Here is a 51,784-nt window from a genome sequence, read left to right on the forward strand (position 1 = left end):
CCAGAATATCGAGAGATTGGGACATGCCAGGGCCGGTTCACAAACGGAGCGGCAGTGTACCACACCACCCGCCTGCGGTTAATGTCGCACACCTGATCGCCGCTGCTGCACATCCATGCGCCCGCGACATACCGCACATCCTGTAGATATGAAAAAGCCCGGCATCAGCCGGGCCAAGAATGAAGGGGCCGTATCGGTGGATCAGTTACCCGATGCGCGCATATTCTGCACGGTGAAGATATCCACAGGACTGCGATCGGGATCGACAATCCCCTTGAACTGACCGGTTGTACAGTGCTGCGCCTGGATATCGATCATGCTGAAGGCATCGTCGATCGACACGCCAGTGCCCTTGTTGACCGGCAGGTGGTGATCGGGGTGGGCCTGGCCGATGATCCAGTTCTTCCACATATCGCCCTTGCGGTCGTAGACCACGGTACGCGGTATGGTGAAGGTCTGTGCATCCATGAAATGTGTACGCTTGCTGATCGGGTGGTTTTCGTCCTGAGGGATAGACTCCACCTCATATACCTTGCGCAGCTGCCAGGTGATATTGGGGAAGCAGCCTCCCTTGCCACCAAACGCGACGACCTGATAACCCTCCTCATCCTGGTGAGTTTCGCTATCCAACGCCATCTCGTTGTGGTTATAGAACGGCATCAGCATATTGCGCGTGCCTTTATAGACCCACTTCATGTCTGAGATGCGGCCGTTATAGCCCTCGAAATCTTCGATCATGACGTCGGTGCCGAGGAACGCATCGGTAGTCTGGCCGGAGGAGAGACGACGCACGCGGCGCTGGAAACCCAGGTAGAGGTAGGCGTTATCAACCTTGGTGTCATCCTCGAAGCGGTGGATCAGCAGCTGGGTGTTCTTGACGTCAAACGGCTCCAGCACTTTCACATAGATACCGCGGAACAGCTCGGACGGATTCGGCGTAACCTCCGGGAACGGCGCCTGCTGGGTACGGTGGGTGAAGTTCAGGAAGTTGAAGTCGAACTTGATGGTGCGCTCCTTCTTACCGGAGTCCATGTCCCGCATGGTCCAGTAAAACGGCGAGATGGTAGCGGAGTCGCCCCAGTTGTAACCGTACTTGTAGTTCCACGCCAGCTTCTCGCCGGCTCGGGGGTCATCCATCGACGGCTCCTGCGGGAAGGGACGACCGGCTACGGTCTTGGACAGCTCGCCGTAGCCCTCACCCAGTGCGACGTCACCCGAGTACTGACGGGTGGCATCGATATAGCTCTGATGCAGCGCGAAATCGGTGGTTTCGCCGACCTTGATCTCGGTAGCGCCACTCCTGATGAACAAATACAACCCCGGATCCAGCACCTCCTTGAACTGCTCCACGTTGGACTGGTTGATGGTCATCCCTGCACTCAAGCTCGGATAGCTCGGCATACCGTTCTGGTAGGGGAAGAAGGAGTTCTGGATCACCTCTTCGGAGACCGCAGCGGCCTGTACAGCGCCGGTCAGGACCGCACTCAAAGACAGGGCTAAAATACTTTTCTTCAACATATTCAACACCTTTAATTCTTGTTATCCGTTCGGGGTTAGAAGCTGTAGCGAATGGTGAACTGGATCTCGTCTTCCTGGTTGGCCACACCGATCGGGCCGTTGGTGAAGCGGGCCAGCGGTTCGTAGGTATCCGCATAGCCGGCCACCGACCAGGGGAACTGCTCATCGCCGCCGAACTTCACGTTCAGACCCAGGTTGAACATCCAGTGGTTGTCCGGGGTCCAGGAGATGCTCGGCGCCACCACCGTGGCCTCGGCGGCAAAGTCATGGGCGACGATCACCTGCGGGCTCAGGCGGTTGTTCATGTACCAGCCCTTGAACAGACCGGTGGCGATCCAGTTATCCTCGTCGTTGGGCATATCCGCTTCGTGGTCGAGGATATGCTCGCCGAACAGCTGACCGGAGATCAGGAACGCACTGGAGGTGCCCAGCGCCGGGATCACCAGGTTCTTGTCCAGACCGATCACGTAACGCAGCATGTCGGTCTCCTTGTGCCCGTCCTGGTCACGCGGCAGCTCTTCGCCCTCGGTGTAGGCCAGTTCGACTCGCCAGACCGCGTCCATCGGCATGGAGTAGTAGTCGATGGCACCGCCGAGCAGGTTGACCCGCGGGAACTTGATGTCGAACACGCCGTCGGTGGCTGGCGCACCGGTACCCGGGGCCAGCTCACGGAAATGCAGTGACGGCAGTTGCTGGCGGTAGGTCAGCGCGTTCAACGAGAAGGTGGCATCGCCGTATACACCCTCCCACTTGGCGCCGAGCTGGGTGTTGGCCAGGCTCCATTCCGGCTCCTCCACGTCGTGGATGATCGGCACCGGTGCGGTGTAGGGCCCCCCCACCAGACTATCCAGGTTGATGTAGGAGCTGAAGAAGCAGCCGGCATCAAGGATCTTGTAGGACTGGCCGCAGGTACCCAGGTTGCTCGGGCGGAACTTATCGAAGTTCCAAACCAGCGACAGGTTGGAGTCGTCCAGCACCTGGTTCGGTCCCATGCGCCACTCGGCGGTCAGCATCCACTGCGGGATACGGATATCCTCGAGCTCGTCGTAGATGTTGTGGCGCGAGTAGTCCACCGGGTTGATCACGTCGAGCACGCGGAACAGGTCGGTCTTGCCCCAGACCACCTGCTGTTTGCCGAGGCGGAAGCTGAGTACATCACCGTTGGTCAACTCCTTGTCGGCACTCAGATAGAGCTCGCGGATGAAGTCCAGCCGGTCGTTGAACTCGGGGAACCTGGCATCGTGTTCCTTCTGGTCCATGTAACCGTCCAGGTTGTCGCACAGAGTCGGATCGTTATCGCAGGGGAAAGGCACCCCGGCAGAGAGGATCGGCACATCGGGACCGGGGATGGTGGTGGTGGCCGCCCCTGCTGAGTGCCAGTCCGCCCCCAGGTAGTCCTGCTGTGCATCCTTGCCGAACTCGCCATCGTTGAGGTCGTAGACCCCGTCGTAGGTGCCGCGCAGCACCCCGTTCAGGCGTAGCGAGCGGAAGCTATCGCTGTCGTACTTGGTCTCAAACTCGGCCTGGGCGGTGTTGCGGAACTTGGAGATCCCTACATCCTTGCGGTGGTAGGTGGCGTTCTCCACGAACCCGGCCCAGGTGGTGTCAGCGGCAGCAACGGCAGTGCTGCCCAGCCCGGTAGACAGGGCGGCAGAGACCGCCACTGCCAGGCGGGTGGATGTCGTTGTTATTGTTTTCGACATATCAATTGGCCTCGTTGTTATAAAAAGCTGTTATAAGAAGCTGTTTTTAAAGTGGTTTAAGCCTTGGTGGTCATGACGAGCGAGGGTTTAACGCTTGCATCAGCGATTGATGCGGTCGCCTGGTATACCGGCTCGCCCTTCCCGACGGGCGCGGCCTCTGCGTCATCGGATGAGAGGCTGTCATCGGCGTGGATCACGCCATCCTCATCGACGTAGGCGGTGCAGATAAATTTGGGTTTGAACACCAGCACCCAGCTCGGCACCAGCAGCATCGCCGCCGCACCGTTGAGCACCACCATGACGATCAGCAGCAGCGCCGCATCGGCCTGGAAGCGCAGGTCGGACAGCAGCACCCACATGACGATGCCGGCGATCAGGGTGATGGCGGTGAAGCTGACCGCCAGTCCCGTGGTGCGGATCGCACGGCGCACCGCTTGCGCCAGATCACCGAGCTGGGTCATCTCGGCGCGGATGCGGTCCATCATGTAGATCGAGTAGTCGATGCCGACGCCGACACCGACGGCGATGATCGGCACGGTGTTGGAGTTGATCCCCATCCCGACCAGACCCATGTAGGCGTAGGTCAGCGTAGTGGCGAACAGCATGGCGCCGAACATCATCGCCCCGGCCATCAGCGAGGAGTAGAACAGGGTCACGAATAGGAAGATGAGCAGGAACACCAGCGGCAGCACCCAGAGGTTGGTCTCGAATGCGGCTTCGTTCTGCGAGGCGATAACGCCGATGGTGCCGCCGGCCAGGCGGATGCTCAGGCCTTCGACCTTGCCTTCGTTCTCGGCGATCCACTGCTTGGCGGTGTGAATGGCACGGCGGATGGTCTCGCCCTGGTGGTCCTTGTAGTAGAACACAAGGTTGGCGATGCGCTCGTCGGTGTCGATGAACTCGTTCAGCGCACCGGGGATCGGGTTGGACATCATGTAGGTGTACATCAGGCCCCCGACGTAGAGCTGGTCATCGGGGATCTGCAGCCAGCGCGGGTCGGTGTTGTGCAGCAGGCGGTTGACCTGCATCACCAGGTCCGGCGCGCCCTTGGCGCCGCCGACACCGGGGTCGAGCAGCATGGTGCGCTCCAGATCGGCCAGCGCCTTCAACACCTCGGGGCGCTTGATGCCGCCCTGCTCCGCGGTCTCGGCGACGATGTACATCTCCTCGGAGCCGGGGAAGGCATCATTGACCGCCTTGGAGGAGAGGTTGTAGTCGTGGTCCTGGTACAGGATCGGCGAACCGGGTTCGGACTCACCGATCACCACCTGGGAGGAGAAGTAGAAGCCGCCGAGCAACAGCAGCAGGGCGATACCCAGCGCCTTTTTCGCGGCCCGTTCACCGCTGACCACATCGGCACAGAAGTAGCCGACGTTGCGGAACAGGTTGTGCTTGATCTCGATGTTGCGCGGCTTGGGCAGGATGGAGAGCAGCAGCGGCACCGCCAACAGCACGGTGAGTATGATCGACAGCGCCCAGATCGACGCATAGTGGGCCATCTTGGTGTTGAGCGGGATGGAGCCGATGGCGATCAGCAACAGGCCGATGGCATCGGAGACCACACCCAATGAGCCGGGGCGGAACAGGCTCTCGAAGGTGAGCCGCGCGGACAGGTGGTGGTCGGCGTGGCTGGCCAGCTCCTGGTAGTAGCGCTCAACCAGCTGGATGCCGTGGGACATGGCCCGCGCCGAGATCAGGAACGGAATGACCAGGCTCAGCGGATCCAGGTTGTAGCCGAACAGGGAGATGATGCCGACACCCCAGATCGAGGAGACGATCACCCCGGCCAGCGGGATCAGGATGCCGTAGGCCTTGCGGAAGTAGAAGATCAGCAAGGAGACCATGATCAGCGCGGTGAACAGGAAGATGGTCAGGATCTGGTCCAGGTACTGGTAGGCCCAGCCCACCAGCATCGGCTGGCCGGTGACGTGGATTCGCACGCCCTCGGCGGCTTCGCTCTCACGCAGTTGCTGGATCTTGTCGAAGGTGGCGGCGTAGTCGAGCTGGCCCTCGATCAGCTGCGCCTTGACCAGCGCCATGTGCATATCGGGGCTGACCAGCGGGCCGTAGACGCGGGCATCGGCGACCACATCCTTGCGCAGCTGATCCAGCTGTGCGGCGCTGAGGTCGGTGTGTTCAGGGTTGTAGTAGGACTCGGAGTTGACGTTGCCCTCGGGGGTCAGCCAGACCTTGCGCGAGTTACGGTGGGTGACGCTGGCGACCAGGTTGTGGTTGACCCCGGGCAGGGAGTCCACCGCCTGGGTGATGCGGTGGATCCGCGCCAGGGCATCGTTATCGAAGATATCCTTGTCGGTGAACTCGACCCCGACGATGATCACGTTAGCGCCGCCGAACGACTCCTTGATCTCATTGTGCAGCTGGATATAGGGGTGGGTCTGCGGCAGCAGATCGGCAAAATCGGAATAGACCTTCAGGTTGGGCACCTGGGCAGCGAAGAACAGCGTTGCCAGCAGGATCAGCCCGAGAATGGTCTTGGGGTAGTCGAACACCCGTTGTTCGAACGCATGCAGCCAGTGCGTGGCCTTGTGGGCCTCGGCAGAGTGTTTATCCATGATCGTATCCGCGAAGTTGTTGTTATCGGGCCCGGATAGGGTCGCCTGAAATAACCGCTATCAGCGCTTGAGGCTGAGCAGGGTGCCGTTACCGCCGGCGACCAGCAGCCCATCGGCCGTGGCCAGCGCCGCGCGCAGGTAGACCGGCCGCGCCGGCACCGGGACCGGGGTCCACTGGCTACCCCCGTGCTTGAGCAGGGTGGCGTTCTCGCCCAGGGCGTAGAGGCCGTCGGCGGACTCGAGCAGGCCGTACAGCGGCGCGGCCACCGGGGTCGGGCTCAGCTGCCAGCTCTCACCGCCATCAAGGGTGTGCAGCACGGTGCCATCCAGCCCCACCGACCAGCCGGTGTCGGCATCGGTGAACAGGGTGCTCTGGGGATAGAACTCATCCAGCATCGGCGGCAGCACCTGCCAGCTCACACCGCCATCCAGGGAGCGGGCGACCAGGCCGAACTCGCCGCTGGCGTAGGCCAGGGTGTCATCGATGAACTGGATACCGGTGAGCATGGCGTCTTCGTTGAGGGAGTCTTCGCTCCAGCTCTGGCCCTGGTCATCGCTGGACAGCAGGGTGGAAAAGCTGCCCACGGCCCAATAGCGGCCATCGGGGGCACAGGTCAGGTCGAGCAGGTTCTCCTGGGTGGGGATGGCGAACACCTGCCAGTGGGCGCCATCGTCATCGCTGCGCCAGAGCTGCTTGTCAACGCTCAGCGCGATCAAGCGGCTATCGGCACAGACCTCCACATCGATCAGGCCGGGTGCGCCGGGCAGGATCTGGCGCTGCCAGGCCTCGCTGCCGATGGCGCGGGACAGCACCAGGCCGTCGTTACCGACGGCGACCTGCACCCGCTCGTTGGCGGCCAGGGCCTGGAACTGGTCGGTACGGCGGATCGACCTTCCCTGCTCCTGTTCGACACCACTGAGGTCCAGCGGAGCTTCGCAGCCGGCCAGCAGCAACGGCATCAGGCCTGCGATCAACACGGAACGATAATTAAAGGAAATGCGGCCCGCGAACGGGTTGGGAAGAGGTGTAGACGGCATATTTCACACTTCTTTTTATAGTTATGGCTAGGAAAATCAGCACTCGGACCTACTAGAGCAAGGCCCGTACCAGAACGACGCCAAATCAAGAAGCGAAAATATTTACCATTAATAACAAAAAGTTAACTTAACTCCACACAGTCTACGGCAAGACACGATGGGGATCAGTCGCTTAGTCGGATAAAAACTGTTGACGAAATAATTAACGCTCATACCCCTCTTCAGCAAATGGTTAACCCCCTGGCCAGCTCACCGCTGAAATTCGAACCCTTAAATCGGTGTCACCGATCGCCTTGAAAACACGAAGAAAACTGCATGTGGGTTGTTCTGGCTCACACCAAGGCAGTCAAAAAGCGGCACGCCGACTACCTTTATTCCATACTGCAGCAAATAAAACTAAACCCACACAGGTATCGCTATACCGACCTTGGGGTAGCTGGCCATGCAACAAATAGACAGTAATTCTTTACTACTCGATCTCAGCATCGACTATTTGAAAGGCGGCTCGTCTTTCGGTGCGTTATCCGATGCGGCGATCAAAGAGTTGATTGTAAAAGGCTGTGTCTACGCCCTGAAGGAGGGCGATACGCTCTTCGAAGCGGGAGACCCGGGCGACTCGTTTTTCATCGTTCTAAAGGGTTGCCTGACCTACTTCCGTCAGGTAAACGGCCTGCGTGAACATATCCGTGACTACTACTTCGGTGAAGAGATCGGGTTTGTCAGTCTCATAGCTTTGACCGAGCGTTTGGGCACTGCCTACGCTAATAGCGACAGCTTGGTATTGGAGATCAGCAGCGATCTGTTTTACGCCCTGCACTGTGAAATGCCACTGGATTTCGGTGTGCTGATGATGAACCTGTCCCGGGAGTTGGCACGCCGGTTCATCACCACCAGCGCTTTGCTGGTCAAACTGAAAGCGGAAGAGCACGCCCCCCCACGCTAGCTCCCACATTAGTCCCGGGGCGGTTGCAGCGAGCCCCCTCCCTTGAATGCCCGAACCTTGGCGGGCTGATGCTTGCGATGCCGCATCCGAATACGAATACGAAATTGGCCTCACCCTTCAGTCAGCTGTAACCTGCGTGTACGGCGGTTAAACAGCCGCCCCATTGGGCATGGTTGATACGGATGAAAACCCGTCCCCGCTATCGGGCCACGCCTCTGCTTGGTTAAATACCTGTCACAGCAGGTTCCTGCGGCGGGTATCGCTGGGCTTTTCGCCGAATGTTTTCTGGTAATCCCGGCTGAACCGCCCCATGTGGGTGAACCCCCAGCTCAACGCCGCGTCGGTTACCGATACACGCCCATCCTGCTGCTCAAGCGCCGCTTTGACTTTCTTAAGACGTATCTGGCGCAGATGCTCCATGGGGCTGGTCTGGCGGAAGTCATGAAAGCCCGCATACAGGGTACGAATACTGACTCCGGCAAGCTCGGCAAGCTGCCCCGGCGTCAGCGCCTCTGAGGCGTGCTCCTCGATATACTCCTCCACCCGCTTGACGTATCGAGGCGCCAGTGTGTGTCCGGGCTGATTCATAGCATCGGTATAACTGTGGGTTTGAATGGCAAGCAGCGTATTGATAACCAGCTGCTCCAGCTGATGGCGAATCAGCACCTGATCGGTGGCAGAGGGGCACTCCTCCAGCAATTGCGTGAGGTAGAGCATCATGTTGCTCCAGATGGGATTGCTGCGCCAGGAAAGCTCGGACTTGAAGCTCAGCGGCGCACCCAAGGGCCGGCCCAGCTGCTGGCCGCAGGCGCGCTCCACCGCGTCACGCTCGATCCTGAACATCAACATGTCGCAGTCGCCACTCCACCACATGCTCAGTGGGTCGGTGGGATTGAGCACCGATGCCAGGTTCGCATCAAGGGCGATATGGTTCTCGCCGCTGAAGATGTCGGCCCGGCCACACACCGGCATCTGAATCAGATAGAACTGCTCCAGATGCTTTGGGTCTATCCGCACATTCGCGCCGTACTTGAGCCGGTTGAACTTCACCTGCCCCAGCGAGAGTGAGTGCATGCGCGCATCGAGACCGTTATCGGCATCCATATCCAGGCGATGCGGTTTGTACGCGGCGGCCACCTCCTCTCTCACCTCATCAAGGGAGACAGAGTGAAACAGCAACCGATTTGTGTCGTTCTTCAAAGCTTTCTGTATACAGGGAGACAGAGCCTTGCCTGATAACATACAGACCTCCCGTTTTTTTATTGCGCTGGATCAACTTATAGGTACGAGGGGCTTGAAATATTTTTGATTCAGTATACCGGTCTGCAATGAAGTTTTGAGTGCTTTACACCACATTCCAGCACTATCCGGATACGCACCGCACTAACCGGATAGTGGTACTGAAAGCCGCCTCGTTACTCTCGAACATCGACGCTCCTCCCCCTCCCAATTCACTTCGAGAGACACACCCATGACCACTCAACCCAGAGTACTGCGCACGCCAGCTCGCCGGTCGCTCTACGCCAGGATCGGCTCCATCATCGCCCTTCTGCTTTTGCCATTCCTGGTGCTGCTGGCCAGCACCCTGCAGCTGAACCAGCAGCTTGCCGACCTGCCGCCGGACAGCGCCGGGACGCCTGCATCTCTGATGCCGCAACTGCAGTTTTGGAGTGCAGCGGCCGCTCTGATCGCGCTGATCAGTTCCAGTGCCGCCGCCCTGCTGCTCTGGCGCTTTCTGGTCACACCGGTGACACGCTTGAGACTCGGCTTCGATGAGATCCGTAAACGCGAAGGCGATATCTCCTTTACCCTGCCGCCGAGCTCCCATGCTGAACTTTCGCAGATCAGCCATGCCTACAACGAGTTTTCCACCAGTCTGAAACAGATGATCGCCAATGCCCGCCAACGCAGCGTTCATGTATCGATCTGCTCGGCGCAGATGCAGAAAAGCATCACCCGCGTCAATCAGGCCGCTGAACAGCAGGTGGAAACGGCACAACTGGTATTCCAGTCGAGCCAAGAGTCCACCGACGCGATCAGTGATATCTCACGCCATACCCAGAGCATTGCTGCTCGCAACGAGCACAATCTGCAGGAGGTGCATCAATCCAACGAGGAGATCCAACGCATCCGCGAGCAGGTGGCCGCGATCGAGGCGCAGGTACGCGAGTTTCAGGGCATGGTGCAGCAGCTGGAGCACAACTCGGATAGCATCGTCGACGTGCTGTCGATGGTGCAGGGCTTCTCCCAGCAGACCAATCTGCTGGCCCTGAACGCCTCAATCGAAGCGGCCCGCGCCGGAGAAGCCGGCCGCGGTTTTGCCGTGGTGGCCGATGAGGTTCGGGCGCTGTCACTGAAGGTCAGCGATGCGACCCAGGAGATCGACAGCAATATCTCCACGATGACAACGCTGGTGGGCAGCACGCGCAGCGCCTCTGAACGCATTCTGCACCATGTCAGCGAAACCGATGGTTTTATCGCCCGCACCCGCGACAAGTTCTCGCTGATGCTGAAGGATTTCGAGGTGCTCAATGGCCAGCTGACCGAGATCAGTGCCGCCATTGAGGAACTCTCCTGCACCAACAGCGCGACACACGACAACATCAGCTCGATCACCGAACTCTCCGACAGCATCCGCGACGAGGTACAGATCTCGGCGGAACATGCGCAGGCGCTGGAAAGTGCCACTGAGGAGATGCAGGAACTGTTGTCGCGGTTCCAGATCGGCTATGGCGGCTTCGAAGAGATTCTCGGTGCCGCCCGGAAGTGGGCACGTGAAACCGAGCAGGCGCTGAACGAACTGGCACGGGGCGGGCAGAACCTGTTCGATACCGACTATCGCCGCGACAACCCGAGTCAGGAACCGGCCAAGTTCAGTACCGGCTACCTCAGCGCCTGCAAAAGCCGCATTCAACCGCTGTTTGACAAGATAGAGCGTGAGCATCCGGACTGGCTGATCACCGCCTTCGACCTGAACGGCTACATGCCGGTCACCAACAGCAAGATATCCCGACCCTTGACCGGCGATCCTGAAGTCGACACGGCTAATAGCCGCCACCAGCGGATCTACGCGGCCAACCGCGCCGAACAGCGCCGTGCGGCCAACACCGCCCCCTTCCTGCTGCTCACCTTCGTGCGCGATACCGGCGAGATCATGAACTCCATCTCCATCCCGCTGCATGTCAAGGGGCGTCACTGGGGGAACTTCTGCGTCGCCTTCAAGCCGGAGAAACTGCTTGAGCTCAAGTGACATAGTCCTAGAGCGGGGCCTGAGTGCCCCGCTTACCCTATCGCAACGTTAGGCTTAAGGGGTCAACCAGAGAGGGTGTGTGAAAGCGGTTGGGGAATATCGGGGGGCAGGCAGAAAAGGTAACGGGAAGATAGAAAAAGACCGGCCATGGTGGCCGGTCAAGATCGGCTATCAGAAGGGGATGATAGTCTTGATCCAGAGCGCATCGCCCTCCGGACGGTTTTCCACGGCAAACTCTTTCTGGTACTTCACGGAGAGGAAGAACCCTTTTCCGTTGTCGTACTTGATGCTCGGTCCAAAGGCAAACGCCTGCCCCTTGTTGCCGATATCCACGCCGTTCACTTCATCGCCGGTCACCTGCTTGTAGCCGTAACCGCCCACACCGACGGTCCAGTTCGGGCTGACACCCCAACCAACGGCGTAATCGAAGTGGAACTCCTGACCCGACTTGTAGTTAGTGTCATCGTTCTCGAAGTTGTAGTCATACATGAACTTCACATCAGCGTTCAGACCGGTGGGGTTCACCAGAGAGGCCGCATACACCGCCTGCAGCGCCCAGTAGTTACGCCCGATATTAGCCAGATCGTTCTTGTCGTACTCGCCGGTGGGCACGAACAGGTCGAAGCCCACGGCGCTGTGCAGGTTCGGGCTGTGGTGATAGGACAGCGCTGCGGTCAGGTCCAGATCCCCCACCCCTTTGTTGCTCTGGCTGAAGCCGTTCACGGATACATCCAGATCCACCAGCGGCAGCAGCGCGGCGGCGAACAGCTGGCCACCAAGAATCGTCTTGTCGGTCACCCAGACCAGACGCGGCGCCAGCACGTTCGCTTCCAGATCGAAGTCGATCGGCAGACTGTCACCCGAACCATCTTTGAACTCATCGGCGCTGTAGTGCTGGGCATAGATCAGCGGGTAAACCCCCGGTGGCGGCAAGGCCCCCATCAGGTAGTTCTCGGCCCCCATCGGATAGTTGGAACCGCCCCCCTCAGTCGCCAGTACGTTGCTGGAACACAGCATGGCAATCGTTGCGGCAAGCGTCAGCTTGGTTGGTGTGCAAACTGTCATCTATTGTTTTCCTTATGTTTTTAGCAGGCAGGCTCCACCACCAGGGCGGAGCCGTCAGAATCACTCGCTCAGCAAACGGGCGAATGCACCCCGGTAAAACAGCAGCGGCTCACAGGGTTCGGAAGCGATGGCATCGACCCGCCCGACGATCAGCAGGTGATCACCCAACTCCTGCGTGAAGGTCACCGTGCACTCGAGATGGCCCTGAGCCCCCTTGAGCAGCGGTACGCCATGCGTATTGGTTTCAAACTCCACATTCTGAAACTTGTCCGGCACCGGGCGCGCGAACTGCAACGCCAGCTCCTGGTGATGGGCACCCAATATGTTGATCGCAAAGGGGTTGCCCTCTTTGAACAGCGCCACGTTGCTGGACTTCAGCGCCAGGCTCCACAGAACCAGCGGCGGATCCAGCGACAGGGATGAGAAGGAGTTGGCGGTGATACCCACCGGCTTGTCGTCTAGGCCGGGAGCCGTTACCACGGTAACACCGGTGGCAAACAGGCCCAGGGTGTTACGCAACTCGCGCGGGTCTATCTCGTTGGCCGGCGTGAACGTATCACGCTCGGCCACAGCCAGGTTTGAAGTCGTCATATCAGGCTCCTGAGGCTATATGGGTCTGAACCACGTCCTGTGTGGCGGCGGCGTCGGTCCACCAGGGCATGAAGCGGGTGGGATCGTTGAATCCGTTGGCGATACGCGCCGCCAGTGATGGCGACTGCTGGGCCGCGCCAAGCAGCTCAAGGGTGTGCGGTTGCGGCGGCACCAGCAGGCTGTTGGTCCAATCCACCACACCGTTGGCGTAGGCCCAGTAGGCCTCGAAGGTGGCATTCATCCACTCGTCATCGAACGGCTGGTCGCCCCGCGCCTGAATGGCGTCGAGGTAGATCCGGCTGCATTTGGATGCGTTGTTGGAGCCCTGACCGGTGATCGGGTCGTTCACGACCAGCGCATCGGCAATCCCCATGATCTTGCGACCGGAGGGCAGCGTCGCAACAGGCTTGCGCACTGTCGGCGGGAAACGGCCTGCAATAATGCCGTTGTCGTCGGTCAGCTCGATGCCCTGGCAGCGCTCCACTTCGGCCGGTGCGAAGTTCTTGACGATCTCCAGACTGCGGGACAGATGCTCCTGCGGGGTTTTGACATCCTGCCAGCAGTCCATCGGGCCACCGGGTATCCCTTCGAACACCATGATTTCGCACGGGCCGCTGCTGGTCAGCGCCGGGAAACAGAAGTACTCGCCGACACCGGGGATCAGGTTGAACGCCACTCGGGAGAACGGCTCCATCGGCTTCATGCCGTGCACGTAGGTCAGCGCCAGTGCACGCTGGGGTTTGTCGAAGGTGGAACGCTCGGCGTCACGCTCGAACAGACCCACGATGTCGCCCTTGCCCGCGGCCAGCAGTACCAGATCGTAGGCCTTGGCCAGCTCTTCCAGTACATCCACGTCCACATCACGGATCTGAAGATCGCCGCCGAGACGGACAAACTCGTCCATCCATACCGGCATCTTCACGCGCTGGTCTACCGACTGGGCTGGTTTGTCCAGACGCGCAGCCCACTCGATGAGGTTGCTGCCGGCGTTGGCAGGGTCCGGCACGCGCAGACCGATCCCCTCTACCGGCGGGCAGTCGTTCTCCCAGAAATTGATCCCCAGGTCGCGCTCGTTCTGTAGCGCCATGTCGAACATGCACTGGCTGGACATCACCTTGCCGGCCTTGATCTGCTCGCCGGTGCGGTTGGACAGGATGGATACTTCATAGCCCGCCTTGAGCAGGCCGATACCGGTCTGCAGGCCCGACTGGCCCGCACCGACGATTGCAATTTTGCGTGTCATGGGATGACTCTCCTGATCTGTTGTTCTTGTAGTGGCCTTGGGCCTGAATGTTGGGTTATTCCGCCAGTTTCGGGATCGCGGGTTCCTGCTGCTCCGGCCCAAGCGCGGAGTAGCCGCCATCGACGGCGTAATCCGCCCCGGTGACGAAACTCGCCTTCGATGAGCAGAGGAAGGTCACCACCTGCGCGACCTCCTGCGGATCGCCCAGACGGCCCAGCATGTGGAACGGCGCCGCAACGCGATCCGCCTTTTCACGGTTGCCGCCGCTGACTTCGCCGATCACCCGGGACCAGGTCCAACCCGGTGATACGGAGTTGACGCGGATGCCATCCGGGGCGAAATCCAGCGCCATGCTGCGGGTCAGGTGCTTCATCGCGGCCTTGCTCGCCGGATAGATCCAGCGACCGGTTTGGGCCGCCTGTGCCGAGATGCTGGTGAAGTTGACGATCGCCCCTGCCCCGCTGGCCTTCAGCCAGGGGCGCACGTACTTGGCTGCCATTACGGCGCTGACCAAGTTGATATCCAGCGCCTTGAGCCAGTCGGCGCGGCTCGATTCGACGCCGTCGTCGATATAGCTGCAGGCCAGATTGATCAGGTAGTCGATGCCGCCGAAATGCTCGGCGCTACGGGATACCGCAGCCTGTAGCTGGTCGTCGTCGGTGATATCGGTTTCGATAAACAGGGCCGAAGCGCCCAGCTCGTCGGCGAGCTTCGCCCCACCGACCGCGTCCAGATCCAGGATCGCCACCTTGCCGCCCTCGGCCACAAAGGCTTTGGCGACTTCGGCACCGATCAAAGTCGCACCGCCGGTGATCAGCGCCACGCCGTTGAGGACGGCTGAGTTATTCACACTCGTCATGATTCACCCCTCAATCCTTGTTGGCGCTGCTGGCCCAGCTGGCCATCAACTCGTTGGAGGGCAGAGTTTCGTCGAGCAGCTTGGCCGCCGTTTCGCGCCCGGCCACCGGCAGACCCTTAGGATCCAGTACGCCAAGCTGCACCAGCACCGTGGCCTGATCCCAGTAGATGTGCTCGTGGTAGAGTTTGTCGCCGCGGAACTTCACCACCGCCACCAGCGGGATCTCCACGTACTTGCCGGTCGGCGCGATACCCGGCACCAGCCAGTCGATCTCGCGGTCATGGGTAAAACAGAACAGCAGCTCATCGACGATCTGGGTGTCACCGATGGTGCGGGAGATCGGAATCAGCTTGGTATCCGGCGGGTTGGAGTCCACGAAGTGGTGCTTGTAGAAGCGGTAGAGATCCTTGTAGCCCACGCCACCGGTCAGGGTTGGAATGTGGTTGACATAGGGCTGTGCCACCATGGTCGCCATGGTGTCATCCACGTTGCGGGTGGCGAATTCATATTCGCAGTGTTTGTCCCAGAGATAGGACAGGTCGTAGTTCGGGCCGATGGTGCGGCGTAGCGCGGTCACGGAGCGCTGATGCGCCATCAGTGCCGAAGGCTTGTGGTAGTGCTCCGACCCTGCGCGAGCAAAGGCGTGATCCGCTTCCGGGTAGAGATAGAGCTCCATGTTCTCGCGCCCCTGCAGCGCGGCGAACAGCTGGTCACGCGCCTCGGCCGGGCAGTACTCGTCCAGCTCGGCGAAGTGCAACACCAGCTTGCCCTTGATGTTATCCGCCTCATCGAGATGGTTTTCCATCCCCATGCCGTAGTAGCCAATGGCGGCATCCACGTCACAGCGGCAGGCGCTCAGGTAGGCCAGACGGCCACCGAGGCAGAAGCCCAGCACACCGACGCCAGCGGTAAACTCTTCGAGCCCCTTAAGCGCCTCGATGGTGGCGGCGATATCCTCGATACCCTTGTCCTGATCGAAGCCCTGATAAAAGCCGAACGCCTTTTTCCAGGATTCGACGTCGTAGTCGAGCTCCACATTGGGCTCCTGACGCCAGAACAGGTCCGGCACCACCACAACATAACCCTCTTCCGCGTAGTAATCGGCGACCTGACGCATGGTGTCATTGACGCCAAAAATCTCCTGCAACAGAACCAGACCTGGGCCTTTTCCTGAAGCCGGGACCGACACATATGCACCGAAATTTCCGCTTCCGTCTTTAGCCGATATTGTTATTGATCTTTTCATTGCGTGCCTCTGCATAGAATTTATTCAGAACCGTCGATTCATACTTGCAAAGGCATTTCAGACTTACGCGCCGGATATGGCAGTCACTATCCACTTAGTGCGAAAATTAAACGCACCGATTAAATAACCGATATAAACTTGTTTATGATGGTGTTGGGTTAAATAGCAGCAGAGACTGCTACACATACAATAAAAATGCCCCAACAATTGAGAAGTAGCCGATGTCACGCAAAGACGCGCCGCCGCCGTTTCTGGCGGGCGTACTGTTGGACCAGCCGGATCTGCTGGTTGTCGATTCAGACGATGCCGATGAGGTAAAAGACAAGGTAGGTCAATCGTTCAAACCGCATCAGTTCGAGCTGCTCCGCAGCCCGGAGGAGCTGCACTCGCGCCTGCACCAGTTCTCGCTGGGAAAACTCTCGCTGCACCGGCTCAAATACGGCGGAGAGGTCAGTGTCGACCCGGACAAACTGGAGGATTTTTTTCTCGTACAGATGCCGCTTGCCGGCAGTGCCGAGATCATCTGCGACAACGACACCATCCTCACTTCCGCTAAACAAGGCGTCATTATCAGCCCGACGCAGCGGTTGCGCATGCTTTACCATCCGGACTGCGACCAGCTCATGTTGCGCATTGACCGAACCGAGCTGGACCAGCTCTGCAGCCGCTATCTGGGCCATCCGTTAAAGCAACCGCTGACCTTCAGCAACGCCTTTGACTGGCGCGAACTGCCCGCCTGGTACCACGCACTTGAGTACATCACCCGGCTTCAGAAAGAAGCACCCGAGAGCCTGAACGAGCGCCTGATACTGCAGCAACTCGAAGAGCTGCTGATCGCCACGCTACTGAGCCAGCAACCGCACAACTACTCCGACCAGCTTGCTCAGGATGGCCGACGTCTGGCCCCACGCCACGTAAAACGCGTAGAGGAGTATATCGACGCCCACGCCCATGAAACCCTGACCCCGTCGCAGCTTGCCGAAATCGCAGGGGTGAGCCTGCGCACGCTGTACTCCGGGTTCCATGAATTTCGCCAGACAGGCCCGATGGAATACCTGCGCAGCGTACGCCTACAGCGTGTCCGGGAAAACCTGCTCGCCCCCGACAACACGCTCTCGGTCACCGAGGCCGCGATAAAATGGGGGTTCAGTCACATGGGTCGGTTCAGCCAGGCGTATCAGCAGCTCTATGGCGAGAAGCCCAGCGAGACACTGCGCAAGGCGCAGGGGTAAGCCCCGCCTTGCGCGTATTGGAGATAGATATTAAATCAGGGCCGTGACCAGATCGGGTATTGCCGCCAGCAATACCAGTGTCACCAGCGTTGCAAACAGAAACGGCACCAGTGAACGGAAGATTTTCATTGGCGGCACACCGGTCATCGAACTACCGATGAACAAGCCCGCCCCCACTGGAGGCGTCAGCAATCCCATCACCAGCGTCAGACAGACGACAACGCCAAACTGATAGGGGCTAATACCGAACTGCTGTTGCGCGATCGGCAACAGAATCGGCACCACCAGAATCAGCGCCGCGATACCATCGATCACCATGCCCACCAGAGTCAGCACACCCACCACCATCAACAGGAATACAAAGGGATCCGAAGTTTGCTGGGCTATCCAGGCCGCAGCTGTCTGAGGAATCTGCTCATACACTACTACCCAACCGAATACACCAGCGGCTGAAATCAGCATGATCACCATGCCCGAGTTCAATGCCGTGCGTCGCAGAATCTCCGGAAGATGCGAGTATTGCAGGTCCTTGTAGATGTACTTGCCAATGAGCAGTGCAGCCAGAGAGGCCAGCGCTGCCGATTCAGTCGGCGTAGCCAGACCGGTCAGAATGCCACCAATAATGACTACCGGAATCAGGCCTGCTGGCAAGCCCATTAGCAGGTATTCACGACGTTTGGCACGATCAGGCCACTCCCCTTTGGGGTACTGTTGAAGCAGGCCCACCACCGCAATGACGAGGAAAAACAGCAGGGACATCAGAAGCCCCGGAATTATGCCGGCAATAAACATCTCGGCAATAGGCACCTGGGCCAACACACCAAACAATACAAACAGCATTGAGGGTGGAATAATTGGCGATAGCAGCCCACCTGCCGAGGTAATCGCTGCCGCATAGGAGCCCGAGTACCCCTCTTTCTCCATCGCTGGCACCATGGCACGAGACATGATCGCAATCTGCGAAGCTGCTGAGCCCATGATGGCCGCCATCATCATGTTCGCCACCAAGTTGATGTAGGCCAGGCCACCACGGAAACCGCCCACCAGAATGCGAGCCATGTTGATCAATCGAGTGGTTAAACCACCTTCGTTCATCAGTTCACCGGCTAACATAAACAGGGGGATTGCCAGTAAACCATAGCTTTCAATGGCACCAAACAATTGCTGTGGATAGGAGTCAAATAGAACCGTATTACCGGATGTCGATATATACCAAAGCGCTGTTAACGCAAGTACCAGTGCTATTGGAACAGAACAGAACAGAAGAATTAGAAACACTGCAAATGTCATACTGCGACTTCCTTAAAAAAAGCGGCTTTTTTAAGGCTGCCGAGCATATTATTAAGCGCATGAAGGCTTAGCGAAAAAGAAAAAAATGGCAGTATCAACCAAGGCCATATTTTCTTAATTCCCAAGGTGTTGGTTTTTTCCGAATACAAAAAATTAAATGTATCACCCTGGTAAGCTTTTATATCAAAGCCAAAGCTGGCAAAAGTCCAAGGATCTAGCCAACGCCAGCACAATACTAACAGCGCAACAGCGAAGCTCAGAATCAGCAGATCTGAAACCAGTTGCATCCAGGCCTGAGAGCGTTTGCCCAGTAGCTCGACCAGTAGCGTCACGGCTATTACCTGGCGGTGCTTAAGTGCAACAGAGGCCGCCAGGAAGGTGGTCCAGACCATGGCGTAGATCGCCAGCTCATCCACCCAGTAAATCGCCATGCCCAAAGAACGGCTGGCTATGTTCAGCAGGATCAGCAGAGTAACGACTGCAGCCATTACAGCTGCCAGCCCCATCTCGAAACGAACCAGCCGGTCGGATATGAAATTCAACATCAGACTTCCCCATCCCACAGGCACCAAGGCCTGCGGGGTACTGGCTCAGAGGATCAGCTGCCTTTGATCTCGGCGACCGCTTTTCTCAGGTTGGGCAGAGACGGCGCCTTGGGTGCCCAGATCTTCTCCCACTCGGTAATGGCATCAGCGAAGTCGTCTTTATTGGCTTCACTGATCGTGATGTTCAGGCCACGTAGCTCCTGCTCCTGCTTTTTCTCCAGAGCCTGAAAATGGTCGATCACTGCATCCAGTTGAGCACGCATACTTGTCTTCAGCAGCTCACGATCGTCCTTGCTCAGATCTTTCCAGACACGACCGGATACGACACCCACCATCGGAAACATCATGTGGTTGGATATCAGCATCTTGTCGGAGCGATCGTAGAATTTGAAGATCAGGATAGAGTCAAAATCCATATCGATGGCATCGATCTGACCGTTAGCCAGTGCGTCATATACGGCTGGCAGCGGCATCGGAGTCGGTGCGGCACCGGTTGCCTTGTAGAAATCACGAATGGGCTCGAAAGGCGTAATACGCAATTTTTTGCCTTCGAGGTCAGCAGGACCCTCCAGCTTGTCACGGCTCATTACCTGACGCAGACCTGCCATGCCGTAGCCGACACCTACCAGACCAGCTTCAGAAGGCAGCTGACTCAATAGGTCAGTTGCGGCTTCGGATTTAAGCAAGGCTGCAGCCTGATCAATATTCTCGACCAGGTAAGGTGCGTATAGCGCACCAAAATCAGGCACACGGTTTGAGATCTCGGCAACCGTCAGAAACGCCATATCTAGCGCACCAGTCTGCAACTGCTGCACCATCTGGGCTTCATTACCCAGCTGCTGGGACGGGAACACGGCGATACTATGTTCACCACCGGACTTTTGCTTCACATCTTCAGCAAAGGCTTCTGCCGCCTGAGTCCAGCGATGCGGTGGAGGTGTGATCAATCCGAGGCGGAAATCGCGAGCCTGTGCAGGCAGTGTCATCATCAGGGCCAAGCCACCCGCCATCACGGAAGTCATTAAGTGTTTCATCGACATGTTTAACTCCATTAGTCTGCTTACCGGCTATTCCGATAATTGTGGTACTCGATGGATCCAGAGCCGTGCCTTTCTGTAACAAAAACCGACACAGGTCACTCTCAAACACTTACTGCCGCTGGGGCATCATCTTTCCGCAGCTAGCAATAAGCAAATAACACGCCATTTTTGTAAAAGCCGGATAGATCCGCTTTTTACATGTTCAGAAGCACATCAAACATGCTTCATCAGTAAGGCAGTCTGGCTTTCTACCTGTTCAGCCAGTTCAAGGACCATCCCCCCAAACTGAACAGGACATCATCCCAGCCAACCGAACAGTAGATCACCTGACTCAGCAAATCGCAATTCAATCAAAGGCTTGAATTATCTTTCCTACCCGCTTACACAGCTGAAAGTTGAAGCACATCTTCAACCAGCATACCTCCTTCGCGATACATTTCATCCATCACTGAGTAATGATCAGTATCACTTACTGCCTGAAACTGAACCTCAAACCCTCTGGTTTCCAGATAATTCTGGTAGGTGCGTGATTGACGGTGAAATTCCTCAGATTCCAAGGCTCCAACACGTAAACGAACCGGAGTTTTAGCCACAGGAGCAAGCTTAAGAGGACTTAGCAATTCAACTTCTCTCTCAGTTAGCTGCAAGTCAGGCTGTAACCAGGAGTGAGGAAAAGGCCCCAGGTCGAACAGCCCACTGATTGCAACTGCCCCCTTAAGCACATCCGCAGGCAGGCCGTAATCTGCCTCCCAGTCTGTACTCAACACCATGCCAACCAGATGCCCACCGGCAGAATGACCGGAAACGGTAATGTTGTTTCGATCTGCCCCCAAACGTTCGGCGTTATGCCAGGCCCAGGCGACTGATGCTCGCGCCTGACGCACAATTTCGGACATGGATACCTGTGGACATAGCGCATAGTTCACAACCAGAGTCGTGATACCCGCCGGAACCAACTGACGTGCAACAAACGCAAAGTCTTTGCTGCTACACGCTCGCCAGTAGCCGCCATGCAGAAATATATGTAAGGGAGCACCTTGCTGCTGCGCTGAGAACACATCGACATGCTCAGCCAGCGTTGGCCCGAACTGCTCGGTCCGAGCTACGTCCACTACATCCAATGTATCCTGACTCAAGCGCACATACTCACCAATGACCTGTTTGGGGTCCTTGCCGAGCATGGGGTTGTACGCCTGGCTAATCTCGTCGCTACTTGTGAAGGAACGGTACAACATCTGCTAACCTCACGAATAAATCAGTGCCTGATATCAAGACAAGAAGGGTATAAGCGCCAGCGACAATGACGGAATAAAAGTCACCAGTAAGAGCGCCACCAGACTTACCAATACAAATGGCAGCACACCCTGGAATATTGATTTCATTCCAACACCCGTAATGGCATTGACCATGAAAATATTAATTCCGAAAGGCGGCGTAAAAAGACCAATCGACAGATTCATGGTGATAATGATGCCCAAGTGAATAGGATCAACACCAAAACTGGTTGCAATCGGCAGCAATAATGGACTGAACAAAAGCGTTGCCGACATGGTATCCATAAAACAACCAACCAGCAGCAGCATCAGGTTTATCATCAAAAGAATCTGCCACTTTTCAATATCCATACCGCTTACCCAACCCGATAACTGAGCCGGAACACCGTTAACGGTCAACACCCAACTGAATAAACCGGCCGCGGCTACAATAATCAGAATTTGTGCCGTGGTGTACATAGAAGAGACCGCAATATCCCACAGCTCGCGCATGGATACATCACGATAGATCACACAGCTGACGATAATCGCATAGACACAGGCGATACCGGCCGCTTCAGTGGGTGAAAAGATCCCTGCATAAATTCCGCCCAACACGAATATCGGCATAAAAATCGCCAATATCACGCGTCTGGACTCACGCCAGAACTTGATTAGCGAAAACGACTCGCCCTGACTCTGAGCGGCGTTCTTGCGCGAGTAATAGTAGATGTACGCCGCAAGCACGAGCGCCAGTACCAGCCCCGGCAAGATGCCGGCCACGAACAGCTTGGTAATGGACTGCTGCGAGGAGATGCCGTAGAGAATGAGTACGATGGACGGGGGAATCAACTGGGCAATCGCCGCCGAAGACGATAGTAGCCCTGTGCCGAAGTGAGGGCCATAGCCTTCTCTCTGCATCGGCGGGTAGACCAGGCGCCCTATTCCGGCCACGGTGCCTACAGACGAACCGGAGATTGCACCGAAGAAGGTAGAAGATCCGAGGGTGACAAACCCCAGCCCGCCTTTTGTCTTCCCAAGTAAGGACATTACCCAGTCGATGATACGTTTGGACATACTGCCCTTTGCCATCACCTCCCCTGCAAACAGGAAGAAAGGAACGGACAGCAAAGAGTAGGCCCCCAAGGAGCCAAAGATCGCCTGATGGATCGCCTGACCCGGCATGTCCATGACGACGACAATCGACACGGCAGCCGTCACCATCAGCACCATGAAAATTGGAAAGCCCAGAGACAGAAACAGAACGGGTAGTGCGAAGATAAGAAAGTCCATCAGCCCACCCTCTTATTCGACAGCAAGAACTCAAGCATATTTACAAGGGTAGATACGGCCATTGCCATAAACCCCAAAAACAGCGCGGCATGGGGTATATACATGGGAATACCCGCGACATTACTGGTTTGACCAAAACTATACATCAGACTGACAGCTTTGAAAGACTCATTAGCCATATAGAGTGATAGCGCACAGATTGAGCTCCAAATAACAAAATCGTAAACAGCCTTTAGCGGACCTTTTAGATAATCTGAAAAAAGCTCGACTCTCAGATGACCATTGTTCAAAGCAACTTTTGCGGCCCCAACAAAAACCACCCATATTAATATGAAAGAAAGAGTTTCTTCTGCCCAGGCGATGGAGCTATCAAATACATAGCGCCCGATCACATTGGCAATATTAATCATGATTGCAACCAGTATGCCTGTGCCAATAATGAGGGAGTATCCCTTATCCAGCTGACGCCTAATAACCGACACCCTTGTGGGCATGGCCACATCCTCGAATACTTCTGCTTTTGCATTCATAACCAAGACCTTAAATGCATGGGCCTGTTTCCACAGGCCCATGGTCCTTAGTATTTATTCGAGATTTCAACCAGCTTCTGGTACAACGCCAGAGACTCAGGCTTGGCTGCAAAGACCTCAGTCGTTGCCGTTTTACCGTTCTCCAGCAACTGCTGACTGTCCGCGGCATCCAGCTGATGTACGGTGACACCCTCTGTGGTCCAGGCATTCAGGGCAAGACTGTTCTTTTCAATGACGTGAGCCTGCATCTCCTTGTCCAGCTCACGGCTAGTGTCCAGCACCAGCTGCTCAAGCTCATCCGGCAGCTTGTTCAAAAAGCCCTTGGAGGCAAAAGCCGCAATCGGGTACTGAATTTCACCGGTGATGGTCAAATGATCGGCAACAGTCTGCATCTTCATGGCGCCCATGGCCAAAATACTGCTTCGCACGCCATCAATAGCGTTGTTCTGCAGACCCGGCACCATTTCAATGAACGGCATGGGAACGGCAGAAGCCCCCAGCAGCTTCAACTCCTTGTCTTCGAGATCAGAGCCGATAGAGCGAATCTTCATGCCGTTAAAGTCAGTCAACTTCACAATCGGCTTCTTGGACGCGTAGGAGCTACCGCCATAGACCCACAGACCTATGCCGGTCACACCGTTTTTATCGGCCAGGCTCAGATAATCGTCTCGGAAGTCCGCATCTTGAAGCGTGGCGTAGGCATGATCGATATCTCGGAACAAACCAGGGGCAGCGGCCACTTCAAAGCGATCACTCAAGCCTTTGGCAAACAGCGGCGGTGCCACCACGACCTCAATGGCACCAAACTGCAGGTTTTCGATCATGCGAGGAATATTACCGAGCTGACCACCCGGGAATACCTTGGCATTGATCTGCCCATCGGAGCGTTCGTTCAACCGCTTTGCCAGTTCTTCGGCATAGTGATGAATGGGATCGTTACGCGTAGCGATACCTATCTTCATTTTGTACGCATCTGCCAGCGCAGAGGTGGAAACCAGCATGGCCAGAGCACCACAGGCGGCGTGTTTAATCATTTTCATGGCTAACCTTCAGTTGTTGGGCACAAAGACGAATATCAGGTCAAAGCGGTCAGGAACCGCTCATTCAGCTGGCGATCATGGTAGAAAATCGCCTTGCCCAGCTTGTCGGCATCCCAGGTAATCGGCTCGTGGTCCGGATAGAAGTAGTCGCCACCGCAGAAGACTTCATTGCGATTACCTGATGGGTCGAAAAAGTAGATCGTCTGTCCGTGAGTGATACCGTGTCGGGTAGGACCGATATCGATAGATGTGTCCGTCATCGAAATCAGATCACCGGCACGTAACACGTCTTCCCAGGTTTCCAGGAAAAATGAGGCGTGGTGAAATTTGCCCGGCTCTGGGTGGTCGATGAAGGCGATATCGTGCGCTTTCATACTGGTGGTCAGGAACTGCGCCACCCGCTTGCCGTCCGGCGTCATCACCTGCTCGCAGATATCAAAGCCCAGCACGTCACGGAACAGGTCCAGTGTCTTGTCCAGATCTGGTCCGTAAAGAAGGCAGTGATCGAAGCGCTGTGCCTTCATGCCGCGCAGATCGCGAGGCCAGGCCTCCGGATTGTGGTTGCCGATGCCGTAACGGCCCGGCTGCTCCTTTTCGGCGAACAGCTCGAAGCTGTGGCCGGTCGGAGCAACGAAGCGGATACGACGACCACAGCCGCTCAACTCACCGGCTGGAATCTGCTCGACGTCGAGGCCAAACTCGACCAGTTCGCCGTGCAGGCTCTCCAGTACCGATTCGTTCAACACCTTGAACGCCATGAAATCCATGCCCGGTGTGTCAGACTCGCGCAGCACTACCGAGAACTTGTCCACCTCGGTCCAGCCCTTGAGGTACACACGCCCCTGCGCGTCCTTATCGACCTCGATCAGGCCCATCAGATCGCGGTAGTGGGCAACCGCTTCGTCCATATCCATTACCCGGAGCTGCACATGTCCAGGTCGCATGACACCTTTTTTCATTGTGCTTTCCTCTTTTTATTCTTGTGCTGTTTTCGTGTTGGGTTAGGTATTAGCTGGCGGAGAACTTCTCGAAGTAGATACGGCTGTTCTCCATGTTGCGCTGATCCAGCCAGCTCTTGACGGCCTCGACCATCGGCGGGGGCCCACACAGGTAGGCATCCACTTCGCCGCCGTTGAAATGGGATTCCTCGAACAGGTCGGTCACCACACCAGAAGCGCCCTGCCAGTCGGCATCCGGGTTCATCACCGTCGTCAGGAAGGAGAATTCCGGAATACGCTGTTCGTAGGTCTTGAGGCGCTCCAGCTCGCATAGATCCTGCGGACGGGTTACGCCGTAGAAAAGGCGTACCGGCTGCGCCTGTTTGTCTGGATTTGAAGCCATCTGATCGAGCATGCCGAGGAAGGCGGCGAGGCCCGTGCCACCGGCAACAAAGATCAAGGGTCGCTTGACCTGCTGCAGATAGAACGCACCCAGCGGTGCCTTGAGCTTGATCCGGTCACCCGGCTGCGCCCGATCGCGCAGGTAGTTGCTCATGACGCCATCCGGCAGCAGGCGGATCAGCAACTGCAGCTGGTTGTCCTGATTGGGTTCGCAGGCAAATGAGTAGGATCGCCACTCATCGGTGCCCGGCACCTGGACATGCGCATACTGTCCCGGCAGGAAGTCGAGCTGCCCCGCGCGGCTGCTGGCATCGAGGTGAAGCTCTGCCGTTGAGTCAGACAGCACCTCCACTTTGGATACCCGCGCCTCAACCTCTTCGGGGCCAGCGCTGGTGCAGAGAGAGGAGTCAAAGTCGAAGCGCACAGCGCAATCGCTTTTGACCCGCATCTGGCAGGCCAGAATACCGCCCTTGGCGAGGTCATCCTCGCTGAGGGCATCCTCGTCGACATACTCCAGATCGTAATCACCCGACTGGCAGGTGCCCTTGCAAGACGCGCACACACCCTCACGGCAGTCCACCGGCAGAGTCAGCCCGTGTCGCATGGCGGCATCGATCAACACCTCGTTGCCATTGACGCCGATAAAGTGGGTGCGACCATCATTAAAACTCAGTGCAACCTTATGCATACTGCTTTTCCTCCCGATCCGAAGACCGTATTGCGCGTCACTCGCTCAAACATGGTAGAAATCGAGCACATGGCGGATCTTGTCGTTGAGCACGATCGAGCGCTTGCTCTGAATCTTCCAGCTGTCGCCATCTGCACGCAGGCGGTATTCCGACCAACCGAAGAAGCATTCGGACTCACCGAAACGGAAGAAGTGGGTCGCCCAGTTGGCCTTGACCAGCCACATACCATCCTCCTGCTGCAGCGCCTGCACGTTGTCGACCAGGTGCATGGTGCGCGGCATCGGCGTGCAGGCCGCACTCTTGCCGGTACGGATACGGAACACGCGATCCTCTAGCCCTGCGCGACTCGGGTAGTAGATCAGCGACATCTCACGCTTGGGGTTGGTGGTGTAAACATGCTCGGAGTCCCACTGCGGAATATGGAACTCGGCGTTCTCGTCAAACAGCGCCAGGTACTCGTCCCACTGCTGGCGGTCGCAGTACTCGGACTTGCGGTATAAGAACTGTTCGATGCTCTGAATAACATTACTCATGGCTCAACCCTCCTGCGCCTTGCGTTTCTTCGCTGCCAACCCTTCAAGCATGTAGCGCTGCCAGGTCGAATGCTGGTTCACGTAGAGCCCCTCCTGGGTAAACTCGGTACCGGTCAGCACCGGCTGGATATCCAGCGCCTCGGTATTGGCGGTAGGGCCTGTCGCCCAGTTTTCGCAGCCACGGGAGATGTCGTTCCAGCGCTCGGCGCGGCCCTCGAAGCCCTTCTGCGCCTCACGGAACTCGACCAGGTCATCGGGCGTACCCATACCGGAGACGTTGAAGAAATCCTCGAACTGGCGGATGCGGTTTTCGCGATCGGCGTCGGACTCGCCCTTGACGCCCAGGCAGAAGCTATGGATTTCGGTCTTGTTCCAGGCCACCGGACGGATCACGCGCAGCTGAGAGCTGATCTGATCCATGAAGAACAAGCTGGGATAGATGTTGAGGTTGCGCAGGCGGTGCATCATCCACTCGGCGCGGGTCTGGCCATACTCCTCGATCAGGCGCGGCATCACACTGGCATAACCAGGGCGCACTTCTGGGTTCGGCATATCACTGAACAGGATGGTGTGGCCGTTCTTGAACGCGAACCAGCCATCATCGGTCTCCTTGTCCCCGGCGCCAAGCTTGCTGTAGTCCAGGGTCTTGGAGGCACCGCCCTCTTTTGCCGCGTCCTGCTGCTGACGATGCTGCACCGTGGCCACGTAGTTGTAGTGCACGGTGCTGACGTGATACCCGTCGAGACCGTTCTCGTTCTGCAGCTTCCAGTTACCGTCAAAGGTGTAGCTGGAGGAACCGGGCAGCACCTCGAGCTCACCGTTCGAAGACTGCGCCGCCATCATGTCGAAAGCGATCTTGGCGTCCCCAAGGAACTCCTCCAGTGACTGCTTGCACTGTGTATTCAGGTTGATGAAGACGAAACCCTTGTAGCTGCTGACCAACGCCTTGCGCAGGCCACGGGTGGACTTGTCGAAATCCTGCGGGTACTCGTCCGGTGCCTTGACCTTGACCAGCTTGCCGTCGGACTTGTAGCACCAGGCGTGGAACGGGCAGGTAAAGGTGGACTGGTTCCCCTTGCAGACGCGTGTCAGCGTGGCGCCGCGATGCTGGCAGGCGTTGAGCAGCGCGTTGAGCTCACCCTTGGCGTCACGGGTGATGATCATCGGCTGTCGGCCAGCCTGCATGGTGAAGAAGTCGTTGGGATTGGCGATCTGACTCTCGTGACAGGCGTAGATCCAGGTGTTCTCGAAGATCAGTTCCATCTCGAGATCGAACAGTTCACGATCGGTGAATACTTCACGTGCGACCTTGTAGACCTTGTCGTCCGGACGGAAATCGAGGGCAGATTCGATCTTCTCCCTCCAGATCTCCAGCATCTCTGTATTTGTTGTCATCGTGATGACCTCCGGTTAGAGACGGGGCCTTGTACCCCGCCGGTGGGTTTATGGATTCATAAGACCAAACCGCCCCCCTACTCGCCTATCCGGATTTTTTAGAAGCGTTATCCCCTTTTCACCACGCACCAAACAGGGTCATTTGCGCCATATATATGTGCACGTATGCCGGCCTACCAAAGCCGATTGCAATTCATGTACTTAAATCAGGAAATGGTAATCCCACAAATAAAACGCTGCCTCTTTTTATTGCACCTGCACAATAAAACATCAGGTTCAGAAAGGCTGAGACACGACAAAAAAGCCATTTTTATCGATTTCGAACCTGAATGGCGCGCATGAACGCAGACGCCAATATAAGGATTAAGCAATTGACCGAGATCAAGGGCCATGCTAGTTTGAAGGTTGGCTCAACCCATGTTAGCCAAAAGAATTATTATAACGTCTACATAAAGACAGGGCCGGTAAATCCGGTTTTCACTATGCTGGAAAACGTAAGCCTGTTTGAAGCTGAGTCGTCAAAAAAGATATCAGCCGATATCCAGGATACTGCCGACGCGGTTTCATGGATGTCTAATATATGCGGTCCTCACGACCTCACCGTCTACAATGCGCGTAAAATGCATTTCAGGCACGTGGGTAATATTCTGAACTCGACCACCACGGCCATTGGCCATATCGAGTACGGCACCGACGTCACGGTCAAAATCGAGGATCTGGAAAACAGCTACAGCATCAGCCTGCCGATCAGTGGGTTTCAGGAGTTGTCGACGCCGGACAACAAGACCGAGTCCAACATTACCAGCGGCATCATCATCTCCCCTTCGGCGCCCTGCGAGCTCAATATAAGTGGCAACTGCCGCAAGAGCCTGGTCAGAATTTCGCGTCGGGAGATGGAGCTTTCACTGGAATCGATGATTGGCAAGCCGATCGACAAGCCTTTGATTTTTGAACCAAAAATGGATGCCCGCGTGGGTGCACCCAGTGCCTGGTGGCGCACGATAAGGCTGATCGAGCAGGAGCTTTCACAGGCTGGTAGCCTGTACAATTTCGCCCCGTTTATCCGCGATATAGAGCAAGCGCTGATCAAGGGACTGCTCACCTCGCAGCCGCATAACTACTCGGATGCGGTGCGCGATGCGTTCAAACGCAAGCTACCGGCCTACATCATCAAGACCATCGACTATATCCGCAGCAATGCCAAGAATGATCTGCATATAGAAGATATCGAGTGGGTTGCCGGCGTATCACGAAATAAGCTCTACGCCGATTTCAAGGTCCATTTCGGTGAACCGCCGACCGCTTACCTTAAACGGGTAAGACTCGAAGGCGTACGCAATGACATCATCGCCAGCTGCGGCCATGAGAGCATTTCAAATCTTGCAATGAACTGGGGCTTTAGCCATTTAGGCCGTTTCTCATCCGAGTATAAGAAGCTTTTTGGAGAAACCCCTTCCGATACTCAAAACAGATCACGGCTTGAAATATAGCCGTACCAATACCTGACTTAATAACTGATAGAAAAACACAAAACAACCAGTCAAAACCAGCAAAAAATTATCAACAAAAGCACCGACCACCTTTATTAAAGTGGTCGGTTTTTTTAATTTAAACACCGATATATTTAGCTCAAAACCGAATAGTAACCTCTCAAGTATTTTACGCGATCTCGTCGACATATTCCGCCGCTTCCTGACGACTGAAAAAGCGTCCGTGACGGACGAAGCCGGAAACAATACTGCTTCTAATCGCGACAATCCGACCAGCGCGATCACGTTTGACAATCCACTCTTCAGGTAGCCCATCCAGCGTATGAAAAGGGGCGACACGGCCATCCCTGAAACGTGACAGCTCGACTCGTCGATCACACTCGTCCTGAAAGGCTGGTACGAAAGCGTACTGAGCATTATTTTGACTGATGCCGCCGGTGTGTCGGTATTCGATATTTTCGCTTTCCAGCGGGCTAAGAGTTTCGACTTTCATGATGGCCACCTTGTGATTGTTCTGTTATCGGCTCCTGCACATTGGAATTTGTCCTTTCTGTTGGTTTAACAATGCGACAGATCATCATGAACAGCGCTCCGATGGGTGCAGAACCTAGCCGCTGAGTGCAGAAATCTGCACGCGATTACTCAGCCCCCTTACGAGGGCCGATCATTCAAACGGCTCCACCAGCCAGGCGATGAACACGCGCAAGCGTGGCGGCATCTGGCGCTGCTGTGGATAAAGCACGGACAAGGGAAATGGCGGCGGACGACGCGACATATCCAACGGTTCGTCGGCGCCGACGAAGCTGCGCAGCTGGTGGATGCGCATCCCGCTGGTCACATCCGCTCTCGGCACCACGCTGCTGGTCACCCTGTTCCCGGAGCTGAGCCTGAATGAAGCGGACGAGGCAACGGAGCACAGAAGCCTCCGTTATCATCTGTCTCGCCATAGCCTCCGCTATGAGTTTCCTGGTCCTGGGCGCGGCGTTCCGGGGCATTGTCATCGGTTCCATTGCCTGCCTGGTACTTACCAGGTCACTGAGCATGACTTCGCTGAAAGGAATCGCGATCTGGCGGCCCGATTACCCGTCGCCGCACCGGTAGCAGCTTGCAATACAGAGGCCCGGAATGATCGGTGCGTTTATGAAATCCCGCTCATACACAAACATGCGCCGCTGGACAGCCTAGATCCTGCCCCCCCAAAAAAAAGGGGGACACTGGTCCCCCAAAAACGGCCTTGATAGGAGCCGGCCAGGGAATAGCGCTTAGCGCCTCAGATCAGGTTATACACAAACACCAGCAGCACGGCGGCCGGGGTGATGAAGCGCAGTACGAACATAAACAGCTTGAACGCCAGCGGATTACCGAAGGAGAGCTCGTTCTCCGCTGCCTGTTTGGACATGAACCAGCCCAGGAACAGCGCGGTAAAGAAGCCGCCCAGCGGCATCATCAGGTTGGCGGTGGCGTAGTCGAACAGGTCGAAAATGGTCTTGCCTTCGAAGCGGGCGATGAAACCCAGCGGATGGACGCCCGACCACTCGTTCAGCGACAGGATGGTCAGGATACCCAGTGCCCAGATGCTGATACCGCCGATCAGCGTGCAGCGCAGGCGGTCGTAGCCCTTCTGCTCCTCGAACCACTCCACCACTGGCTCCAGCAGCGAGATCGCGGAGGTGACCGCGGCAACCACCAGCAGGACAAAAAACAGGGTGCCGAACAGCACGCCGCCCGGTATCTGACCGAACGCGATCGGCAGGGTGTTAAAGATCAGTCCCGGACCGGCGCCCGGCTCCAGGCCGCTGGAGAACACGATCGGGAAGATCGCCAGACCTGCCAGCAGTGCCACGAGGGTATCGACCACGGACACGGTGACCGCAGTTTTCGCGATCGAGACCTGCTTGGGCAGATAGGAGCCGTAGGCCATCATCACGCCCATACCCAGGCTCAGAGTGAAGAAGGCGTGGCCCAGTGCGGTCAGCACCCCTTCGGTACTGAGCTTGGAGAAGTCCGGCGTGAACAGGAAGCTGAGGCCGTCGGCGAAGCGGTCGGTACTCAGCGCGTAGCCCACCATCACCAGCAGCAGCACGAACAGCAGCGGCATCAGGATATTGATCGCCTTCTCCATACCGGAGGTGACACCTCGGGCCACGATCAGGATCACCAGCGCCATGAACACCGAGTGCCAGAGCAACAAGCTATAGGGGTCGGCCAGCAGCGCGCCGAACTGGGCACCGATCTGCTCAGTGGTCGCGCCGACGAACAGGCCACCGGCGGACTTGCCCACATAGGCCAGCGCCCAGCCGCCGATAACGGAGTAGAACGACAGAATCAGGTAGGAGGAGAGCATCCCCATGCCGCCGATCCAGGCCCAGCGTTTGGAACGGCCATCCCGCTGCGCGAGTTGACGCATGCTATTGATCGGGCTGCGACCACCGCGACGACCGATCGCCACCTCGGCCATCATGATCGGGATACCGATCAGCGCAATACAGACCAGGTAGACCAGTACAAAAGCACCACCACCATTCTCACCGGTGATATAGGGGAACTTCCAGATATTGCCCAAACCCACGGCGGAACCGCTGGCGGCGAGGATAAACGCCAGCCGCGAGGACCACATCGGGTGGGCCGCTTTCGCACCGGAACCAGCATCGGTTGCCGCGGATCCCGCGGTTGGATTCTGAGTCAACTCAGTCATCTATACGTCTCCATCTTATTCTTATCTTGTGGACAGTTTCGAGAGAGTATCCCCCCGCGACCGATGTACAAGCCGGGGCACGGGCGGCGGGGTGTTACTTGTTCATAAAGCGTTCTTCGGCCAGTTCATTGGCGATCTCACCGGTGGGACGGCCGCTGTCGTCAGCACGCCGGAAGATCTCCTGCAGCGTGTCGGCGATGGTGTCGATATGGGCACGTACTTTCGTATGTTCATGACCGACGCGCTCGTAGTAGATATCGATGATGCCACCGGCGTTGATCACGTAATCCGGTGCATAGAGGATGCCGCGCTGCTGGAGCATCTGATCGTGCTTGGCCAGCGCCAGCTGGTTGTTGGCAGCTCCGGCGATCACTTTCGCCTTGATCTGCGGAATGCTGAAGTCGTTCAGCACCGCACCCAGGGCGCAGGGCGCCAGCACATCCACGTCCAGTCCCAGGATCTCCTCCTGCGCGACCGCGGTAGCATCCAGTTCGGTCACCGCCAGGCGCACCTGCTCCTCGTGGATATCGGTGACATACAGCTCGGCACCGGCCTGGCGCAGATGCTTGGCCAGGCGGTAGCCGACATTGCCCACCCCCTGGATCGCGACCTTGAGACCGGTCAGATCGTCGCGGCCGAGCTGATGTTTGACCGCCGCCTTCAGGCCGACAAAACAGCCGTAGGCGGTGGCCGGCGACGGATCGCCGTTACAGGGCAGACCGTCGATACCGGTGCGTTCGGTGATGCCGGCCACGTTATCGGTAAAGCGGCTCATCACCTGCAGGTCGGGCACGCTGGTGCCGGAGTCCTCGGCGGCGATGTACTGGCCACCGGTGCGTTCGAGGCAGCGTCCCATCATCTCCAGAAGCGCCTCTGACTTGTGCTGGCGCGGATCGCCGATAATCACCGACTTGCCACCGCCAAGCTTCAGGTTGGCCAGCGCCGACTTGTAGGTCATGCCTCGGGACAGGCGCAGCACATCACGCAGTGCCTCCTCGTCACTGGCGTAGTGCCACATGCGGCAACCGCCCAGCGCCGGACCCAGGTTGGTGTTGTGCACGGCGATGATCGCCTTCAGGCCAGTCTTCTCATCACTGAAGAAGGTCAGCTGTTCGTGGTTATCGAATTCCGGGTGGCTGAATACGGACATGTTCTCTAGCTCTTTCAATTGTTCATTCGGATTGGTAACGGGGGCGTTCATGCGCTCACCTCATGCAGCTGCACGTACGGGTCGGTGCTTCGACCGGCATCGGTGCCGCTGTTCAGTCGCTTGAGCAACTCGACACGCTGCACTTGGGCTTTTTCGTACGCCTTCTCTTTCACCGGACCGTAACCGCGGATGGCGGCGGGCAGTTGCGCCAGCTGGCAGGCGGCATCGTAGTTTGCAGCGCTGAGCTGGGTCAGGATCAGCTGAATATCGGCCTCGTACTCGGTGATCAGGCGCAGCTCCAGGCGGCGGTCGGCACTGTAGGTGAAGGGATCCAGCACCGTGCCACGCAGGCCGCGAAGGCCGGCCAGCAGCCGGAACAGCGGCAGCATGCGCTTGCCTGCGAACTTGCGCTTGCGCGGACGCCCGGTGGCCGGGTCGAGTCGGGAGATCAGCGGCGGCGCCAGGTTGAACTCCAGCTCGAACTCACCCTCGAACTGCTCCGCTAGTTGCTGACGGAAGCTGTCGGAGGATAGCTGACGCGCGACCTCGTACTCATCCTTGTAGGCCAGCAGCTTGCTGTAGTACTCGGCCACGGCCCCCGTTAATCTGAGAGGCAGACGGCTGCCCTTGCCCAGCGACTGCTCGGCCTGCCGCACCTGATTCACCCGTTCGAGATAGCGCTGTGCCAGCGCCTCGTTCTGGTACTCGCGCAGGTGCTGCATCTCGCGCTCGACCAGCTGGTTGAGGCTGGGTAGCAGCTTCAACGTCTGTACGCTGGCATCCGGGTCGACCAGGGTTTCGACCCGGGTCAGGTCGAACGCGGCACGGCGGCCCCAGAGGAACGCCTGCTTGTTTGCCTCGACCGAGGCGCCGTTAAGCTCGATGGCGCGTTCGATCGACTGGCGGCGGAGCGGAATCAACCCGCGCTGCCAGGCGTAACCGATGCAGAACAGGTTCACCGCCATGCCATCGCCAAGCAGTCGGGTGGCCAGACGGGTGGCGTCGAGACAGTAGCTACCGCCAACCACGGCGGTATCGCAGATCACCTGCTGCATCTGCGCAGTGGGCACCTGCAGGTCCGGGTCGCGGGTGAACGCCGCCGGCATGGTTTCGTGGTTGTTCACCACCACGCGGCTGCGCTGGCGCTCCAGCTTGCCCAGCGCCTCTTCGCTGGCGCCGACCATCAGGTCGAAACCGATCATCAGGTCGGTCTCACCGGCCGGGATGCGCACGGTGTGGATCTGCTCCTGGCTCGGGGCGATGCGGATATGGCTCATCACCGCGCCGAATTTCTGCGCCAGGCCGATCTGGTCCAGCACCCCGGCGCCCTTGCCCTCCAGGTGTGCCGCCATGCCCAGCAGGGCGCTGACGGTGACCACGCCGGTGCCGCCGACACCGGTGAGCAGGATGTTGTAGGGCTGTGCCCTCTCTACCAGCGGCGGTAGTCGCGGCTCCGGCAGTTCCGGGAAGCTGGCATTCTTGCCAACCAGTTCCGGCTTGCGCAGCTTGCCACCCTTTACGGTGACGAAGCTGGGACAGAAACCGCGGACGCAGCTGAAGTCCTTGTTACAGGCGGACTGGTCGATACTGCGTTTGCGCCCGCGCTCGGTCTCCTCCGGCAGTAGTGACAGGCAGTTGGACTGCACGCCGCAGTCACCACAGCCTTCACACACCTCGGTGTTGATCACCACGCGCTGCTCGGGATCGCTCATCTTGCCGCGCTTGCGGCGACGACGCTTCTCGGCGGCACAGGTCTGGTCATAGATCATCGCGGTACAGCCGGGGATCTCACGCAGCTCCATCTGCACCGCCGCGAGGTCATCGCGGTGGTGGAAGGTGACACCGTCGGCAAAATCGGCACGGCTCGGATACTTGTCCGGCTCGTCGCTGACCAGCGCGATGCGGCGCACCCCCTCGCCATAAAGCTGGTGGGTGATCTGCTGCACGGTCAGGGTGCCGTCGATCGGCTGGCCACCGGTCATCGCCACGGCATCGTTGTAGAGGATCTTGTAGGTGATGTTGACGCCCGCCGCCACCGAGGCGCGGATCGCCAGCAGCCCGGAGTGGAAGTAGGTACCGTCACCCAGGTTCTGGAACACATGCTTGTTGTCGGTAAACGGCGCCTGGCCGATCCAGGTCGCGCCCTCCCCGCCCATCTGGGTGAAGGTGTCGGTGCCGCGGTCCATCCAGGTCGCCATGTAGTGACAGCCGATGCCGCCCAGGGCGCGGCTGCCCTCCGGCACGGTGGTCGAGGTGTTGTGCGGGCAGCCGGAACAGAAGTGCGGGGTACGCTCCAGCAGCGCCCGCGGTTGTGCCAGCTCCGCCTCCTTGTCATTCAGGAAGGCCAGGCGCTGCTGCATCTGCTCGCTGGTATAGAAACCCTGGATGCGCGAAGCGATGGCCCGGGCGATCATCGCCGGGGTCAGCTCCGACAGTGGGGTGACCAGTTCAGCCAACTGCTCGTCACGCTTGCCGACCACGCGCGGACGCCGGTCGTCCTGCCAACTGTACAGCTGGGTTTTCAGCTGATCCTCGATCAGGCCGCGCTTCTCCTCGATCACCAGTATCTCGTCGAGGCCCTGTGCAAACTCACGGATCCCCTCCGGCTCCAGCGGCCAGGTCATCGCTACCTTGTACAGTCCGATACCGAGCGATGCCGCCAGCTCGTGGCTGATACCCAGATCTTCCAGCGCCTGCAGCACGTCCAGGTAGGACTTGCCGGTGGTGACGATGCCTAAACGGGGTTGCGCAGGCTGAATCACGATGCAGTCGAGGCGGTTGGCGCGGCAGAACGCCTGGGCCGCGGCCAGCTTGTAGTTGAGCAGCCGCGCCTCCTGCTGCAGTGGCCGATCCGGCCAGCGTGCGTTGAGGCCATCGGCGGGCAGCTCGAAATCGGTGGGATAGATGATCTCCAGCCGCTGCTGATCCAGGTTCGCCGAGATCGCCGAGTCCATCACCTCGGCCAGTGCCTTGAAGCCAACCCAGCAGCCGCTGAAGCGGGACATCGCCCAGCCGTACAGGCCGAGATCGAGCATCTCCTGGATGCCGGAGGGGTAGAGTACCGGCATCATCGCATCGGCGAAGGCGTAATCGCTCTGATGCGGCAGGGTGGAGGATTTGCAGGCGTGGTCATCACCGGCCACGGCGAGGACACCGCCGTAGGGCGAGGTACCGAAGGCGTTGGCGTGCTTGAACACGTCGCCGGTGCGGTCCACACCCGGGCCCTTGCCGTACCAGAGGCCGAACACGCCGTCGTATTTCGCACCCTCGAACACATTGACCTGCTGCGAACCCCAGACCGCGGTGGCGCCCAGGTCCTCGTTCACACCGGGCTGGAAGGTGATGTTGTACTTTTTCAGGTAGTCGCGCACCTGCCACAGGGTCTTGTCGAACCCGCCCAAGGGCGAGCCGCGGTAACCGGAGATGAAACCGGCGGTGTTGAGCCCGGCGGCGCGGTCGCGCTCGGCCTGCAGCATCGGCAGACGCGCCAGCGCCTGGCTGCCGGTGATATAGACCCGGCCGGAGGTTTTTTCCCACTTGTCCTGGAGACTCACTGAATCGAGAGTCACCGTATCGAGAGTAACGGGCTCAGAGGTAGCTGAGTCCAGAGTCACGGAATTTTGCATATGATCGCTCCCGGTCCTGAGCGGCAGCTGTAAAGCCGCCTGAAGCAGGACGTACCGATGAAAAGTCGAATGAACTTAAGGTGGACGGATTAGCGTCGCGGTGAATGTTCAGTTCGGGAGCTTGATATGCCGCCGGATACGACCGGCTGTAGAAGAGAGCACGCTGAAAGTGTGGCTGTAACGCAGAGATTGAGCATCATAACGAGCTACCTATAACCGCAGCTGGATCACAGCGTTGGCTTCCTGTTGTTGTTATTGTACCGGCAGGGATACGCCGATCATGTACAGCTCAACCGCCTGGGTCAGGCGATTCAGCGACCAACAGTATAGGGGTTTTCCCTAGGCGTCAAGATTGAAGTTTTGATGCTTTCCAGTGATTTTTCCGGCAGAAATAAAAAAGGGGGCCTAAAGCCCCCAAACAGCAATATCTCAACCCAGATCGCCACCGCCCACCGGCAGTACCGTGCCGGTGATATAGGACGCATCGTCGGAGGCCAGGAACAGGATCGCGCTGGCCTGTTCCTCCGGTGTGCTGTAACGCTTCATAAAGGTGGAGTCGATGGTCTGGTCGACGATCTGCTGATACCAAACCTTCTCCTGTTCCGACTGCTGAGCGGTGTTCCTGGGGATACGACGCTCGCCCACATCGGTGCCGCCCGGAGCGACAGCGTTAACCCGGATACCGTGTTGCGAGTTTTCAAATGCCATGCACACGGTCATCGCGTTGACGCCGCCCTTGGCCGCGGCATAAGGCACACGGTTCAAACCGCGGGTAGCGATCGACGACACGTTGACGATGGCACCACCACCCTGCGCCTGCATTGGCTTGAGCACGGCATGACAACACCAGAGCGTGGGGAACAGCGAGCGCCGCACCTCGGCTTCGATCTGCTCCTCTTCATAGGCTTCGTAAGGCTTGGCCCAGATGGTACCGCCCACGTTATTGACCAGGATATCGATGCGGCCGAAGCGGCTGACCGCGCCGTCGATGGCGCGGCAGCAGTCCGGGTACTGCTCCAGATCCGCCGTTTCCACGTGCACGGCGACGGCTCCGGCGGCTTCCGCCTCCTGCGCCACCTCGTGGACGATCTCGGAGCGATCGACCAGCACCAGCTCGGCGCCTTCTGCCGCCATCTGCAGCGCCACCGCCCGGCCGATGCCCTGGGCCGCACCGGTGATCACCGCCACCTTGTTCTCAAATCGTGCTGCTCTCATAGCCGGTCACCCCTCAGTGGCTTGCCGCGAACTTCTCGTAGTGGAAACTGACCGGCTGTATGCCCTTGGCTTCGATGAAGCCGTTGACCGCCTCAACCATCGGCGGCGGACCGCACAGGTAGATATCCACCTCGCCTGCGTTCAGATGGGACGGTTCGATATGGTCGGTCACGTAGCCCTTGCGAGGCCAGTCGCTCTCGGGCGAGGCAACACAGGCACTGAAGCTGAAGTTGTCGATCTCGGCAGCGAAGGCCTCCAGTTTCTCCAGCTCGACCAAGTCGAAATCGTGGGTCACGCCGTAGATCAGGTGCACCGGGTGTTCGCTGCCGCAGGCGCGGATCTTGTCCAGCATCGCCAGGAAGGGTGCGAGTCCCGTACCCCCGGCCAGCATCAACACCGGACGCTTGATATCGCGCAGGTAGAAGGAGCCGAACGGACCGCGCAGGGTCAGCCTGTCACCCACCTTGGCCTGTTCGGCCATAAAGCCGCTCATCAGGCCACCGGGCACGACGCGGATCAGGAAGGAGACCGATTCATCCTGCTCTCTGACCATGGAGCTGAAGGAGTAGGCGCGGGTCTGATCGGTGCCGGGTACCTGCACGTTGACGTACTGGCCGGGCAGGAAATGCAGGGCGCGGACCTGGTCACCGGCGACGGTAAAGCTCAGCGTCGACTGCGACAATCGGTTGATCTCGGTGAGTTCACCGTGCACGTCGGCCTGCTGACTGCGCACGCAGACCTCGGACGAGGCGGGAACGGTCACCACGCAATCGCTCTCCGGCACCATGCAGCAGGTCAGCACGTAGCGCTGTTCTGCCTCATGATCGGACAGGGCGTCGTCGATATAGCCGTCCATCGCGTATTCGCCGGATTCGCAGTGGCACTTGCAGGTGCCGCAGGCGCCGTCACGGCAATCCATCGGGATATTCAGACCGGAACGGTAGGCGGCATCGGCCACCGACTCTCCGGGCAGGGTTTGAATGAACCGGGTTACACCATCTTCGAAGTTGAGCGCTACTTTATGCATTTTCAGCTACCTCGGCCCCCTTTGAGGCGCCGGCCAGGCGGCGTCTCAAGGGTGCTCGTTATTATGGGTTCACGGGTATCAGAGGTGGTACACGTCGACCACGTGGTGGATGCAGTCGTTCTTGATCACCACCTTCTTGCGCTTGATCTTCAGCGCACCGTCATCGCCACGGACCAGGGTCAGGTGCGCGCTGCCGTAGTAGGTATCGGTGGTCTTGTAGCGATAGCTGTTGGTCAGCCAGCTATAGCGCACCTCGGCATCGTTCTCGGATGAGGTCAGCAGCTCGATATTGCTGAGCATGTGCTGGGTACGCGGTTCCGGCAGGCTGGAGGCGCTGGAGCGCTCGGTCTTGATGCGGAACACGCGGTCCTCCAGACCATCGCGACGGGCGTAGTAGACCAGCGAGATCTCGCTCTGCGGATCGGTGGTCAATTCGCCATCGTCATCCCAGCTGGGTACCCAGTACTCGGCCTCCTTGTCGTAATGTGCGAGCCAGGCATCCCACTGCTTGTCATCCAATGCACGGCTCTCGGAGTAGAGGAAATTGCGTACCTGTTCGTATGTAATGCTCATCTCGGTCTCCTTATGCCTCTTCCTGCTCTTCGTTAACAGCGTCGGTCAGTGTTTGGGTCCAGTAGCGGTGCTGCACGGTGTACAGCCCTTCGTCCTCGGACTTGGCACCACTGAGTACCGGGTGAATACCCAGCGCTTTGGCATCCTCATCCGGCCCCTGGATCCAGTGCTCGGCACCGCGACACATGTCATTCCACGGCAGGGAGCTGGCCTTGAACCCCTCCTGACAGGCGCGGAACTCCTCCAGGTCGTCTGGCGTTGCCATACCCGAGGCGTTGAAGAAATCCTCGTACTGACGGATACGGTGGGCACGGGCTTCGGCGCTCTCACCTTTCGGCGCGATGCAGTAGATGGTGACCTCGGTCTTGTCGACGGAGATCGGTCGCCACATGCGGATCTGCGAGCTGAACTGGTCCATCAGGAACACATTCGGGTAGAGACAGAGGTTACGCAGGTTGCCGATCATCCAGTCGGCGCGCGCTTCACCATACTTCTCGACCAGTTCGTCGCGGCGCTCGTAGAGCGGGCGGTCCTGCGGGTTGGGCCAGCGCATCCAGAGCAGGATATGGCCCTGTTCGAACGCATAGAAACCGCCCTTCTGTTTGTTCCAGGTGGAGGCATCCATCGCCTTGACGTCGTCGATCGACATCCCTGCCTTACGCCGGCCGGTGGTGGCGACGTAGTTCCAGTGGGTGGCGGAGACGTGGTAACCGTCGGCACCGTTTTCCGCCTGTACCTTCCAGTTGCCGTCGTAGGTATAGGTAGAGGAACCGCGCAGCACCTCGAGTCCTTCCGGTGACTGATCGACAATCATGTCGATGATCTTGGCCGCTTCGCCCAGGTGCTCTTTCAGCGGTTTGACGTCCGCTTTCAGGCTGCCGAACAGGAAGCCGCGGTAGGATTCAAAACGGGGTACCTTTTTCAGGTCGTGCGAGCCGTCGCAGTTGAAGGAAGCGGGGTAACCGGCTTCTTCCGGATCCTTGACCTTGACCAGCTTGCCGTCGTTGTTGAAGCTCCAGCCGTGGAAGGGGCAGGTATGCACTGCCTTGTTGCCCTTCTTCTTGCGGCACAACACGGCGCCGCGATGGCTGCAGGCGTTGATGTAGCAGTTCAGCTCGCCCTCTTTGTTGCGCGAGATGAAGATCGGCTGGCGACCGATGAAGCCGGTGAAGTAGTCGTTCTTGTTCGGGATCTGGCTTTCGTGGGCCAGGAAGATCCAGTTGCCCTCGAAGATGTGCTTCATCTCCAGTTCGAACAGCTCTTCGTCGGTGAACATCTCACGACGGCAGCGATAAAGACCTTGCTCTTTATCCTCTTCCATCATGCTGCTTAGCTTGGTAATCAGATCTTGATGCATGGGGTGCCCTCCTTCTTTTTAAATCAGATTAGGGCTGTGGGGAATAAGCCACTATCCACTGAGCGCTATCCTTTATCCCCTGGTTGCAGCCTACGAAAATTCCTGTTTAAAAAATGGATAGGATTCGGACGTATACTCAAAAACATTCGGACATAAAAAAGGCCTCCCGTAATGGGAGGCCAAATAACAAGCACTGGAACTGATGCTACACGCTATTACCGGTGATCAGGTCAAGACGGTGAGGAAACGCTCGTTGAGCACTGTCCGCATCCCAGGTGATCGGTTCGTGGTCCGGGTAGAAGTAGTCGCCACCCGCCTTCAGCACATCCTCCCAGGTCTCCAGGAAGAAGGAGGCGTGGTGGAACCTGCCCGGTTCCGGGTGATCGATAAAGGCGATATCGTGGGCCTTCATGCCGACGGTGAGGAACTGCGCCACGCGCTTGCCATCCGGCGTCATCACCTGCTCGCACAGGTCGAAGCCGAGCACGTCGCGGAACAGGTCAAAGGTCTTGTCCAGGTTCGGGCCATAGAGCAGGCAGTGATCGAAGCGCTGCGCCTTCATCCCCTTCAGGTCACGGGGCCAGGCTTCCGGGTTGTGGTTGCCGACACCGTAGCGGCCGGTCTGGGTCTTGGTGGCGTAGAGTTCGAAGCTGTGCCCGGTGGGCGCAACGAAACGCACGCGACGGCCGCAGTCGATCAGTTCGCCGGCGGGGATATCCTCGATCTCGCAACCAAACGCGGCCAGCTCACCGCGCAGGGACTCGAGCACCGCTTCGCTGAGGACCTTGAAGCCCAAGAAATCCATGCCGGCGCTGTCCGCCTCGCGCAGCACCACGGAGAATTTGTCCACCTCGGTCCAGCCCTTCAGGTAGACCCGGCCCTGGTCGTCGCGGTCGGTCTCGATCAGGCCGATCAGGTCGCGGTAGTGAGCAACCGCCTCATCCATATCCAGCACCCGGATCTGCACATGGCCGGGACGTATTACACCTTTTTTCATTGTCACACCTCTTTTATCGGTTTTATTCGCGGCGCGCCCCTTTATTAAAAGGACACAGGGCATGAACTCGATAATTAAACTCGTGGCGCGACGGGGAAATCCATTTACTGCAACTCCTATCCACCCTATGCAGTTTCGACATAGGGATAGTGGACAGTTGCAGTTTATGGACATTGGTGTGCATCTGGCGGCTATTGATCCAGATCAGCTTTCTTTCTAATCGACCTTGAATAAAAACAAATACAACCGAGAGGTCACAGATGGAAAACTATAACAAGTTCATGCGTACTCTCCTGGCCGGCACCGTCGTCGCCACCCTTAGCGCCCAGGCGCTGGCGGACAATGCCGAGCCGATCAAGGTCGGTGTCATGCTGCCGTTCAGCGGTATCTATGCGGCCCTTGGCGATGCCGGCCGCAACGGTCTGAAAATGGCATTGAAGGAGCATGCGGGTGAGCTCCACGGCCGCCAGATCGAATTTATCGAGATGGATACCGAAGCCAAGCCGGAGAGGGCTCCGGAGATCGCCTCCTCCCTGCTCAATCAGCACCACGCGAATTTCATCATCGGCCCGGTTCACTCCGGGGTGGCCATGGGCATGATCAAGGTGTTGAAGGACCAGGACACCATCATGATCATCCCCAACGCCGGCGCCAATGCCGCCACCGGGCCGCTCTGTGCACCGAATATTTTCCGCACCTCCTTCTCCATGTGGCAGCCCTCCTACCCGATGGGCCAGGTGGCGTTGGATAGCGCCTACAAGCGCGTCGTGACCATGAGCTGGAACTATGGCGCGGGGCGTGAAAGCCTGGAGGGATTCGAGGAGGCGTTCAAGGCAGGAGGCGGCGAGATCATCAAGCAGATCATGGTGCCCTTCCCGAAAACCGAGTTCCAGTCCTACCTGTCGGAGATCGGTTCGATCAACCCGGATGCCGTGTTCGTCTTCTTCGCCGGTGGCGGCGCGGTCAAGTTCGTCAAGGATTACGATGCGCTGGGCCTGAAAGGCAAGATCCCGTTGCTCGGCAGCGGTTTCCTGACCGAGGGCACCACCTCCGCCCAGGGACCGTCAGCCGAGGGTATCCGCACCACCCTGCACTATGCCGACGGCCTGGATAACGAGGTCAACACCAAGTTCCGCCAGAACTACCAGCAGATGTTCGGCAAGGAGGCGGATATCTACGCGGTACAGGGCTACGACGCAGGTCTCTTGATCGCCAAGGCGGTGGATCAGCTCGGTGGCGATATCAGCGATCAGGCGGCCCTGATCCAGGCGATGGAAAGCACCACGCTGCTGAGCCCGCGCGGCGAGGTCAGCTTCTCCAAGGCGCATAACCCGATCCAGAACATCTACCTGCGTGAGGTGGTGGACGGCGCTAATAAGGTGATCGACGTGCCGGCGGCCAAGCTGGAAGACCCGGCGCGCGGCTGCAAGCTCTGATAGTTCAGCAGTCCGGAGGCGGCGCCACCCGCCTCTATAAGCAATTGATTGACTTCGGAAGTAGCCATGACAACTTCACTATTTTTCGTGCAGCTGATCAACGGTCTGCAGTACGGCCTGCTATTGTTCCTGATCGCCTCCGGCCTGACACTGGTCTTTGGCGTCATGGGCATCCTTAACCTCGCCCACGGCTCCATGTACATGGTGGGCGCCTACCTGGCCTGGTACTTCGTGCAGCAGACCGGCAGTTTCACACTGAGCGCTGTGATCTCCGCGATCATCGCGCTGCTGATCGGCATTGTCGTCGAGCGCACGCTGATCCAGCGTCTGTACCGGCGTAACCACCTGGATCAGGTGCTGCTGACCATCGGCATGATCTTCGTGTTCAACGCCCTGCAGAGCATCCTCTGGGGGAACGACCCGCTGGGGGTGCAGGTGCCCGATGCCATGTCCGCGGCCATACCGCTGACTGATGTGGTCGAATACCCGGTCTACCGTCTCTTCGTGGCGCTGCTCTGCGTCGCCATCGCCGCCATCATGTACTACATGATCAATCGCACCCGCCTGGGAATGCTGATCCGCGCCGGTGAATCCAACCGTGAGATGGTCGAGTGCCTGGGCATCGATATCAGCCGCCTGTACACCATCGTCTTCGCCATCGGCGTCATGCTTGCCGCTGTCGCCGGTGTCATCGCCGCCCCAATGAGTTCGATCGTGCCGGGTATGGGCGAGCATGTGCTGATCGCCTGCTTCGTGGTCGTCGTCATCGGCGGCATGGGCTCGATCAAGGGCGCCCTCATCGGCGCGCTGCTGGTCGGGCTGGTGGATACCTTCGCCTCGGTGCTGCTACCCCAACTGTCGAGCATGATGATCTACATCCTCATGGCGTTCATTCTGCTGATCAAACCTCAGGGTTTGTTCTCATCCTGATCCGGAGGTGCTGTCATGTTATTCAACAACCGTACCGAACGTTACTTCGTCTGGGTGTTCTTCCCGCTGGCGCTGCTGATGCCGCTGTTCCTGGAGCAGAACACCTTCTACGTCAGCAAGCTGACCACGGTGATGATCTTCGCGATCTTCGTCATGTCACTGGATTACCTGGTCGGCCGTTGCGGCCTGATCACCCTGGGCCACGCCATGTTCTACGGCCTCGGCGGCTATATCTTCGTGATGATCGCGCCGGAGTACGAGGCGGTTAACTTCTGGGTCTATACCTTCTACATCTGCGTCATCGCCGCCGCCGTGGCACTGGTGATCGGTTTTCTGGTGCTGCGCACCAGCGGCATCTACATGATCATGATCACCTTGGCCTTCGCCCAGATGACCTACTACTTCTTCTCCGACTCGCTCGATTTCGGCGGTAACGACGGTGTGTTCATCTACGTGAAACCGGACACCAGCCTCTTCGGCCTCAGCCTGTTCGATCTGGAGAACCCGACCCACTTCTATTACCTGTGCCTGCTGTCGCTATTCAATACGCTGTTCTTTTTTCGCCTGGTGACCCGCTCCCGCTTCGGCCGCGTCATCGACTCGATCCATGAGAATCCGGGACGGACTACGGCGTTGGGCTACAACATCTTCGTGTTCCGTCTGATGGCGTACACCATGGCATCGGCACTGGGCGCTTACGCCGGATACCTGTTCACCCTGCAGTACGGGTTCGTCAACCCGTCGATGCTGGCCTGGACCACATCCGGCTCCGCACTGGTGATGTCGATACTCGGCGGCATCGGCAGCATCTACGGCGCCATCCTCGGAGTCCTGGTGTACGAGGGGCTGCACTTCAGTCTGGAACACCTGACCGAGCACTGGCTGCTGTTCATGGGCGCTCTGATCATCCTGATGGTGATCCTGTTCAAGAACGGTATCGCGGGTTACCTCGAGAAGCTTTTGGAGAGACGCTGATGAATAACAACGTGATTCTGGAAAGCCAAGTGATTCTGGAAACAGAGGGGCTGTGCAAGTACTGGGGCGGTCTCAAGGCGCTCGACGATATCTCGCTGAAATTCCATGACCGTGAGCTGCACGGCATCGTCGGCCCCAATGGCGCGGGCAAGAGCACACTGCTGAACCTGCTCTGTGGCCACTACAAACCGACCAGTGGCCGGATCGTTCACGAGGGTGCGCCGATCGATGCGATCAAACCCTACGCCTTCGCGCGCCGGGGGATAGGCCGCAGCTTTCAGAAAACCAATATCTACCCCAACGCCACCTGTCTGGAAAACTGCAGCGTCGCCGTGCAACGCCGTATGGGCGGCAGCTTCAACTTCCTGCGCTCTCGCCACCGCCAGGAGGTGTTGGAGGAGATCGCCACCGAGGCACTGGAAAAGGTCGGCCTGCTGTCACGCCGGAACGAGGTCGCCGCGCATATCAGTTACGGCGAACAGCGCCAGCTGGAGATCGCCATGGTATTGGCGACCTCCCCCTGCGTACTGCTGCTGGACGAGCCGATGGCCGGCATGGGCCATGAGGAGTCGCAACTGATTATCGAGCTGCTCAAGCAGCTCAAGCAGGAGTACTGCATCGTGCTGGTCGAGCACGATATGGACGCGGTGTTCGAGCTGTCCGACAAACTGACGGTGATGGTCGACGGCCAGCACCTGACCACCGGCACTGTCGATCGGGTGCGTGACGATCCGAGGGTGAAGGAAGCCTACCTGGGCCAGGGCGATGAGGTGTACTGAGCGATGAATAAACTACTGGAAGTAAAAAGCCTGCATACCCTCTACGGCGAGAGCCATGTGCTGCACGGCGTGGGATTCGATGTGGAGCCGGGCCAGGCGGTCAGCCTGATGGGCCGTAACGGCATGGGCAAGACCACCACGCTGAAATCGATCCTGGGACTGGTGCAACCACGCAGCGGCAACGTGCTGTTCAATGGTGAGGAGATCACCCAGTTGCCCACCTGGCAGCGGATGCGACGGGATATCGCCTATGTCCCAGAGGGGCGCGGCATGTTCCACAATCTGTCGGTGAAGGAGCATCTGCAGATGGCCGCCCGCCCGAACAAAAGGGGCGAACATAATTGGGACTACGACCGGGTGCTGGAAACCTTCCCCCGGCTGCAGGAGCGCCTGGGTAACCTGGGTACCCAGCTCTCCGGCGGCGAGCAGCAGATGCTGGCGATCGGCCGCGCACTGGTGACCAACCCGGACCTGTTAATCCTGGATGAAGCCACCGAAGGTCTGGCACCGCTGATCCGCAAGGAGATCTGGGAGGTGATCCGCACCATCAAGGCCAGCGGCATCTCCACCATCATCGTCGACAAGAACATCAAGGTGCTGAAGGAGTTGTGTGACAAGCACATCGTACTGGTCAAGGGCCAGGTGGTGTTCAGCGACAGCTCTGAGGGGCTGAGCGCCAGACTCGATGAAGTGGAGTCCTACCTGGGGGTATAAGGCCGCAGGCCCCGTCAGCGGGGCCTGGATACCCTGTCTGTTCGACATTTCGTTGATCGGGACGTTCTAGTAACATGCCCCGTTTATGGTCTACCACCTGTAGGGACAGCCTGAAATGAGCTCAGATCTCGACACGGACTCAACCGATAACCCTGTGACCCCGACTCGTCAGGGGATAGGCTCCCTGGAGCTGGGTCTGAAGATACTGGACACCATCGCGCAATCGGCACATCCGCTCAGCCTGAAGGAGCTTTCCCAGCGCCTGCAACTGTCACCGAGCCGGCTGTACAAATACCTGGTCAGCCTGATGCGCACGGACTATATCGTGCAGGACAGGTCCAACTGTTACTCCCTCGCCCATGCCAGCCTGACACTGGGGGTGGCGGCGCTGCGACGAATCGACCCTATCCAGCTCACCTTTCAGGCGGTGGAAAAGCTCAACACCAGCAAGGATGTAACAACCTCGGTAACGATCTGGAACGGACATGCGCCACTGGTGATCAAATGGCTCGATGCCAGCCAGCCGGTGGCGGTCAATGTCCGCCTGGGGATAGAGCTGTCGCCTTTCTTTTCGGTTTCAGGCCGCATCTTTCTCGCCAACCTGCCCCGGCAACGGATGCTGGAGATTGTCGAGGCCTTCTACCAGTCGCCCCCGGCCCTGCCCAGGCACAATGGAACGCCGATACAGAAAGAGGCGTTCTACCGCCATCTAGAAGAGGTCAGGGAGCGCAACTACTGCTGTTTCTACGGCGATTACCTGCCGGATATCAATGTCATGGGCAGTGCAATTCACGATATCAACGGCAATGTCTCATCGGTGGTATCGATCATGGGCCTGGCGGGTGATATCGACGTGAGGCCCGGCGGTCCCTACCACCGGGCGCTGTTAAGCTGCACGCGTCAGGTAACCGATCAGATCTGCGGTCAGCGCTGAGCGCCACTAAGCTGAGTGAACGTTAGCGCCGCCGCTTGAAGGTTTCAGAGGGCAACTCGCCGAACATCTTGCGGTAATCGGAGGAGAAACGTCCCAGGTGGGTGAAGCCGTAATCCAGCGCGACTTCGGTTACGTTACGCACCTTGTGATTTGAGATCAGCTCTGCACGCAGATTCTTCAGCTTGGCATGTTTCACGTATAACCGCGGTGTCAGGCCGAAGTGCTTGGAAAACTGGTTGTACACCGTGCGTACACTGACGTTGCTGGTCTGCGCCAGCTCATCCACATCGATCTCCTCTTTGATGTGGGCATCGATGTAGGCGATCAGCTCGGCAAAGCCGCGGTCCATGCCAGCGCAGGACTGCTCCTGGGAGTTGTTGGCAAACTGCTGCAACAGCTTTCTAAGTAAAATATCGCGGTAGGGCAGGAGCAGGCTGTCGAGTTCGACCTCGTTCTCGTTGGCTTCGGTGAGCAGGGCATCGAGAAAACGCAGGAAGCAGACCGCATTATTGAGGTCCACGACACGGCGCTCAAAACGGATACCGTCACGCGGTACCATACCGATCTGCTCGAGACAGGCGCCCTTCAAAATCTCTTCGGGCACCTTGATAATCACCTTTTCGCAGTCCTCGGTGTAGGACAGGTCGATGCGCTCTTTGGGGTTCATCATCAACGCCTGGCCCGGGTGCAGCAGCAGGCGTTGATCGTCATCATAGTGCCAGTAGCACTGCCCTTTGGTCACCACCTGGAAGTGGTACACCTCGGCCAGATCCGGGCAGCGCACGCGCACCTGGTCACCATAACTGATGCGGGATAGGCCGATATCGGCGAACTCGGTATAACTCAGGCTGGCAGATGAGGACTCCGAACGCCCCTGCTGCGCCGCCATCTCCAGACGGTGGCGTCCAACATGCTGGTTGACATAGTCGGAGACCAGAAACGGGTGAGCGCCATCGAATACTTTCGAGTTGTTGAGCACATCGAGCAGCATATCAACCACCTAGCTATTTTATACTTATTATTAATCGATTAATTATAGGTAAATAAAACCGGCGCTTCAATGGGTGCTTTTTGCACAATCCGGCCCAATATGAGCACCACTTGCTGCCCCTGATTCGAGCACTGCCAAGCGTAAAATAAAAGCGCCCGCACGGGGCGGGCGAACTACGACTCGTTAAGAGGAGAAGTCAACGACCCAACTTTTTGGCCGAGACGCCGCCGATACCAAAGTGCTCCTTGGGCATCTCGGTGATCAGCACGCGGACGCTCTCCAGCGGGGCATCCAGCGAGCGGGCGATTGCCTCGCTCACCTCGGCGATCAGGCGCTCCTTCTTCTCCTCGGAACGCCCCTCCATGATGTGCACGACTGCGATAGGCATGGTCGCCTCCTGTCTATAAAGGGCTATGAAGGCTCAGACGAACTTGCCGCCGATGCTTCCAAGACCCTGATAATGCACGGTGAAGTTGTCACCCTTGTTGACCTGCACCGCCGCGGTGATTGCACCGATCATGATGAAGCTGCCCGCCTTCAGGCTCTCACCACGCTCGGCCAGCATATTGGCCAGCATCGCCACGGACGCCGCCGGGTGGCCGAGTACCGCCGCACCGGCGCCGGTCTGTACCACTTCGCCGTTGATCTCCATCACCACGCCGAGGGTCTTCAGGTCCAGATCGGCCACATCGGCCATGCGGCCGCCGGTGACGAAACGGCTGGAGGAGGAGTTGTCGGCGATCACGCTTTTCAGGTCGAACTTGAAGTCCTTGTAGCGGGAGTCGATCACCTCCACTGCAGGCATCACAAAGTCGGTGGCGCGCAGCACGTCGCCGATGTGGATACCCGGGCCCTTCAGCTCATCCTTCAATACGAACGCCAGCTCGGCCTCGATCTTCGGGTGGATCAGCTCGTCGTGCTTGATCTCGCCGCCATCGGGCACGGTGAAGTAGTCGGCGAGGAAACCGTAGCAGGGGTGCTCGACACCCATCTGTGCCATCTTGGCCCAGGAGGTCAGGCCCATCTTCATGCCGACGATCTTGTTGCCGCGCTCCTCCTTGCGGCGACGGATCTCCCACTGGATGTCGAACGCATCTTCGTAGGTCATGCTGGGGAAGTCATCGGTGATCTTGGTGACTTCGTATGCCTGCAGTTCGGCGTTCTCCAGGTGGATCGCCAGCTCTTCAACCTGTGATTTACTCAGGCTCTTACCTTTAACATCAGCCATCAGATCAGCCCCTTCTGTTTCGCCATGGTCAGTGCCAGGTCTTCGATCATGTCCTCCTGCCCCCCCACGGTGCCGCGACGGCCCAGCTCGACCAGGATGTCACGGGCCGGGATGCCGTATTTCTTCTCCGCACGCTGGGCGAACAGCAGGAACGAGGAGTAGACACCGGCGTAGCCCAGGGTCAGTGCATCGCGGTCGACACGGATCGGCTGATCCATCAGCGGCACGATCAGGTCTTCGGCCACATCCATGATCTTGTACAGGTCGATGCCGGTCTCACAGCCCATGCGGTCCAGTACCGCACATAGCACCTCCAACGGTGTGTTGCCGGCGCCGGCACCCAGGCCCGCCACCGAACCGTCGATACGCGCAGCACCCGCGTCGATGGCGGCCAGGGAGTTGGCCACGCCCATCGCCATGTTGTGGTGACCGTGGAAACCGATCTCGATAGTGTCCGGCAGCTCGTTACGCAGCAGGCCGATCTTTTCGCTCACCTCGTCCGGCAGCATGTAACCGGCCGAATCGGTGCAGTAGATGCAGTTGGCGCCGTAACCGACCATCAGCTTGGCCTGCTCCAGGATCTTCGCCGCCGGCACCATGTGCGCCATCATCAGGAAGCCAACGGTGTCCATGTTCATCTCACGGGCCATGGTGATGTGCTGCTGGGACACATCCGCCTCGGTGCAGTGGGTCGCCACGCGGATGGTGGAGACGCCCAGCTCTTTGGCCATCTTCAGGTGATCGACGGTGCCGATCCCCGGCAGCAGCAGCGCCGAGACCTTGGCCTGCTTCATCTTCGGGATCACCGCACCGAGGTACTCCTCGTCGGTGTGGGCCGGGAAACCGTAGTTGACCGAGGCGCCGCCGAGGCCGTCGCCGTGGGTCACCTCGATCAGCGGCATCCCTGCTTCATCCATCGCCGTGGCGATGCTGACCATCTCGTCGACGCTGATCTGGTGGCGTTTTGCATGCATGCCGTCGCGCAGGCTCATATCGTGCAGACGGACTTTCTTACCTTGCAGATTCATATTTCTATCTCCCGTCCTATCAGCCACGTTCCGGCAGTGAAATGGTGCCGTTCGCCGCTTCTTCGGCGAACATCTCGGCGGTGCGCAGGCCCGCCGCGGTCATGATGTCCAGGTTGCCGGCGTACTTGGGCAGGAAGTCACCCAATCCTTCGACCTCCATGAAGCAGGAGACGCGGTTGCCGTCGAACACCGGACCGTTGACCAAGCGGTAGCCCGGTACATATTTCTGCACCTCTTTCACCATCTGGTGAACGGATTCGGTGATCGCGTCCTGGTTCGGCTCGCCCTCGGTCAGGCAGTGGATGGTGTCACGCATGATCAGCGGCGGCTCGGCCGGGTTGATGATGATGATCGCCTTGCCCTTCTTGGCACCGCCCACCTTCTCCACCGCGCCAGCGGTGGTGCGGGTGAACTCATCGATGTTCTGGCG

The 51,784-nt window shown here is 58.3% G+C and carries 46 protein-coding genes and 1 pseudogene (1 of these 47 cut by a window edge); 10 read left to right on the top strand and 37 right to left on the bottom strand.

The annotated features are described in order from the left end of the window. The 5 genes from IEX40_RS05535 to IEX40_RS05555 form a co-directional block, all read right to left on the bottom strand. On the bottom strand, positions 1-25 hold the beginning of the coding sequence (locus IEX40_RS05535; RefSeq protein ID WP_229680605.1) for an MATE family efflux transporter. 1,319 nt of this gene lie to the left of the window's left edge; 25 of the gene's 1,344 nt are visible here — the first part of the coding sequence; the start codon lies at positions 23-25; its stop codon lies beyond the left edge, outside the window. A gap of 176 nt (positions 26-201) precedes the next feature. Further along, positions 202-1,518 carry a DUF1329 domain-containing protein gene (locus IEX40_RS05540; protein WP_188746123.1) on the bottom strand — a complete coding sequence of 439 codons (1,317 nt, stop codon included), beginning with the start codon at positions 1,516-1,518 and terminating at the stop codon, positions 202-204. A 35-nt stretch (positions 1,519-1,553) separates the two neighbouring features. After that, positions 1,554-3,221, bottom strand: a complete 1,668-nt coding sequence (locus tag IEX40_RS05545) for a DUF1302 family protein (protein ID WP_188746125.1) — start codon at positions 3,219-3,221, stop codon at positions 1,554-1,556. Positions 3,222-3,277: 56 nt separating this feature from the next. Then, the gene (locus IEX40_RS05550) at positions 3,278-5,794 is read right to left on the bottom strand and encodes an efflux RND transporter permease subunit (protein WP_188746127.1); all 2,517 of its coding nucleotides are present in this window, start codon (positions 5,792-5,794) and stop codon (positions 3,278-3,280) included. A gap of 60 nt (positions 5,795-5,854) precedes the next feature. Beyond that, positions 5,855-6,832 (bottom strand): WD40/YVTN/BNR-like repeat-containing protein, encoded by a 978-nt coding sequence (locus IEX40_RS05555; RefSeq protein WP_229680607.1) that lies wholly within the window; start codon positions 6,830-6,832, stop codon positions 5,855-5,857. Between the two features lie 442 nt (positions 6,833-7,274). On the opposite strand from IEX40_RS05555, the gene IEX40_RS05560 reads away from it, so the two are divergent. Continuing rightward, entirely contained in the window at positions 7,275-7,775 is a 501-nt protein-coding gene (locus tag IEX40_RS05560; protein ID WP_188746130.1) for a Crp/Fnr family transcriptional regulator, read from the top strand. A gap of 234 nt (positions 7,776-8,009) precedes the next feature. On the opposite strand, the gene IEX40_RS05565 is transcribed toward IEX40_RS05560, so the two are convergent. Further along, positions 8,010-8,975: an AraC family transcriptional regulator gene (locus IEX40_RS05565; RefSeq protein WP_229680609.1), complete on the bottom strand. Its 966-nt coding sequence runs from the start codon at positions 8,973-8,975 to the stop codon at positions 8,010-8,012. Between the two features lie 271 nt (positions 8,976-9,246). On the opposite strand from IEX40_RS05565, the gene IEX40_RS05570 reads away from it, so the two are divergent. Next, on the top strand, positions 9,247-11,025 hold the full coding sequence (locus tag IEX40_RS05570) for a methyl-accepting chemotaxis protein (protein WP_188746134.1): 1,779 nt from the start codon (positions 9,247-9,249) through the stop codon (positions 11,023-11,025). A gap of 171 nt (positions 11,026-11,196) precedes the next feature. On the opposite strand, the gene IEX40_RS05575 is transcribed toward IEX40_RS05570, so the two are convergent. The 5 genes from IEX40_RS05575 to IEX40_RS05595 are packed head-to-tail and all read right to left on the bottom strand — an operon-like array spanning position 11,197 to position 16,044. Next, entirely contained in the window at positions 11,197-12,090 is an 894-nt protein-coding gene (locus IEX40_RS05575; protein ID WP_188746136.1) for a SphA family protein, read from the bottom strand. Positions 12,091-12,150: 60 nt separating this feature from the next. Continuing rightward, positions 12,151-12,681: a flavin reductase family protein gene (locus IEX40_RS05580; RefSeq protein ID WP_188746138.1), complete on the bottom strand. Its 531-nt coding sequence runs from the start codon at positions 12,679-12,681 to the stop codon at positions 12,151-12,153. Position 12,682: 1 nt separating this feature from the next. Then, positions 12,683-13,924, bottom strand: a complete 1,242-nt coding sequence (locus IEX40_RS05585) for a styrene monooxygenase/indole monooxygenase family protein (RefSeq protein ID WP_188746140.1) — start codon at positions 13,922-13,924, stop codon at positions 12,683-12,685. Positions 13,925-13,979: 55 nt separating this feature from the next. After that, on the bottom strand, positions 13,980-14,783 hold the full coding sequence (locus IEX40_RS05590) for an SDR family oxidoreductase (protein ID WP_188746142.1): 804 nt from the start codon (positions 14,781-14,783) through the stop codon (positions 13,980-13,982). A 10-nt stretch (positions 14,784-14,793) separates the two neighbouring features. Next, positions 14,794-16,044 carry a dienelactone hydrolase family protein gene (locus IEX40_RS05595; RefSeq protein ID WP_308421591.1) on the bottom strand — a complete coding sequence of 417 codons (1,251 nt, stop codon included), beginning with the start codon at positions 16,042-16,044 and terminating at the stop codon, positions 14,794-14,796. A gap of 206 nt (positions 16,045-16,250) precedes the next feature. Between IEX40_RS05595 and IEX40_RS05600 the strand changes: the two genes are divergently transcribed. Further along, positions 16,251-17,261 carry an AraC family transcriptional regulator gene (locus IEX40_RS05600; RefSeq protein WP_188746146.1) on the top strand — a complete coding sequence of 337 codons (1,011 nt, stop codon included), beginning with the start codon at positions 16,251-16,253 and terminating at the stop codon, positions 17,259-17,261. Between the two features lie 30 nt (positions 17,262-17,291). On the opposite strand, the gene IEX40_RS05605 is transcribed toward IEX40_RS05600, so the two are convergent. From IEX40_RS05605 to antA, 11 genes are all read right to left on the bottom strand, one after another. Continuing rightward, entirely contained in the window at positions 17,292-18,551 is a 1,260-nt protein-coding gene (locus tag IEX40_RS05605) for a TRAP transporter large permease (protein ID WP_188746147.1), read from the bottom strand. Then, the gene (locus IEX40_RS05610) at positions 18,548-19,096 is read right to left on the bottom strand and encodes a TRAP transporter small permease (RefSeq protein WP_188746149.1); all 549 of its coding nucleotides are present in this window, start codon (positions 19,094-19,096) and stop codon (positions 18,548-18,550) included. Before IEX40_RS05610 ends, IEX40_RS05605 begins: the two co-directional genes overlap by 4 nt. A gap of 53 nt (positions 19,097-19,149) precedes the next feature. Next, entirely contained in the window at positions 19,150-20,136 is a 987-nt protein-coding gene (locus tag IEX40_RS05615; protein ID WP_229680611.1) for a TRAP transporter substrate-binding protein, read from the bottom strand. 380 nt (positions 20,137-20,516) lie between these two features. Next, a complete protein-coding gene (locus tag IEX40_RS05620) occupies positions 20,517-21,371 on the bottom strand; it encodes an alpha/beta hydrolase (protein ID WP_188746151.1) in 855 nt (284 codons plus the stop codon). Between the two features lie 33 nt (positions 21,372-21,404). Further along, a complete protein-coding gene (locus IEX40_RS05625) occupies positions 21,405-22,682 on the bottom strand; it encodes a TRAP transporter large permease (protein WP_188746153.1) in 1,278 nt (425 codons plus the stop codon). After that, a complete protein-coding gene (locus IEX40_RS05630; protein ID WP_188746155.1) occupies positions 22,682-23,212 on the bottom strand; it encodes a TRAP transporter small permease in 531 nt (176 codons plus the stop codon). Before IEX40_RS05630 ends, IEX40_RS05625 begins: the two co-directional genes overlap by 1 nt. Positions 23,213-23,259: 47 nt before the next feature. After that, on the bottom strand, positions 23,260-24,252 hold the full coding sequence (locus tag IEX40_RS05635) for a TRAP transporter substrate-binding protein (protein ID WP_188746157.1): 993 nt from the start codon (positions 24,250-24,252) through the stop codon (positions 23,260-23,262). A gap of 35 nt (positions 24,253-24,287) precedes the next feature. Next, positions 24,288-25,211, bottom strand: a complete 924-nt coding sequence (locus IEX40_RS05640; protein ID WP_188746159.1) for a catechol 2,3-dioxygenase — start codon at positions 25,209-25,211, stop codon at positions 24,288-24,290. A gap of 49 nt (positions 25,212-25,260) precedes the next feature. Next, positions 25,261-26,280 (bottom strand): anthranilate 1,2-dioxygenase electron transfer component AntC, encoded by a 1,020-nt coding sequence (gene antC / locus IEX40_RS05645; RefSeq protein WP_188746161.1) that lies wholly within the window; start codon positions 26,278-26,280, stop codon positions 25,261-25,263. A 45-nt stretch (positions 26,281-26,325) separates the two neighbouring features. Next, positions 26,326-26,814, bottom strand: coding sequence for an anthranilate 1,2-dioxygenase small subunit (antB, locus tag IEX40_RS05650; RefSeq protein ID WP_188746163.1), 489 nt, complete (start codon positions 26,812-26,814; stop codon positions 26,326-26,328). 3 nt (positions 26,815-26,817) lie between these two features. After that, positions 26,818-28,209, bottom strand: coding sequence for an anthranilate 1,2-dioxygenase large subunit (gene antA, locus IEX40_RS05655; RefSeq protein WP_188746165.1), 1,392 nt, complete (start codon positions 28,207-28,209; stop codon positions 26,818-26,820). A 371-nt stretch (positions 28,210-28,580) separates the two neighbouring features. On the opposite strand from antA, the gene IEX40_RS05660 reads away from it, so the two are divergent. Continuing rightward, on the top strand, positions 28,581-29,699 hold the full coding sequence (locus IEX40_RS05660) for an AraC family transcriptional regulator (RefSeq protein WP_229680612.1): 1,119 nt from the start codon (positions 28,581-28,583) through the stop codon (positions 29,697-29,699). Between the two features lie 169 nt (positions 29,700-29,868). On the opposite strand, the gene IEX40_RS05665 is transcribed toward IEX40_RS05660, so the two are convergent. From IEX40_RS05665 to IEX40_RS05715, 10 genes are all read right to left on the bottom strand, one after another. Continuing rightward, the gene (locus IEX40_RS05665) at positions 29,869-30,192 is read right to left on the bottom strand and encodes a hypothetical protein (RefSeq protein ID WP_188746166.1); all 324 of its coding nucleotides are present in this window, start codon (positions 30,190-30,192) and stop codon (positions 29,869-29,871) included. A gap of 171 nt (positions 30,193-30,363) precedes the next feature. After that, a complete protein-coding gene (locus IEX40_RS22085) occupies positions 30,364-30,537 on the bottom strand; it encodes a hypothetical protein (RefSeq protein ID WP_229680613.1) in 174 nt (57 codons plus the stop codon). A gap of 432 nt (positions 30,538-30,969) precedes the next feature. After that, positions 30,970-32,394 carry a sodium-dependent transporter gene (locus tag IEX40_RS05680; protein ID WP_188746170.1) on the bottom strand — a complete coding sequence of 475 codons (1,425 nt, stop codon included), beginning with the start codon at positions 32,392-32,394 and terminating at the stop codon, positions 30,970-30,972. A 94-nt stretch (positions 32,395-32,488) separates the two neighbouring features. Further along, positions 32,489-33,544, bottom strand: a complete 1,056-nt coding sequence (locus IEX40_RS05685) for a Leu/Phe/Val dehydrogenase (RefSeq protein ID WP_188746674.1) — start codon at positions 33,542-33,544, stop codon at positions 32,489-32,491. 47 nt (positions 33,545-33,591) lie between these two features. Continuing rightward, entirely contained in the window at positions 33,592-37,170 is a 3,579-nt protein-coding gene (locus tag IEX40_RS05690; protein ID WP_229680614.1) for an indolepyruvate ferredoxin oxidoreductase family protein, read from the bottom strand. 429 nt (positions 37,171-37,599) lie between these two features. Then, entirely contained in the window at positions 37,600-38,385 is a 786-nt protein-coding gene (locus tag IEX40_RS05695) for a 1,6-dihydroxycyclohexa-2,4-diene-1-carboxylate dehydrogenase (RefSeq protein ID WP_188746172.1), read from the bottom strand. Between the two features lie 13 nt (positions 38,386-38,398). Then, positions 38,399-39,412, bottom strand: a complete 1,014-nt coding sequence (benC, locus tag IEX40_RS05700; protein WP_188746174.1) for a benzoate 1,2-dioxygenase electron transfer component BenC — start codon at positions 39,410-39,412, stop codon at positions 38,399-38,401. Between the two features lie 78 nt (positions 39,413-39,490). Further along, positions 39,491-39,985, bottom strand: coding sequence for an aromatic-ring-hydroxylating dioxygenase subunit beta (locus IEX40_RS05705; protein WP_188746176.1), 495 nt, complete (start codon positions 39,983-39,985; stop codon positions 39,491-39,493). A gap of 10 nt (positions 39,986-39,995) precedes the next feature. Next, positions 39,996-41,342, bottom strand: coding sequence for a benzoate 1,2-dioxygenase large subunit (benA, locus tag IEX40_RS05710; RefSeq protein ID WP_188746178.1), 1,347 nt, complete (start codon positions 41,340-41,342; stop codon positions 39,996-39,998). A gap of 205 nt (positions 41,343-41,547) precedes the next feature. Beyond that, positions 41,548-42,339 carry a VOC family protein gene (locus tag IEX40_RS05715; RefSeq protein WP_188746180.1) on the bottom strand — a complete coding sequence of 264 codons (792 nt, stop codon included), beginning with the start codon at positions 42,337-42,339 and terminating at the stop codon, positions 41,548-41,550. A 260-nt stretch (positions 42,340-42,599) separates the two neighbouring features. Between IEX40_RS05715 and IEX40_RS05720 the strand changes: the two genes are divergently transcribed. From IEX40_RS05720 to IEX40_RS05745, 6 genes are all read left to right on the top strand, one after another. Beyond that, positions 42,600-43,775 (top strand): ABC transporter substrate-binding protein, encoded by a 1,176-nt coding sequence (locus tag IEX40_RS05720; RefSeq protein ID WP_188746182.1) that lies wholly within the window; start codon positions 42,600-42,602, stop codon positions 43,773-43,775. Positions 43,776-43,841: 66 nt separating this feature from the next. Next, positions 43,842-44,705 carry a branched-chain amino acid ABC transporter permease gene (locus IEX40_RS05725; RefSeq protein WP_188746184.1) on the top strand — a complete coding sequence of 288 codons (864 nt, stop codon included), beginning with the start codon at positions 43,842-43,844 and terminating at the stop codon, positions 44,703-44,705. Positions 44,706-44,720: 15 nt separating this feature from the next. Beyond that, entirely contained in the window at positions 44,721-45,680 is a 960-nt protein-coding gene (locus tag IEX40_RS05730; protein WP_188746186.1) for a branched-chain amino acid ABC transporter permease, read from the top strand. Further along, positions 45,680-46,459, top strand: a complete 780-nt coding sequence (locus IEX40_RS05735) for an ABC transporter ATP-binding protein (protein WP_188746187.1) — start codon at positions 45,680-45,682, stop codon at positions 46,457-46,459. The genes IEX40_RS05730 and IEX40_RS05735 overlap by 1 nt, the downstream gene beginning before the upstream one ends. A gap of 3 nt (positions 46,460-46,462) precedes the next feature. Beyond that, positions 46,463-47,173, top strand: a complete 711-nt coding sequence (locus IEX40_RS05740; RefSeq protein WP_188746189.1) for an ABC transporter ATP-binding protein — start codon at positions 46,463-46,465, stop codon at positions 47,171-47,173. A gap of 115 nt (positions 47,174-47,288) precedes the next feature. Further along, complete coding sequence (locus IEX40_RS05745; protein WP_188746191.1) at positions 47,289-48,107, top strand: IclR family transcriptional regulator; 819 nt, start codon at positions 47,289-47,291, stop codon at positions 48,105-48,107. A 22-nt stretch (positions 48,108-48,129) separates the two neighbouring features. Here the strand turns inward: IEX40_RS05745 and IEX40_RS05750 are convergent, their stop codons facing one another. The 5 genes and pseudogenes from IEX40_RS05750 to IEX40_RS05770 all read right to left on the bottom strand — a co-directional run. Beyond that, positions 48,130-49,098 carry an AraC family transcriptional regulator gene (locus IEX40_RS05750; RefSeq protein WP_188746193.1) on the bottom strand — a complete coding sequence of 323 codons (969 nt, stop codon included), beginning with the start codon at positions 49,096-49,098 and terminating at the stop codon, positions 48,130-48,132. Between the two features lie 196 nt (positions 49,099-49,294). After that, on the bottom strand, positions 49,295-49,486 hold the full coding sequence (thmT, locus tag IEX40_RS05755; protein WP_188746194.1) for a 2-hydroxymuconate tautomerase: 192 nt from the start codon (positions 49,484-49,486) through the stop codon (positions 49,295-49,297). Positions 49,487-49,519: 33 nt separating this feature from the next. After that, positions 49,520-50,326, bottom strand: a complete 807-nt coding sequence (gene dmpH, locus IEX40_RS05760) for a 2-oxo-3-hexenedioate decarboxylase (RefSeq protein WP_188746196.1) — start codon at positions 50,324-50,326, stop codon at positions 49,520-49,522. Continuing rightward, entirely contained in the window at positions 50,326-51,354 is a 1,029-nt protein-coding gene (gene dmpG / locus IEX40_RS05765; protein WP_188746198.1) for a 4-hydroxy-2-oxovalerate aldolase, read from the bottom strand. Before dmpG ends, dmpH begins: the two co-directional genes overlap by 1 nt. 19 nt (positions 51,355-51,373) lie before the next feature. Further along, positions 51,374-51,784: pseudogene (locus IEX40_RS05770) on the bottom strand (acetaldehyde dehydrogenase (acetylating)); the annotation flags it as partial.

It is taken from the genome of Marinobacterium zhoushanense (assembly GCF_014641945.1).
GTDB lineage: Bacteria > Pseudomonadota > Gammaproteobacteria > Pseudomonadales > Balneatricaceae > Marinobacterium_D > Marinobacterium_D zhoushanense.

What these genes read in the sequence shown, in the direction of transcription:
- IEX40_RS05640 (WP_188746159.1), bottom strand. Translation starts at nt 25,211, where the DNA reads ATGAAAAAAGGTGTCATGCGACCTGGACATGTGCAGCTCCGGGTAATG.
- IEX40_RS05630 (WP_188746155.1), bottom strand. Translation starts at nt 23,212, where the DNA reads ATGAATGCAAAAGCAGAAGTATTCGAGGATGTGGCCATGCCCACAAGG.
- thmT (WP_188746194.1), bottom strand. Translation starts at nt 49,486, where the DNA reads ATGCCTATCGCAGTCGTGCACATCATGGAGGGGCGTTCCGAGGAGAAG.
- IEX40_RS05625 (WP_188746153.1), bottom strand. Translation starts at nt 22,682, where the DNA reads ATGGACTTTCTTATCTTCGCACTACCCGTTCTGTTTCTGTCTCTGGGC.
- IEX40_RS05550 (WP_188746127.1), bottom strand. Translation starts at nt 5,794, where the DNA reads ATGGATAAACACTCTGCCGAGGCCCACAAGGCCACGCACTGGCTGCAT.
- dmpG (WP_188746198.1), bottom strand. Translation starts at nt 51,354, where the DNA reads ATGAATCTGCAAGGTAAGAAAGTCCGTCTGCACGATATGAGCCTGCGC.
- IEX40_RS05690 (WP_229680614.1), bottom strand. Translation starts at nt 37,170, where the DNA reads ATGCAAAATTCCGTGACTCTGGACTCAGCTACCTCTGAGCCCGTTACT.
- IEX40_RS05585 (WP_188746140.1), bottom strand. Translation starts at nt 13,924, where the DNA reads ATGACACGCAAAATTGCAATCGTCGGTGCGGGCCAGTCGGGCCTGCAG.
- IEX40_RS05615 (WP_229680611.1), bottom strand. Translation starts at nt 20,136, where the DNA reads ATGTCGATGAAACACTTAATGACTTCCGTGATGGCGGGTGGCTTGGCC.
- IEX40_RS05580 (WP_188746138.1), bottom strand. Translation starts at nt 12,681, where the DNA reads ATGACGACTTCAAACCTGGCTGTGGCCGAGCGTGATACGTTCACGCCG.
- IEX40_RS05540 (WP_188746123.1), bottom strand. Translation starts at nt 1,518, where the DNA reads ATGTTGAAGAAAAGTATTTTAGCCCTGTCTTTGAGTGCGGTCCTGACC.
- IEX40_RS05720 (WP_188746182.1), top strand. Translation starts at nt 42,600, where the DNA reads ATGGAAAACTATAACAAGTTCATGCGTACTCTCCTGGCCGGCACCGTC.
- IEX40_RS05600 (WP_188746146.1), top strand. Translation starts at nt 16,251, where the DNA reads ATGTCACGCAAAGACGCGCCGCCGCCGTTTCTGGCGGGCGTACTGTTG.
- IEX40_RS05560 (WP_188746130.1), top strand. Translation starts at nt 7,275, where the DNA reads ATGCAACAAATAGACAGTAATTCTTTACTACTCGATCTCAGCATCGAC.
- benC (WP_188746174.1), bottom strand. Translation starts at nt 39,412, where the DNA reads ATGCATAAAGTAGCGCTCAACTTCGAAGATGGTGTAACCCGGTTCATT.
- benA (WP_188746178.1), bottom strand. Translation starts at nt 41,342, where the DNA reads ATGCATCAAGATCTGATTACCAAGCTAAGCAGCATGATGGAAGAGGAT.
- IEX40_RS05680 (WP_188746170.1), bottom strand. Translation starts at nt 32,394, where the DNA reads ATGACTGAGTTGACTCAGAATCCAACCGCGGGATCCGCGGCAACCGAT.
- IEX40_RS05665 (WP_188746166.1), bottom strand. Translation starts at nt 30,192, where the DNA reads ATGAAAGTCGAAACTCTTAGCCCGCTGGAAAGCGAAAATATCGAATAC.
- IEX40_RS05685 (WP_188746674.1), bottom strand. Translation starts at nt 33,544, where the DNA reads ATGTCCGTATTCAGCCACCCGGAATTCGATAACCACGAACAGCTGACC.
- antB (WP_188746163.1), bottom strand. Translation starts at nt 26,814, where the DNA reads ATGAGTAATGTTATTCAGAGCATCGAACAGTTCTTATACCGCAAGTCC.
- IEX40_RS05725 (WP_188746184.1), top strand. Translation starts at nt 43,842, where the DNA reads ATGACAACTTCACTATTTTTCGTGCAGCTGATCAACGGTCTGCAGTAC.
- IEX40_RS05620 (WP_188746151.1), bottom strand. Translation starts at nt 21,371, where the DNA reads ATGTTGTACCGTTCCTTCACAAGTAGCGACGAGATTAGCCAGGCGTAC.
- IEX40_RS05545 (WP_188746125.1), bottom strand. Translation starts at nt 3,221, where the DNA reads ATGTCGAAAACAATAACAACGACATCCACCCGCCTGGCAGTGGCGGTC.
- IEX40_RS05555 (WP_229680607.1), bottom strand. Translation starts at nt 6,832, where the DNA reads ATGCCGTCTACACCTCTTCCCAACCCGTTCGCGGGCCGCATTTCCTTT.
- IEX40_RS05750 (WP_188746193.1), bottom strand. Translation starts at nt 49,098, where the DNA reads ATGCTGCTCGATGTGCTCAACAACTCGAAAGTATTCGATGGCGCTCAC.
- IEX40_RS05575 (WP_188746136.1), bottom strand. Translation starts at nt 12,090, where the DNA reads ATGACAGTTTGCACACCAACCAAGCTGACGCTTGCCGCAACGATTGCC.
- IEX40_RS05730 (WP_188746186.1), top strand. Translation starts at nt 44,721, where the DNA reads ATGTTATTCAACAACCGTACCGAACGTTACTTCGTCTGGGTGTTCTTC.
- IEX40_RS05705 (WP_188746176.1), bottom strand. Translation starts at nt 39,985, where the DNA reads ATGAGCATTACATACGAACAGGTACGCAATTTCCTCTACTCCGAGAGC.
- IEX40_RS05745 (WP_188746191.1), top strand. Translation starts at nt 47,289, where the DNA reads ATGAGCTCAGATCTCGACACGGACTCAACCGATAACCCTGTGACCCCG.
- IEX40_RS05595 (WP_308421591.1), bottom strand. Translation starts at nt 16,044, where the DNA reads ATGCAGAGGCACGCAATGAAAAGATCAATAACAATATCGGCTAAAGAC.
- IEX40_RS05570 (WP_188746134.1), top strand. Translation starts at nt 9,247, where the DNA reads ATGACCACTCAACCCAGAGTACTGCGCACGCCAGCTCGCCGGTCGCTC.
- IEX40_RS05695 (WP_188746172.1), bottom strand. Translation starts at nt 38,385, where the DNA reads ATGAGAGCAGCACGATTTGAGAACAAGGTGGCGGTGATCACCGGTGCG.
- IEX40_RS05635 (WP_188746157.1), bottom strand. Translation starts at nt 24,252, where the DNA reads ATGAAAATGATTAAACACGCCGCCTGTGGTGCTCTGGCCATGCTGGTT.
- IEX40_RS05715 (WP_188746180.1), bottom strand. Translation starts at nt 42,339, where the DNA reads ATGAAAAAAGGTGTAATACGTCCCGGCCATGTGCAGATCCGGGTGCTG.
- IEX40_RS05735 (WP_188746187.1), top strand. Translation starts at nt 45,680, where the DNA reads ATGAATAACAACGTGATTCTGGAAAGCCAAGTGATTCTGGAAACAGAG.
- antC (WP_188746161.1), bottom strand. Translation starts at nt 26,280, where the DNA reads ATGCATAAGGTTGCACTGAGTTTTAATGATGGTCGCACCCACTTTATC.
- IEX40_RS05605 (WP_188746147.1), bottom strand. Translation starts at nt 18,551, where the DNA reads ATGACATTTGCAGTGTTTCTAATTCTTCTGTTCTGTTCTGTTCCAATA.
- IEX40_RS05610 (WP_188746149.1), bottom strand. Translation starts at nt 19,096, where the DNA reads ATGTTGAATTTCATATCCGACCGGCTGGTTCGTTTCGAGATGGGGCTG.
- antA (WP_188746165.1), bottom strand. Translation starts at nt 28,209, where the DNA reads ATGACAACAAATACAGAGATGCTGGAGATCTGGAGGGAGAAGATCGAA.
- IEX40_RS05740 (WP_188746189.1), top strand. Translation starts at nt 46,463, where the DNA reads ATGAATAAACTACTGGAAGTAAAAAGCCTGCATACCCTCTACGGCGAG.
- dmpH (WP_188746196.1), bottom strand. Translation starts at nt 50,326, where the DNA reads ATGGCTGATGTTAAAGGTAAGAGCCTGAGTAAATCACAGGTTGAAGAG.
- IEX40_RS05590 (WP_188746142.1), bottom strand. Translation starts at nt 14,783, where the DNA reads ATGACGAGTGTGAATAACTCAGCCGTCCTCAACGGCGTGGCGCTGATC.